General features: G+C 73.3%; 34 protein-coding genes. 16 read left to right on the plus strand and 18 right to left on the minus strand.

All coding sequences use genetic code 11. The features are described from left to right. The 6 genes from ACGF0D_RS32760 to ACGF0D_RS32785 all read right to left on the minus strand — a co-directional run. Positions 1-10,408: SDR family NAD(P)-dependent oxidoreductase (locus ACGF0D_RS32760; RefSeq protein ID WP_392922462.1), on the minus strand; the 10,408-nt coding region annotated here is incomplete at its 3' end. Positions 10,409-10,510: 102 nt separating this feature from the next. After that, positions 10,511-11,317, minus strand: coding sequence for a thioesterase II family protein (locus tag ACGF0D_RS32765; RefSeq protein ID WP_392922465.1), 807 nt, complete (start codon positions 11,315-11,317; stop codon positions 10,511-10,513). Further along, complete coding sequence (locus ACGF0D_RS32770) at positions 11,314-11,547, minus strand: phosphopantetheine-binding protein (protein WP_392884313.1); 234 nt, start codon at positions 11,545-11,547, stop codon at positions 11,314-11,316. Before ACGF0D_RS32770 ends, ACGF0D_RS32765 begins: the two co-directional genes overlap by 4 nt. Further along, positions 11,544-13,442 (minus strand): HAD-IIIC family phosphatase, encoded by a 1,899-nt coding sequence (locus ACGF0D_RS32775; protein WP_392922467.1) that lies wholly within the window; start codon positions 13,440-13,442, stop codon positions 11,544-11,546. The genes ACGF0D_RS32770 and ACGF0D_RS32775 overlap by 4 nt, the downstream gene beginning before the upstream one ends. 244 nt (positions 13,443-13,686) lie before the next feature. Further along, positions 13,687-14,637 (minus strand): NAD-dependent epimerase/dehydratase family protein, encoded by a 951-nt coding sequence (locus tag ACGF0D_RS32780; RefSeq protein ID WP_392884310.1) that lies wholly within the window; start codon positions 14,635-14,637, stop codon positions 13,687-13,689. Then, complete coding sequence (locus ACGF0D_RS32785) at positions 14,628-15,227, minus strand: ScbR family autoregulator-binding transcription factor (RefSeq protein WP_392922470.1); 600 nt, start codon at positions 15,225-15,227, stop codon at positions 14,628-14,630. The genes ACGF0D_RS32780 and ACGF0D_RS32785 overlap by 10 nt, the downstream gene beginning before the upstream one ends. Positions 15,228-15,381: 154 nt before the next feature. Between ACGF0D_RS32785 and ACGF0D_RS32790 the strand changes: the two genes are divergently transcribed. After that, a complete protein-coding gene (locus ACGF0D_RS32790; protein WP_392922472.1) occupies positions 15,382-16,389 on the plus strand; it encodes a ScbA/BarX family gamma-butyrolactone biosynthesis protein in 1,008 nt (335 codons plus the stop codon). A 10-nt stretch (positions 16,390-16,399) separates the two neighbouring features. Further along, positions 16,400-17,368, plus strand: coding sequence for a LysR family transcriptional regulator (locus tag ACGF0D_RS32795; protein ID WP_392922475.1), 969 nt, complete (start codon positions 16,400-16,402; stop codon positions 17,366-17,368). 63 nt (positions 17,369-17,431) lie between these two features. Here the strand turns inward: ACGF0D_RS32795 and ACGF0D_RS32800 are convergent, their stop codons facing one another. Beyond that, entirely contained in the window at positions 17,432-18,406 is a 975-nt protein-coding gene (locus ACGF0D_RS32800) for a hydroxyacid dehydrogenase (protein ID WP_392922477.1), read from the minus strand. A gap of 68 nt (positions 18,407-18,474) precedes the next feature. Next, positions 18,475-19,707 (minus strand): 5-aminolevulinate synthase, encoded by a 1,233-nt coding sequence (gene hemA / locus ACGF0D_RS32805; RefSeq protein WP_392884303.1) that lies wholly within the window; start codon positions 19,705-19,707, stop codon positions 18,475-18,477. 202 nt (positions 19,708-19,909) lie between these two features. Here hemA and ACGF0D_RS32810 point away from each other — a divergent pair, with 202 nt between their 5' ends. The 3 genes from ACGF0D_RS32810 (at position 19,910) to asnB (ending at position 23,432) form a co-directional block, all read left to right on the plus strand. Then, positions 19,910-20,440: a GNAT family N-acetyltransferase gene (locus ACGF0D_RS32810; protein WP_392922479.1), complete on the plus strand. Its 531-nt coding sequence runs from the start codon at positions 19,910-19,912 to the stop codon at positions 20,438-20,440. Beyond that, positions 20,437-21,492, plus strand: a complete 1,056-nt coding sequence (locus tag ACGF0D_RS32815; RefSeq protein WP_392922481.1) for a Gfo/Idh/MocA family oxidoreductase — start codon at positions 20,437-20,439, stop codon at positions 21,490-21,492. The genes ACGF0D_RS32810 and ACGF0D_RS32815 overlap by 4 nt, the downstream gene beginning before the upstream one ends. Before the next feature lie 89 nt (positions 21,493-21,581). Then, positions 21,582-23,432, plus strand: a complete 1,851-nt coding sequence (gene asnB / locus ACGF0D_RS32820; RefSeq protein WP_392922484.1) for an asparagine synthase (glutamine-hydrolyzing) — start codon at positions 21,582-21,584, stop codon at positions 23,430-23,432. Between the two features lie 52 nt (positions 23,433-23,484). Here the strand turns inward: asnB and ACGF0D_RS32825 are convergent, their stop codons facing one another. Further along, on the minus strand, positions 23,485-23,895 hold the full coding sequence (locus tag ACGF0D_RS32825) for an ArsR/SmtB family transcription factor (RefSeq protein ID WP_392884298.1): 411 nt from the start codon (positions 23,893-23,895) through the stop codon (positions 23,485-23,487). A gap of 109 nt (positions 23,896-24,004) precedes the next feature. Here ACGF0D_RS32825 and ACGF0D_RS32830 point away from each other — a divergent pair, with 109 nt between their 5' ends. Together ACGF0D_RS32830 and ACGF0D_RS32835 are read left to right on the plus strand one after the other, a co-directional pair. Further along, positions 24,005-25,210, plus strand: coding sequence for an MFS transporter (locus ACGF0D_RS32830; protein WP_392922487.1), 1,206 nt, complete (start codon positions 24,005-24,007; stop codon positions 25,208-25,210). 238 nt (positions 25,211-25,448) lie between these two features. Beyond that, positions 25,449-27,509 (plus strand): phosphocholine-specific phospholipase C, encoded by a 2,061-nt coding sequence (locus tag ACGF0D_RS32835; RefSeq protein WP_392922490.1) that lies wholly within the window; start codon positions 25,449-25,451, stop codon positions 27,507-27,509. A 60-nt stretch (positions 27,510-27,569) separates the two neighbouring features. On the opposite strand, the gene ACGF0D_RS32840 is transcribed toward ACGF0D_RS32835, so the two are convergent. The 5 genes from ACGF0D_RS32840 to ACGF0D_RS32860 form a co-directional block, all read right to left on the minus strand. Continuing rightward, entirely contained in the window at positions 27,570-29,279 is a 1,710-nt protein-coding gene (locus tag ACGF0D_RS32840) for an urease subunit alpha (protein ID WP_392884293.1), read from the minus strand. Then, positions 29,276-29,983 (minus strand): urease subunit gamma, encoded by a 708-nt coding sequence (ureA, locus tag ACGF0D_RS32845; protein ID WP_392922493.1) that lies wholly within the window; start codon positions 29,981-29,983, stop codon positions 29,276-29,278. Before ureA ends, ACGF0D_RS32840 begins: the two co-directional genes overlap by 4 nt. 57 nt (positions 29,984-30,040) lie before the next feature. Then, positions 30,041-31,243, minus strand: coding sequence for an agmatine/peptidylarginine deiminase (locus ACGF0D_RS32850; RefSeq protein ID WP_392922496.1), 1,203 nt, complete (start codon positions 31,241-31,243; stop codon positions 30,041-30,043). 161 nt (positions 31,244-31,404) lie between these two features. Then, positions 31,405-33,204, minus strand: coding sequence for a protein kinase (locus tag ACGF0D_RS32855; protein WP_392922498.1), 1,800 nt, complete (start codon positions 33,202-33,204; stop codon positions 31,405-31,407). A gap of 102 nt (positions 33,205-33,306) precedes the next feature. Then, positions 33,307-33,924: a TetR/AcrR family transcriptional regulator gene (locus ACGF0D_RS32860; protein WP_392884288.1), complete on the minus strand. Its 618-nt coding sequence runs from the start codon at positions 33,922-33,924 to the stop codon at positions 33,307-33,309. 154 nt (positions 33,925-34,078) lie between these two features. Between ACGF0D_RS32860 and ACGF0D_RS32865 the strand changes: the two genes are divergently transcribed. The 7 genes from ACGF0D_RS32865 (at position 34,079) to ACGF0D_RS32895 (ending at position 41,713) form a co-directional block, all read left to right on the plus strand. After that, on the plus strand, positions 34,079-35,137 hold the full coding sequence (locus tag ACGF0D_RS32865) for an agmatine/peptidylarginine deiminase (RefSeq protein ID WP_392922500.1): 1,059 nt from the start codon (positions 34,079-34,081) through the stop codon (positions 35,135-35,137). 30 nt (positions 35,138-35,167) lie between these two features. Further along, a complete protein-coding gene (locus tag ACGF0D_RS32870) occupies positions 35,168-36,814 on the plus strand; it encodes an ABC transporter substrate-binding protein (RefSeq protein ID WP_392922503.1) in 1,647 nt (548 codons plus the stop codon). After that, positions 36,811-37,770 carry an ABC transporter permease gene (locus ACGF0D_RS32875; protein ID WP_392922506.1) on the plus strand — a complete coding sequence of 320 codons (960 nt, stop codon included), beginning with the start codon at positions 36,811-36,813 and terminating at the stop codon, positions 37,768-37,770. Before ACGF0D_RS32870 ends, ACGF0D_RS32875 begins: the two co-directional genes overlap by 4 nt. Further along, positions 37,767-38,621: an ABC transporter permease gene (locus ACGF0D_RS32880; protein ID WP_392922509.1), complete on the plus strand. Its 855-nt coding sequence runs from the start codon at positions 37,767-37,769 to the stop codon at positions 38,619-38,621. Before ACGF0D_RS32875 ends, ACGF0D_RS32880 begins: the two co-directional genes overlap by 4 nt. Next, positions 38,618-39,598, plus strand: a complete 981-nt coding sequence (locus ACGF0D_RS32885) for an ABC transporter ATP-binding protein (RefSeq protein WP_392884281.1) — start codon at positions 38,618-38,620, stop codon at positions 39,596-39,598. Before ACGF0D_RS32880 ends, ACGF0D_RS32885 begins: the two co-directional genes overlap by 4 nt. Continuing rightward, positions 39,591-40,388 carry an ABC transporter ATP-binding protein gene (locus ACGF0D_RS32890; RefSeq protein WP_392922512.1) on the plus strand — a complete coding sequence of 266 codons (798 nt, stop codon included), beginning with the start codon at positions 39,591-39,593 and terminating at the stop codon, positions 40,386-40,388. The genes ACGF0D_RS32885 and ACGF0D_RS32890 overlap by 8 nt, the downstream gene beginning before the upstream one ends. A 143-nt stretch (positions 40,389-40,531) precedes the next feature. Further along, positions 40,532-41,713 (plus strand): agmatine deiminase family protein, encoded by a 1,182-nt coding sequence (locus tag ACGF0D_RS32895; protein WP_392922515.1) that lies wholly within the window; start codon positions 40,532-40,534, stop codon positions 41,711-41,713. Between the two features lie 28 nt (positions 41,714-41,741). Here ACGF0D_RS32895 and ACGF0D_RS32900 read toward each other — a convergent pair whose 3' ends face one another. Next, positions 41,742-42,380, minus strand: a complete 639-nt coding sequence (locus ACGF0D_RS32900) for a TetR/AcrR family transcriptional regulator (RefSeq protein WP_392922518.1) — start codon at positions 42,378-42,380, stop codon at positions 41,742-41,744. Positions 42,381-42,522: 142 nt separating this feature from the next. Between ACGF0D_RS32900 and ACGF0D_RS32905 the strand changes: the two genes are divergently transcribed. Continuing rightward, a complete protein-coding gene (locus tag ACGF0D_RS32905) occupies positions 42,523-43,698 on the plus strand; it encodes an agmatine/peptidylarginine deiminase (RefSeq protein ID WP_392922521.1) in 1,176 nt (391 codons plus the stop codon). A gap of 95 nt (positions 43,699-43,793) precedes the next feature. Here the strand turns inward: ACGF0D_RS32905 and ACGF0D_RS32910 are convergent, their stop codons facing one another. The 3 genes from ACGF0D_RS32910 to ACGF0D_RS32920 all read right to left on the minus strand — a co-directional run bounded on the left by ACGF0D_RS32910 (position 43,794) and on the right by ACGF0D_RS32920 (position 46,880). Further along, positions 43,794-44,954 (minus strand): agmatine/peptidylarginine deiminase, encoded by a 1,161-nt coding sequence (locus ACGF0D_RS32910; protein WP_392922523.1) that lies wholly within the window; start codon positions 44,952-44,954, stop codon positions 43,794-43,796. A gap of 79 nt (positions 44,955-45,033) precedes the next feature. Next, positions 45,034-46,071: an agmatine/peptidylarginine deiminase gene (locus ACGF0D_RS32915; protein WP_392884272.1), complete on the minus strand. Its 1,038-nt coding sequence runs from the start codon at positions 46,069-46,071 to the stop codon at positions 45,034-45,036. A 230-nt stretch (positions 46,072-46,301) separates the two neighbouring features. Further along, positions 46,302-46,880, minus strand: a complete 579-nt coding sequence (locus tag ACGF0D_RS32920; RefSeq protein WP_392922525.1) for a TetR/AcrR family transcriptional regulator — start codon at positions 46,878-46,880, stop codon at positions 46,302-46,304. Positions 46,881-47,242: 362 nt separating this feature from the next. Here ACGF0D_RS32920 and ACGF0D_RS32925 point away from each other — a divergent pair, with 362 nt between their 5' ends. Continuing rightward, positions 47,243-47,773: an RNA polymerase sigma factor gene (locus ACGF0D_RS32925; RefSeq protein WP_392884269.1), complete on the plus strand. Its 531-nt coding sequence runs from the start codon at positions 47,243-47,245 to the stop codon at positions 47,771-47,773. Positions 47,774-47,964 lie beyond the last annotated feature (191 nt).

Consider the following 47,964-nt stretch of genomic DNA (forward strand, 5'->3'; position numbering starts at 1 on the left):
CGGTGAGGACGGGGGTGCCGGTGGGGTCGGTGATGGTGAGGTGGGTGGTGTCGGGGGTGGTGGGGGTGAGGGTGGCGTGGAGGGTGGTGGCGTTGGTGGTGTGGAGGGTGGTGTCGGTCCAGTTGAAGGGGATGAGGAGGGGGGTGTCGGGGGTGGTGGTGATGAGGAGGGTGTGGAGGGTGGCGTCGAGGAGGGCGGGGTGGAGGGTGTGGCCTTCGGGGGTGAGGTGGGTGGGGAGGGTGATTTCTGCGTGGAGGGTGTTGTCGGTGTCGCGCCAGGCTTTGGTGAGGCCTTGGAAGGTGGGGCCGTAGGTGTAGCCGCGTTGGGTGAGGTGGTGGTAGGTGTCGGTGAGGTCGATGGGGGTGGCGGTGGCGGGGGGCCAGGTGGTGTCGGTGTCGGTGTCGGTGTCGGGGGTGTGGGGGGTGGTGTTGGTGAGGGTGCCGGTGGCGTGGCGGGTCCAGGGGTGCTCCTCGTCCGCACGCGAGTGGATGGTGAGCGCGCGCCGGCCTTCGGAGTCCGGTGCGTCGACGGTGAGTTGGAGGTCCACGGCCTGCTGCTCGCGCAGGACCAGCGGAGCGGCGAGGGTCAGGTCCTCCAGGGTGGCGCTGCCGGTGTGTTGGGCGGCGTGGAGGGCGAGGTCGACGAAGGCGGTGCCGGGCAGGAGGACCGATCCGGCGATGGTGTGGTCGGCGAGCCAGGGGTGGGTCGTGGTGGAGATGCGCCCGGTGAGGACGAGCTGGTCGCTGTCGGCGAGGGTGATCAGGGCGCCGAGGAGTGGGTGGCCGGCGGAGGTGAGGCCCGCGGCGGTGACGTCGGTCGGCTTCGTGGTGGTGCGGTCGACCCAGTAGCGCTGGCGCTGGAACGGGTAGGTGGGGAGGTCGGCGTGGGGCGTGGGGGTGGCCGGCTGGTAGCAGGTGGGGGTGTGGCCGGTGGTGTGGAGGGTGGCGAGGGCGGTGGTGAAGGACTGGGTTTCGGGGGTGTTCTTGCGCAGGGTGGGGATGGCGGTGGCGTCGGTGGTGAGGCTCTGGCGGGTGAGTGCGGTGAGGGTGGTGTCGGGGCCGAGCTCCAGGTAGCGGGTGACGCCCGCGGTTTCGAGGTACTGGATTCCGGGGTGGAAGCGGACGGCTTCGCGGATGTGGCGGGCCCAGTAGGCGGGGTCGGTGAGCTCTCCGGTGACGGGCTGTGCGGTGAGGTTGGAGATGACGGGGATTTGGGCGGGGTGGTAGGTCAGGTCGGCGATGGCGGCCTGGAAGTCGTCGAGGATGTCTTCCATGTGGGGGGAGTGGAAGGCGTGGCTGACCTGGAGGCGGGTGGTGCGCCGGCCCTGGGCGGTGAAGTGCGCGGTGATGGCCTCGACGGCCGGGGTGTCGCCGGAGACGACGGTGGAGCGGGGGCCGTTGACGGCGGCGAGGTCCACCTCGTGGCCCAGCGTCTCCAGTAGCGCCAGGACTTCTTCTTCGGTGGCTTCCAGGGCGGCCATCGCGCCGTCGTTGCGGGCGGACTGCATGAGGCGTCCGCGGGCGGCGACGAGGCTGACCGCGTCCTCCAGCGAGAACACGCCGGCGAGGTGGGCGGCGGTGACTTCGCCGATGGAGTGGCCGATGAGGTAGTCGGGGGTGATGCCGTGCTGTTCGAGGGTCCGGTAGAGGGCGGTCTGCAGGGTGAACAGTGCGGCCTGGGTGTAGGCGGTCTGGTGGATGAGGTCCGGGTCGTCGCCCCAGAGGACGTCGGTCAGCGGGTGGTCGAGGTGGGGGGTGAACAGGCTGGCGGTTTCGTCGAGTGAGGCGGCGAACGCCGGTACGGCCTCGTAGAGTTCGCGTCCCATGCCGTGGCGCTGGCTGCCCTGTCCGGTGAGCAGGAACGCCGTCCTGCCGGGCCGGAGTGCGCCGGTGACGAGGCCGGGGGCCTCGGTGTCCTCGGCCAGTGCCCGCAGTGCGGCGAGCACGCCGTCGCGGTCCGTCGCGGTCACGACCGCCCGGTGGTCGAAACGGGTGCGCGCGGCGAGGCTGTGGGCGACGGAAGCGGTCTCCGTCTCGGGCTGCTGGGTCAGGAAGGCCGTCAGCTGCCGTGCCCGCTCGCGCAGTGCCTGCGTGGTGCGCGCCGCGAGGAGCAGCGGTGGCTGTTCCGTCGGCTCGGTCGGCCGAGGTGCCTCCGCGGGCTGTTCGAGGATGACGTGGGCGTTGGTGCCGCTGATGCCGAAGGACGACACCGCCGCCCGGCGGGGACGGTCGTCCTCGACGTCCCACGGCCGTGCCTCGTCGAGCAGCCGCACCGTTCCGTCGGACCAGTCGACGTGGCTGGTCGGCTGTTCGGCGTGCAGGGTGCGTGGCAGGGTTGCGTGCCGCATCGCCATGATCATCTTGATCACGCCCCCGACGCCGGCCGCCGCCTGGGAGTGTCCGATGTTGGACTTCAACGACCCGAGCCAGAGCGGGTGTTCGGCATCGTGGGCCTCGCCGTAGGTGTTCAGCAGCGCCTGGGCCTCGATGGGGTCGCCGAGGCGGGTGCCGGTGCCGTGCGCCTCGACGGCGTCGATCTCCTCCGGTGCGAGCCGCGCGTTCGCCAGGGCCTGCCGGATGACGCGTTCCTGGCTGGGGCCGTTGGGCGCGGTCAGGCCGTTGCTGGCGCCGTCCTGGTTGACGGCGGTGCCCCGGACGATCGCCAGCACCGGGTGGCCGTTGCGGCGGGCGTCCGACAGGCGCTCGACCAGCAGCAGGCCGACGCCCTCGCTCCAGCCGGTGCCGTCCGCCTCGTCGGAGAAGGCCTTGCAGCGCCCGTCCGGGGACAGCCCGCGCTGGCGGCTGAACTCCACGAAGGTGCCCGGGGTGGACATGACGGTGGCGCCGCCCGCGAGGGCGAGCGAGCACTCGCCGGCCCGCAGGGCCTGGGCGGCCAGGTGCAGGGCGACCAGGGAGGAGGAGCAGGCGGTGTCCACCGTGATCGCCGGGCCTTCGAGACCGAAGTTGTAGGCGATCCGGCCGGAGACGACGCTGCCGGTGTTGCCGGTCAGCAGGATGCCCTCCAGCTCCTTCGGCATGAGCTGAACCGGCGGGGCGTAGTCGTGGTACATCACCCCGGCGAAGACCCCGGTGTCGCTGCCGCGCAGGGTGGTCGGGTCGATGCCGGCCCGCTCGAAGGTCTCCCAGGCGGTCTCCAGCAGCAGCCGCTGCTGCGGGTCCATCGCGGTGGCCTCGCGCGGGCTGATCCCGAAGAACTCGGGGTCGAACTCGCCCGCTCGGTAGAGGAATCCGCCCCGGTCGGTGATGGACTTGCCGACCGCCTCGGGGTCCGGGTCGTGGAGGTCCTCCGGCCAGCCGCGGTCGTACGGGAACGGGCCGATCCCGTCGAGGCCCTGGTCGACCAGCTGCCACAGTTCCTCGGGCGTGGTGACGCCGCCCGGGTAGTGGCAGGCCATGCCGATGACGGCGATCGGCTCCGCGTCGGCGGCGGTCCCGGAACCGGCGGCTCGCGTGGTCCGCGGGCGGGGTGCCTGGACGAGGCCCGCGGCCTTGGCGAGTTGCTCCTGCAGGTGCTCGGCCAGCGCGCCGGGTGTCGGGTAGTCGAACACCAGGGTGGCCGAAAGTCGGAGCCCGGTCGCCGAGTTGATGCGGTTGCGCAGTTCGACCGCGCTCAGCGAGTCGACGCCCAGCTCCTTGAAGCCGGCGGAGGCGTCGACCGTGTCCGCGCTGCTGTGGCCGAGCACGGAGGCCGCCGACGTACGGACCAACTCCAGTGCGGCGGCGAGACGTTGGGTCGTGTCCAGGCCGGCCAGCCGCTCGGCGAACTCGTTGCCCGCCGGCTGGGCGGCCCTGGCCCGGACCCGCTGCGGGGCGGTCCGAACCAGCCCGCGCAGCAGCGCCGGGACGGATTCGGCGCCGGACCGCGCCCGGACGGCGGCGAGGTCGAGCCTGGCCGGGACGAGCAGGGCCTCGGGGCGGTCGAGGGCGGCGTCGAGGAACGCCAGCCCCTCGTCCTCGGACATCGCCGCGACGCCCGCGCGGGCCATGCGCGCGAGGTCGGCGCCGCTGAGCTTCTCGCCCATGCCGCCCTCGTCCCAGAGGCCCCAGGCGAGGGAGGTGGCGGGCAGGCCGAGGGTGTGCCGGTGGTGGGCGAGGGCGTCCAGGAAGGCGTTGGCGGCGGCGTAGTTGGCCTGGCCCGCGGCGCCGATCAGACCGGAGACCGAGGAGTACAGGACGAAGGCGGACAGCGGGAGTTCGGCTGTCAGCTCGTGGAGGTGCAGCGCGGCCCGGACCTTCGGGCGCAGGACGGTGTCGAGGCGCTCGGGGGTGAGGGCGGTGATGATGCCGTCGTCGAGGACGCCGGCGGTGTGGATGACGGCGGTGAGGGGGTGGTCGGTGGGTACGGCGGTGAGGAGGGCGGCGACGGCGTCGCGGTCGGTGGTGTCGCAGGCGACGGCCCGGACCTCGGCACCGGAGTCGGTGAGTTCGGCGATGAGGTCGGCGGCGCCGGGCGCGTCGGCGCCCCTGCGGCTGGTGAGGAGGAGGTGCCGGACGCCGTGCTCGGTGACCAGGTGCCGGGCCAGCAGGGCACCCAGCCGTCCGAAGGCACCCGTGATCAGCACCGTGCCCTCCGGGGCGAGCCGCACCGGGCCGGAGTCGGCCGCGGTCGGAGCGTTGACGCGGGCGAGCCGGGGCACCTGGAGAACACCGGCCCGAAGCGCGGACTGCGGCTCACCGGCGGCGGCAGCGGCGCGCAGGACCCGCAGCGACTCGGGCGTGCCGTCGTGATCCACCAGGGTGAACCGGCCCGGATACTCCGACTGCACGGTCCGCAGCAGACCCCACACCGGGGCCGCGGCCGGCACCCCGGGCTCGGTCGGGCCGCCGGCCGGCACGGCGTGCCGGGTCAGCACCAGCACCGGGGTCTCGGCCAGCCGGTCGTCGTGGAGCAGCGCCTGGACGGTCGCCAGGGCGTCGTGGGAGGCCCGGCGGGCCGCCTCGAACAGGGCGCCACCGTCCGTGCCGTCCGCCTCGGGGTGGCCCGGCGTGTACACCAGGACCTCGGGCGGTTCGGCCGTCCCGTCGTCGAGGGCCGCGCGCAGGGCGGCTGCGTCCTCGTACCGGACGGCTTCGAGCGCCTCGGCCGTTCCGGCATCGCCGATCAGGGCCCAGCGGCCGCCGGTCGCCTCGGCGAGCGCGGCGGCTGCGGGCTGCCAGGCGACGGTGTACAGCGGGTGCCGCTGGTCGGCGTCGCGCAACTGCTCGGCGGAGGCCTCGCGCATCACCAGCGCGTCGATCTCGGCGACCGGTGCGCCGGTCGGATCGGTGAGGCGCAGCGTGGTTCCGGTGCCGTCGACGGACGGGCGGGCCGTGAGCCGGAGCCGGGTGGCGCCGACGGAGTGCAGCGTCACACCCCGGAAGGTGAACGGAAGGCCGCGCTCGGTGCCGGCGATCAGGAGGGTGTGGAGGGTGGCGTCGAGGAGGGCGGGGTGGAGGGTGTGGCCTTCGGGGGTGAGGTGGGTGGGGAGGGTGATTTCGGCGTGGAGGGTGTTGTCGGTGTCGCGCCAGGCTTTGGTGAGGCCTTGGAAGGCGGGGCCGTAGGTGTAGCCGCGTTCGGTGAGGTGGTGGTAGGTGTCGGTGAGGTCGATGGGGGTGGCGGTGGCGGGGGGCCAGGTGGTGTCGGTGTCGGGGGTGTGGGGGGTGGTGTTGGTGAGGGTGCCGGTGGCGTGGCGGGTCCAGGGGTGGTCCTCGTCCGCGCGCGAGTGGACGGTGAGCGCGCGCCGGCCCTCGGAGTCGGGCGCCTCGACGCTGACCTGCAGGTCGACCGCGTCGCGGTCGTGCAGGAACAGCGGGACCTCCAGCGTCAGTTCCTCGACCGTCGGGGTGTCGGTGTGCTGGGCGGCGTGGAGGGCGAGGTCGACGAAGGCGGTGCCGGGCAGGAGGACCGACCCGGCGATGGTGTGGTCGGCGAGCCAGGGGTGGGTCGTGGTGGAGATGCGCCCGGTGAGGACGAGTTGGTCGCTGTCGGCGAGGGTGATGAGGGCGCCGAGGAGCGGGTGGCCGGGGGAGGTGAGGCCGGCGGTGCCGAGGTCGCCGGTGGGTTGCTGGGGGGTGAGCCAGTAGTGCTGGTGTTGGAAGGGGTAGGTGGGCAGGTCGATGGGGGTGGGGGTGGTTGTGGTCCAGGTGGTGGGGGTGTGGCCGGTGGTGTGGAGGGTGGCGAGGGCGGTGGTGAGGGACTGCGTCTCGGGGGTGTTCTTGCGCAGGGTGGGGACGGCGATGGCGTCGGTGGTGAGGCTCTGGCGGGTGAGTGCGGTGAGGGTGGTGTCGGGGCCGAGTTCCAGGTAGCGGGTGACGCCGGCTGCCTCCAGGTACTGGATTCCGGGGTGGAAGCGGACGGCTTCGCGGATGTGGCGGGCCCAGTAGGCGGGGTCGGTGAGCTCTCCGGTGACCGGCTGCGCGGTGAGGTTGGAGATGACGGGGATTTGGGCGGGGTGGTAGCTCAGGTCGGCGATGGCGGCCTGGAAGTCGTCGAGGATGTCTTCCATGTGGGGGGAGTGGAAGGCGTGGCTGACCTGGAGGCGGGTGGTGCGGCGGCCCTGGGCGGTGAAGTGCGCGGCGACGGCCTCGACCGCCGGGGTGTCGCCGGAGACGACGGTGGAGCGGGGGCCGTTGACGGCGGCGAGGTCCACCTCGTGGCCCAGCGTCTCCAGTAGCGCCAGGACTTCTTCTTCGGTGGCTTCCAGGGCGGCCATCGCGCCGTCGTTGCGGGCGGACTGCATGAGGCGTCCGCGGGCGGCGACGAGGCTGACCGCGTCCTCCAGCGAGAACACGCCGGCGAGGTGGGCGGCGGTGACTTCGCCGATGGAGTGGCCGATGAGGTAGTCGGGGACGATGCCTTCGTGTTCGAGGGCCCGGTAGAGGGCGGTCTGCAGGGTGAACAGTGCGGCCTGGGTGTAGGCGGTCTGGTGGATGAGGTCCGGGTCGTCGCCCCAGAGGACGTCGGTCAGCGGGTGGTCGAGGTGGGGGGTGAACAGGCGGGCGGTCTCGTCGAGCGAGGCGGCGAACGCCGGTACGGCCTCGTAGAGTTCGCGTCCCATGCCGTGGCGCTGGCTGCCCTGTCCGGTGAACAGGAACGCCGTCCTGCCCGGCCGGACGGTGCCGGTGACCAGCCCCGGGGCCTCGGTGTCCTCGGCCAGTGCCCGCAGTGCGGCGAGCAGGCCCTCGCGGTCCGTCACGCTGACGACCGCCCGGTGGTCGAAGCGGGTGCGCGCGGCGAGGGTGTGCGCGGCCGCGACGGTGTCCGCCTCGGGCTGGCGCTCCAGGTACTCCGCCAGCTGCTGTGCCTGCTCGCGCAGTGCCGGTGCCGACTTCGCCGACAACTGCCAGGGCAGTGCGGTGAGTTCGGTGTCCTCGTGGTCGGGTTCGGTGTCGGCCTGCTCCAGGATGAGGTGGGCGTTGGTGCCGCTGATGCCGAACGAGGACACGGCGGCCCGGCGCGGTCGCTCGTCCTCGACGTCCCAGGGCTGTGCCTCGGTGAGCAGCCGGACGGTTCCGTCGGACCAGTCGACGTGGCTGGTCGGCTGTTCGGCGTGCAGGGTGCGCGGCAGGACGCCGTGCCGCATCGCCATGACCATCTTGATCACGCCCCCGACGCCCGACGCCGCCTGGGAGTGCCCGATGTTGGACTTGATCGAACCCAGCCAGAGCGGCCGTTCGGCGCCGTGGCCGCGCCCGTAGGTGTTCATCAGGGACTGGGCCTCGATCGGGTCGCCGAGGCGGGTGCCGGTGCCGTGCGCCTCGACCGCGTCCACGTCGGCCGGGGTCAGCTCCGCGTCGGCCAGGGCGCGTCGGATGACCGCCTCCTGGGCCGGTCCGCTCGGGGCCGTGAGGCCGTTGCTGGCACCGTCCTGGTTGGTCGCCGTACCCCGGATCACCGCGAGGACCGGGTGGCCGTTGCGGCGGGCGTCCGACAGGCGCTCGACCAGCAGCAGGCCGACGCCCTCGCTCCAGCCGGTGCCGTCCGCCTCGTCGGAGAAGGCCTTGCAGCGCCCGTCCGGGGACAGTCCGCGCTGGCGGCTGAACTCCACGAACATGCCGGGGCTCGCCATGACCGCCGCGCCGCCCGCGAGCGCCAGGGAGCACTCGCCCGCCCGTAGTGCCCGTACAGCCAGGTGCAGCGCCACCAGGGAGGAGGAGCACGCGGTGTCGACGCTCAGCGCCGGGCCCTCCAGGCCCAGGGTGTAGGCGATCCGGCCGGACGAGACGCTGCCGAGCTGGCCGGTGAGCAGATAGCCGTCGACGCCGGGGGCGGCCTCGGCGAGTCGGGGGCCGTACTCCATGCCGTAGGTTCCGGTGAAGACGCCGGTGTCGCTGCCATGCAGCGTGCCGGGGTCGATGCCGGCCCGTTCGACGGCCTCCCAGGCGGTCTCCAGCAGCAGGCGCTGCTGCGGGTCCATGGCGAGGGCCTCGCGTGGGCTGATGCCGAAGAAGGCGCTGTCGAAGCCGCCGGCGTCGGTGAGGAAGCCGCCGTGGCGGGTGGTGGAGTGGCCGGTGGCCTCCGGGTCCGGATCGTAGAGGTCCTCGCTCCAGCCGCGGTCCGCGGGGAGGGGGCCGATGGCGTCGGTCTCCTCGGCGACCAGCCGCCACAGGTCCTCGGGGGAGGAGACGCCGCCCGGGTAGCGGCAGGCCATGCCGACGATGGCGATCGGCTCGCTCGGCAGCACCGGCGAGCGGCGTTCGAGGGTCGTGCCGTCGTCCGTCCCGGCCTCGAAGAGCAGCGTGTGCAGGTGCTCGGCGAGGGCTTGCGTGGTGGGGCGGTCGAAGGCCACGGCGACGGGCAGCCGCACACCCAGCAGCCGGGTCAGCCGGTCGCGCAGCGCCACCGCGCCCGCGGACTCCAGGCCGAGGTCCCGGAACTTCCGCCGGTCGTCCGGCGGCGGCCCGGCGGGGTCCCCGGGCCCGAGCACCGCGGCGGCCTGCTCCCGGACGAGGTCCAGGAGGAACGGCTGCCGCTGGTGGGGCGGCAGGGCCTCCAGCCGGGCGCGCAGCGGGTTGGCCGGTGCGGACGGCTCGTCCTCGGCCGGCTCCGCGTCGAACTCGGGCAGCTCCAGCCGCGGAGCCGGCTCGTCGGCCGTTGCTCCGGAGAACTCGACGGACACGCCGTGGACGTACAACTGGGCGAGTGCGCCGGCCAGTTCGAGCGGGCTGTCCTTGCCCCGGGCGAGCGTGCCGGTCACCAGTCCTTCGCTGTGGTCGGACCGGGCGCAGTCCTGCAGGATGTCGCGGACGGCCATCGTGAGCAGCGGCTGCGGGCTCGCCTCCAGGAAGACCTGGTGCCCGTCGGCGAGCAGGGCCCGTACGGCCGACTCGAAGCTCACCGGGGTGCGAAGGTGGCGGGCCCAGTACTCCCCGTCCAGCTGCTCGGAAGGCAGCCGGGTCCCGGTCGCGGCCGAGTAGAACGGGATCGGACCGCCGTCGAGCGGGCGGACGGTGCGCAGTTCGGTGAGCAGCCGGTCCATGATCGCGTCGACCTGGGGTACGTGGGCCGGAAAGTCGGCCTGCACGCGGCGTGCCCGTACCCCGTCCGCCGCCAGTTGCTCCAGCAGCTCGGACAGCGCCCGGTCGTCGCCCGAGACGGTGACCGAGCCCGGGCCGTTGACGGCCGCCACGTCCAGCAGGCCGTCCCAGGCGGTGAGGCGGGCGCGCATCTCGGCCTCCGGCAGCAGCGCCGCGACGATGCCCCAGTGGCCCGAGAGGTCCTCGGCGAAGGCGGTACCCCAGACCACCGCGACCCGGAGGGCGTCCTCCAGGGAGAGCGCGCCGCAGGCGTGGGCGGCGGGTAGCTCGCCGAGGCTGTGGCCCACCACGGCGGCCGGTTCGACGCCGCGCGAGCGCCACACCGCCGTCAACGAGATCATCACGGCGACCAGTGCGGGCATCACGAACTGCGGCGCCACCAGCGGCGGCGCGCCCTCGGTGCCCCGCAGCACCTCCGTCAACCGCCAGTCCACCAGTGGGGCGAGGGCCTGCTCGCAGGCCTCGACGCGCTCCCGGAAGACCGGGTCGGCGTCGAGCAGGTCGGCGGCCATGCCCGCCCAGTGCGCCCCGAAGCCCGGGTAGACGAAGACCGGCCTGACCCCTCCCTCGGCACCGACGGCCCGACCGGTCCACAGGCCCTCGGAGACCGCCTCCGTCCCGCTCTCCGCGAGCGCTCGCAGCCCGGCCAGCAGCTCCGACCGGTCCCGGCCGACCAGGGCGGCCCGGTACGCGGTGGCGGCGGGGTGGCGGGCCGCCCGGTCCGCGGCGAGCAGGGCGGCGGAGGCGGCGGCCGGGCTCGGTGCGGGCTCGGTGTCGAGCAGTCGCGCCGCGGCCGCGGCGCGGGCCCGCAGCGAGGCCGGGCCGGGCGCCGAGACGGTCCACAGCACGACGGGGGTGGGCTCAGCAGTCATCGTCTACCGTCTCCGAGATCGGGTCCGCCGAGGTGCGTCGGCGGTTTCTGGTGGTTCTGGGGTTCGGGTTTCGGGGTTCGGGGGCGCCGGGCGCCCGGCGCCTCAGGCCCGTACGGCCGGCGCCGGGGCGAGCAGCGAGCGGATCAGCGTCAGCGTCGCGGCGGGCGAGTCCCGGTGGAAGAAGTGGCCGCCGGGCAGGGTGAACACCCGGCAGTCGGCCGTGGTGTGCCGGGCCCACTCCTGGGCCAGGGCCGCGCCGATCAGCGGATCGCCGGACCCGACCAGCACGCTCAGCGGCACCGGCACCGGCGGGTGCCCGCGATCGACCCGGCTGAGCGCCAGCCGCAGGTCGTCGCGCAGCAGCGTGACCGCGTGGGCCAGCCACTCGGGGTAGGCCCGGACCAGCTCCGGGATCCCGCCGAGACCCGCCATCCAGCTGGTCAGCTCCTCGTCGGTCCGCATCGCCGGCTCGATCTCCTGCCGGGGCGTGTGCGGTGGCGGGGCCGCCCCGAGCAGCAGCCGCTCGGGCAGTTCCCGGCCGCGGGCCCGGCGCCGCCGGGTCAGTTCGAAGGCGACCTGGCCGCCCATGCTGTGCCCGTAGAACGCGTGCGGCGCGTCGAGCAGCGGGTCCAGGGCCTCGTCCAGTTCGTCGAGCAGGCGGTCGAAGTCGTGCAGCCGGGCCTCCCGGACCCGGTGCTCGCGACCGGGCAACTGCACCGGCACGACGGCGACTTCGGCGCCCAGCTGCTGCTGCCAGGTGGAGAAGGACGAGGCCATGCCACCCGCGTGGTGGAAGCAGAACAGCCGCAGCGGCGCGTCACCCGGATCCGGCTGCCGGGGCAGCAGGTAGGGCGAGCGGCCCGGGCTCAGGCGCCCGGGCGGTGCGAGCGCGCCGGGGGCCGCCGTCATGTTCCGGACCTGGCGGTCAGCTCGTAGATGTCGCGCAGGCTGCCGGCCTCCAGCACCTTGGGCATGGACACCTGCTGCCCGGTCTCCCGCTCGAGTGCGGTCAGCAGCGTCAGCAGGTGGAGCGAGTCCCAGCCGGGCAGTTCGTCGAAGCCCAGCGCGAGGCTGTCCGGCGTCAGCGACAGGCCGATCTCGGCGTGGACCAGGGTGAGGAAGTCGTCGATGGTGTTCACTGCTGGGGCCCTCCCAGGCTCAGCGTCAGCCGGATGTGCTCCGGGGTTTCGGTGATCTCCGCCAGGTCGTGGCGGAAGGTGGTCGATCCGGCGCCGTCGGTCCCCTCGGCCACCGGCCGGAAGCCGTTGCCGGGGTAGAACTCCTTGACCTTGCCGTTCTTGGCGGTCGGCCGGAAGCTGCCCTCGACCGCGCTCAGCCCGCGTTCCCGCGCGTGGCTGAGCACCGCCGACAGGCAGGCCTGCTCGATGCCCCGGGCGAAGACCCGGCAGCTGAGCAGGAAGTTGTCGATCCGCAGGACGGTCCCGTCCCGGTGGGCCAGCACGGCGCCCACCACACCGTTGTCCCCGAACCGGTCGCTGGAGCGGATCGTCAGCACCAGCGCGTCCTCGTCGGCCGCCAGCCCGGTCACCTCGGCCGGCTGGAGGCGCTGGGTGGTGAGGTTGAACTGGTTGGTGCGCAGCGTCAGTTGGGAGACGCGGGCGATCTCCGACTCGTCCGCGTCGGCGAGTCGCACCTTGACGTCCAGCTCCCGCAGGTAGTCGTCCAGGGAGGTGAAGCTGTGCAGGAAGTCCTTGCGGTCAAGCTCCTCCCGGTAGCGCGCGGGACGCTTCAGGTCGTCGGTGGTGATGTCCCGGACGTCGAACCAGCCGTCCCGCAGCACCTTCTCCACGTGCAGCGCGGCCTCCTCGTCCAGCCGCAGTACGGCCACCTCCGGCAGCTCCCGGGAGACCAGGCCGCACTCGTACGGGCTGTCGTCCGCGAACACGAAGCTGTCCACGCCGAGGTTCAGGTCCGCCGCCAGCTCGCGCAGGTTCTCGTGCTTGGGGCGCCAGTTGGCGATCACCCGGACGAAGTCCGCCTCGCGCAGTGTCATCTCCGGGTGGTCCCGCAGGACCTCCCGCACCGGCTCCAGGTCGTTCTTGCTCACCGCCGCGAGCAGCACACCCTGCGAGGCGAGCTGCTTGGCCGCCTTCTGCAGGGTCCGGAAGGCCTCGCCGCGGTAGCTGCCCGCGACCTCGATGCCCTCGCTGCCGTCGTCGCCGAGCACCCCGCCCCAGACCGTGTTGTCCAGGTCCAGCACCAGGCACTTCTTCGCCCGGCCGGTCGCCCCGCGCAGCAGGTGGGCCACCTCCCGGGCGTACTCCGCGAGCAGCTCGGGCGACAGCTGGGTCTTGGTGTAGACACCGAGCCGGGCATCGCGCAGCGGCACGTCCGCGCCGACCAGCGGCTCCAGGTCCAGGACGGTCAGCGCCGGGTGCGCGTCCATCAGCCGCAGCAGCCGGGCGTTGGCCTCCCGCCAGACGGCGCCCAGCCGGGCCCGGTCGCGCAGCCCGACCAGCTGCGCCGACCAGGCGCGCGGCAGCGGCAACGTGTTGAGGACCAGCGTGCCGCGCCCCGCGCCGGCGAAGACCGAGGCGAGCCGCTCGAACAGGGCCAGCTTCTCCGCGAGGACCAGCTCCACGTCGTCCGGCGTCCACGGCGTCGGCACCTCGTCGAACACCACCGAGGCGTCCAGCACGCACACCACGGCGTCCGGCCGCGCCCGGTAGAGGGCGCTGTCCGGGTCCGACAGGTCGAAGACGTAGGAGTCGAAGTCGGCGACGTGCGGGCGCAACAGCACGCCGTGCCGCGCCAGTTGGGCGGTCAGGGGCCCGGTCAGCCCGGACACCGTGCTGTGGCCGGTGATGGCCACCGTCACCACCGGCGTCTGCGGATGCTCATCGAGGACCGCGTCCGCGCCCACCCGGGCCAGCATGTTCCCGGCCCGGCGCAGCCCGTCCGCGTCGCCCTCCTGGTCGATCGCGGCGATCAGTTCCCGGACGCGGGGGTACTCGGCGGCCAGCAGGCCGTCCTCGTGCAACAACCGGAGGGTGCCGCTCATCTTCTCGCCCATCCCAGCTCTCCCGTACGTCGATACGACGCCGGTCATGCTCGGCAGACGGTCTAAAGCGCCCCTAGCGCCGGTGTGAGGTGGTGATCAGTCGGCCGGGGCGCCGAGGCCGGATCGGGGTGCGCGAGACGGACGGGACGGGCCGGAGGCAGACCGCGAATCGGCCCCGTGCGCTCCCGGAGGCATGGCCTCGGGGAGCGCACGGGGCCGACGGCCTTCCGCGGGCTGCTGGGGGGGTGTGCGCGTGTCAGGCGGTGCCGCAGTGCTCCCGGTACCAGGGGGCCCAGGAGGGCAGGGCGGCCAGGGCGTCCTCGCCGCAGTCGACGCCGGCCAGCGCCCAGACGCGTTCGCTGGTGAACCAGTTGTCCTGGGCCAGCAGCGAGAACTGGCGGGCGCTCAACCGTGAGCCGCTCGCGTCGAGGGCGGCGACGCACTGCGGCCAGGTCCAGTCGCGGTCGGGGACCGGCGGGAGGACCGCGTGTTCCTCGAGCGTGTCCAGCAGGCGGTGCAGGCGCACCGGTCGGGGATGGCTCGCGTGGTGGACGGACGGGCCGAGCGGGCGGGCGGTGGACAGGGTGGCGACGATCAGCCGGGCCAGGTCCACCACGGGGACGACGGAGAGGAGCGCGGCCCCGGAGGCCCAGCGCGCGGGCACCCGGCGGCGCAGTTCGGCCACGGCGGGCACCACCCACCGGTCGCCGGCGCCGAGGACGAGTCCCGGGCGCAGGACGACGGCGCCGGCGTCGAGGGCGGGCCGCTCACCGGCGAGGCGGGTGGCGCTGGTCGGGGAGACCGGTGCCGGTTCCACGTCGCCCACGTCCGTGCCCCGGTGGGGGCCGTGGCCGTAGACGGCGGCCGTCGACAGGTGGGTCACCCGGGTCACACCGGAGTGGACGGCTTCCGCCATGAGCCGCGCGGTGCCGTGCACGTTGACGGCGGTGCAGGCGTCGTGGTCGCCGCTGATCAGGGAGGCCAGGTGCAGCAGCGCGTCGGCGTCCCGGCACACGCCGCGCAGGCTGTCCGGGGCGGAGAGGTCGGCCTCCACCCACTCCGCTCCGGCGGCGATCAGCTCGGCGGGTGCCCTGCGCCCGACGACGCGCACCTGCCACGCCGGATCGCGCAGCAGCAGGGCGGCCACGTGCGAGCCGATGAATCCCGTGGCACCGGTCAGCACCACCCGGCGTGGTGTCACACCCATTGCCGCCCCCGTTCCGGGGCGACGAGGATCCGCGGCAGTGCCTCGGCGGAGGCGACGCCGGGCAGCAGGTAGCGCCACAGGGAGACGATGCGTTCGGGGAGGTCGGACCAGCCCGCCGAGATCTGCGACTTCAGCTGGGTTCCGGTGAACGCGGCCACCAGGACCTCGGCGAACTCGCTCCCGTCGACGTCCTCGCGCAGTTCACCCCGTTCGCGCGCCACGTCCAGTTCGCCGCGGAAGCGCTGCGCCCACCAGTCGTACGCCGAGTCGTCGTTCAGGGCGGGGCCGCCCTGGTCGACCGCGAGGCGCACCCCGGCCCGCAGCAGCGTGTTGCTCTGCAGCTCGACGGCGAGGGTCAGCGTGACGTCCACGAGCTGCTGCAGCCCCTGCGGTTCGGCGGGCAGTCGCAGGTCGCTCGCCTGCTCCAGCATGACGGCCCGGGCGAGGTCCTCCTTGGACTTGAAGTGGAAGTACATCGCCCCTGAGGTCAGGCCCGCCGTCGCCAGGATGCGGTTGATCCCCGCGCCGTGGTAGCCGACCTGGTCGAACACCTCGGCCGCGGCGCAGACCAGCGCGGCCCGTGTTCTCAAGGCTTGTTCGTGTTTGTGTCCACTCGTCATCCGCGCGTAGTCCGCCTGTCATCGTCGAGCAACAAATCTGGATACAGAACGATCTCTATGTTACACATGAACCTATCGCCTACGGGTCGTCGTTGCGACCCGGCGCCTTCACTGGGGGTCTTTCATGCTTGTTTGCAAGGAACTCGACCGCAGCCGCCCGGGCGACGCCGGCGAACCCGGCATCACGGGCGCCGGCAGCGCTGACGCCTCCGACGACACCGTCCCCGTCGAACCCTGGCAGGTGCACAAGCTGCGTCCTGACGAGGTGTATCTCACCCGCTGGCGCCGTACGGGGCCCGACGCCTTCCACATACGGGCCCGGCGCCCGTCGCGGCACCCGTTCTACCGGGTCGCCGCGGACTTCGACCCGCTCCTGCTGTGCGAGACCGTCCGTCAGACCTTCCCGCTGCTGTGCCACGCCGCCTACGATGTGCCGCGGGGCTACCAACTGATCTGGGACCGCATCCGCTACGACGTCGACGACGCCGCGTACGCCGGGGTCGACCGCGGCCCGGACGTGGAACTGGACGTCCGCTGCTTCGACGTGTCCTACCGCGGAAAGTACCCGACGGCCCTGTCCCTGCGGGCGGTCGTCAGCTGGGGCGGCCTGCCGGTGGCCACGGTCGACACGCGGTTCACCGTCCAGTCCAGGGCCGTGTACCAGCGGCTGCGCGGTGCGTACGCCGACACCGAGGCCGCCGTCGCGAAGGCGTTACCCGCCCCCGCGTCCGCGCCGTGCGCCGGTACCGGTCGCCAGCGGGCGGGGGACGTGCTCCTGGCCTCCCCGGTCGACGGCGGCCGCCGGCTCCGGGTCAACCCGAACCACCCGATCTACTTCGACCACCCCGTCGACCACGTGCCCGGCATGCTGCTGCTGGAGGCGGCCCACCAGGCGGTCGGCGGCGCGGTCAGCACACTCGACTGCACCTTCCACCGGTACGTCGAACTCGACACCCCCTGCACGGTCGTCACCACCCCGCTCGACCCCGACGCGCAACCGGCCGACAGCGGGAGCGGAGCGGTGAGATGGACGAGGATCACGGCCGTCCAGGACGGCCGGCAGCGCTTCACCGCCGACCTCGTCCCCTACGCCGCTCCCGTCCTGGTGGACAGCGGCCGGGTCGCACGGTGAGCGACGCGGCATGACGACGACGGCCCCTGGGTCACGCCGGCCGGATCCGGAGACGCCTCTCTGGGATCTCAACCTCAAGCATCTTCAGGCGTTCCTCGCCGTCGCGGACACCCTGAGCTTCACCTCCGCGGCGGCCCAGCTCGGAAGCAACCAGCCGACTCTCACGCGCTCCGTGCAGCGCCTGGAGGAGCAGTTGGGGGTTCCGCTCTTCCTGCGCACCACCCGTCAGGTCGCCCTCAGCCCGGCCGGGGCCCGGCTGCGGGACCGGCTGCAGGACCTGCTGCCCCAGCTCAAGCAGGCGCTCGATCCGGAACCGTCCAGCCCCGTCCTGCGGCTGGGGTTCTCCTGGCTGCTTCCGGACGGCTGGGTGCACGAGGCGATCGTCCAGTTCGAACGGGAGAGCGGCGCCCGGGTGCAGTTGCACCGCAGGGACGACCGCTGGGCGGGCGTGGACCGGGCCGTCGTGGACATCGCGCTGCTGCGCGGTCACCCTCCGGCCGACCGGATGAAGGCCACCAGGCTCGGCACCGAGGGGTGCGCCGCGGCCGTCCCCCACCGCCACCCCCTGGCGGGCCGCCCGTGGGTGGACTGGACGGAGCTGGGCGACCACCCGCTGGTGATCAACTCGACCGGCCGGGCCCTCCTGGACCCGGACGGGCAACTGGGCGCCGAGCACCCGCGGATCGTGCACTGCGACAACTTCGACGAGTGCCTGGAGTCGGTGGCGGCCGGACGGGGCGTCAGCGTGATGCCCGACCTCGTCCTGCAGCGCAACCTGCACCCGGCTCTGGAGTTCGTGCCGCTGCGCGGAGCACCGAGCATCCCGCTGTCCCTGATCCGCCCCGCCCAGGGCGCGCACCCGCTCGCCGAGCGCTTCACCGAGGTCACCCGGCGCGTCCTGCTGTCCCGCCGCTCCGGGCGCGCGGCCCTGGGCCAGAGCCCGGGTGCCAGGGCCGGCCGGGTGCTGGCGGGGCGCTGAGCCGGGTCGGCGGCCGACACCGCGGAGCGCGGGGTGTCGGCCGCCGGCGGGTGTGCGCCGACGTCACTCGCCGGCCGCGCTTCTCCCCTTCAGGGCCTCGGCGTTGACCGCGCCGGGGACGGGCTCGCCGGCGAGCGCCCGGCACACCGCCTGGGCCGCCTCCCGGCCGGCCCGCTCCTGCGCCTCCCGCGTACTGGCCCCCAGGTGCGGGGTGGCGACGACGGAGGGGAAGGAGAGCAGGGCGTTGCCGACGGCCGGTTCGACGGCGTAGACGTCGAGTGCCGCCCCGGCGATGCGTTCCTCCTTCAGCGCGACGGCCAGCGCGTTCTCGTCGACGATGCCGCCGCGTGCGGTGTTGACGAGGATGAGGGAGGGGCGGGCCAGCCGCAGTTCGGGCTCGCCGATGAGCGCCGTGGTCTGCGGCGTCTTGGGCACGTGCACGGTGACGACGTCGCTCCCGGCCATCAGCTCGTCCAGCTCGACCAGCCGGACACCCAGGTCCTGGGCCCGTCCGCGGGTCACGTACGGGTCGTGGGCGAGGAGCCGCATGCCGAACGCGGCGAGCCGCGTGGCCACCAGGGCGCCGACGTGTCCCAGGCCCACGATCCCGACCGTGCTGCCCGCCAGCTCCCTGCCCTGGAACCGGGACCGCTCCCACCGGCCCGCCCGCAGGGACGCGTCGGCGGACACGATCTGGCGGGCGGCGGCGATGATGAGCCCGACGGTGAGCTCGGCCACGCTGAGGACGTTGGAGAGCGGCGCGTTGGCGACCAGGACGCCGGCCGCGGTGGCCGCCTGGACGTCGACGTTGTCCAGTCCGACCCCGGCCCGGGCCACGATCCGCAGCCGGGGTGCCGCGGCCAGTGCCGCCGCGTCCACCCGGGTGCCGCTGCGGATCAGCAGGGCGTCGGCGTCGGCCAGCGCGCGGTGCAGTGCCCGCGGATCGCGTCCGTCACAGCTGCGGACGTCGTAGCCGTCCAGTTCGGCGAGTGCCTCCGGGGCCAGCGGGTCGGCCACGACGACGACGGGTTTCCCCATGGTGGTGTTCTCCTCGGACGGGTGCGGCCGACCGTTCGGTGCGGACCGGTCGGCGCGGCTGGGCGGGGTCATGCGACGGGCTCGGCCGCGAGGCGGCGCGGCAGGTCGGCGCGCCGCCAGATGTCGTCGAGCGCGTCGGCGAAGGCGACGATCCCGCTGTCGTCGTGCTGCGGGGTCGGGGTGACCCGCAGCCGCTCGGTGCCCGCGGGAACGCTGGGCGCGTTGATCGGCTGGACGTAGAAGCCGTGGCGTTCCAGCAGCTCGTCCGCGACCTCCCGGCAGGCCCGGGAGTCCCCGACCAGCACGGGGACGATGTGCGCGGCGTCCGAGACCACGGGGATGCCGCGTTCCCGCAGCAGCGTGTGCAACAGCGTGGCCTTCTCGCGCAGTTGGCTCCGCTCCTTCTCGGAACGCTTGAGGTGCCGTACGGCCGCCAGCGCGCCGGCCGCGACGGCCGGGGGCAGTGAGGTGGTGAAGATGAACGCGGAGGCGAAGCTGCGGACGGCGTCCACCACCGGGGCGGGGCCGGCGATGTAGCCGCCGGCCGCGCCGAAGGCCTTGGCCAGGGTGCCCTGGACGACGTCGAACCGGCCCTGGAGGCCGAGTTCCGCGGCCTTGCCGGAGCCCCGCGGCCCGTACATGCCGACCGCGTGCACCTCGTCGAGGTAGGTGAACGCGCCATATTCGCGGGCGAGTTCGGCCACCCGCGCGAGCGGTGCCACGTCGCTCTCCATGGAGTAGACGCTCTCCAGCGCCACGATCTTGGGGACGGCGGGATCGGTGCCGGCCAGCAGTTCCTCGAGGTGCTCCATGTCGTTGTGCCGGAAGATGAGCTTCTCCGCGCCGCTGTGCCGGATGCCCGCGATCATCGAGGCGTGGTTGAGCTCGTCGGACAGCACGACGCAGCCCGGCAGCCGGCCTGCCAGGACGGTCAGGGCGGCGTCGTTGGCGGCGTAGCCGGTGGGGAGGACGAGCGCGGACTCCATGCCGTGCAGATCGGCCAGTTCGCGCTCCAGCTCCACGTGGTAGCGGTGGTTGCCCGAGATGTTGCGTGAGCCTCCGCTGCCCGCCCCGGACTCGTCGACGGCCCGCTTCATGGCTTCCAGGACGAGCGGGTGCTGGCCCATGCCGAGGTAGTCGTTGCTGCACCACACGTGGATCCGGCGCCCGGTGCCGGGGCCGTGCTTCAGCGCGGCGGGGAAGGAGCCGGCCAGGCGCTCGACCTCGAGGAACGTCCGGTAGCCGCCGCGGTCGCGCAGGTCGTCCAGTTGGGATGCGAAGAATTCGACGTAGTCGAACATCATTCCTCCGGTTCGCCGGTTCAGAACGGACACCGGAAAGATAGACAACTGCTCCGGGTTCTCGTAAATTCTGTTTCCGGCCGCCCATGAGCGGGTCGGATAAATCGAGGTGGAGAGCGCCTCGGGGAGTTATTCGCCGACCGCATGGATCATCGTCCGGGACATTTCTCTTGTATCGGTGATTTGCCTATAGTCCTGAATCATGATCGCTCAGTCACACGACCTGCCGCGGTCGGCGACGACCATGGACATCGAGGAACTCGTCAGGCTGCGCGGCCACCTGCTCGGTGCCGGCACCGCCCCCTACTCCGCCCGCACCCCGCAGGAGGACGCCGCCTGGCGTGCGGCGTACCGCTCCTGGCTGGTCCGGTGGCTGACCGGGCCGACCGGCCGGGTGCAGGTGACGGTGATCGGTCCGGCGCACCGGCTGGCCGCCTGCGCCGTCGCCGTGATCGACGACCGCGCGCCGACCGCGCACTGCCCGAACGGCCTGACCGGATGGGTGCAGTCGGTCGTGGTCGACCCGGACCGGCGGCGGAGCGGACTCGGCACCCGCGTCATGCGACACGCCCTGGACTGGCTGCGTTCGCGGGACGTGCACAGCGTGGTGCTGCAGACCACGCCGGACGGTGCGGCCCTCTACCGCGGCCTCGGTTTCGTGCCGACGGGCGAAGACCTCCTGGCCCTCGACCTGCGGGGCGCCGAAACCAGCTGCGAGGTGATCGAGGCATGAAAGTCCTCATCGTCGGACTCGGATATGCCGGAACGCGGTTCCGCATCGCGTTCCGGAACACCGGAATTCCGATGGAATTCGCGCACGTGGGCCGGACCCGGCGCGACCCGGATATCCCGTACCACACCTCCGTGCGGCAGGGGCTCGACCGGTTCCGCCCGGACGTCGTGGTGGTCACCGTGCCGGACGCCGCCCATGCCGAGATACTCGGGGAGCTTTCCGGCTTCCAGGGTTTCGTGGTGACGGAGAAGCCGCTCACCACCTCCCGCGACGACCCGACGGCCGTGGCGGCGGCGATGGCGAAGACCTCGGGCTTCTGCATGGATCTCGTGGAACGCTATTCGGAAGCGACGACGCGGTTGCGCGACCACGTCCGCCGCACCGGCCTGAGCCTGGTGCGGGCCCACTTCACCTGGGGCAAGGACCGCATCAACGACCACCGTCCCACCAGCGGCGTGGCGAGCGAGGTCATCCACCCGCTCGACCTCGTCGGCTGGATCGCCGGCGACGGTGCGGACCTGGAGCTGCACTCGGTCATCGGCACCCGGTCGGACTTCTCCGTCTCCGGGGCCGACGTCCTCGACAGCGTGGCGCTGGTCGGCCGGCTGGGCCCGGGCGTGGTCACCGGCTACAGCAGCTTCGTCAACATCACCCGCAAGCGGGAGGTCGACTTCGTCTTCCGCACGCCGGACGGCGAACTCGAGTACGCCACCGCCGTCTACGACACACCGGCCTGGGACGCCGACGGGCTGCGCATCTGGCGGCGCACCTCGGAGGGCGACACGGTGCTGGCCGAGCTGGACACCGGGGAGCAGCCGGTGCCCGAGGGCGCCGCGACGGTGGTCAAGCTGGGCCGGATGGCCGCCGACGTCGCCCGGTTCGTCGTCCACGGCGAGCAGCCCGCACAGCCCTTCCCGGGCCTGGCCGACGCCTTGGCCCTCCAGGACCTGCTGACCTCCATGGAGCGCGCGGCGCGCGGCCCGGAGCCGGTCGCCTACTTCCCGGACGGCCGGACCGTGCTCCAGGAGGCCGACTGGGAGCGGCTGGGCTGACCGCCCCGCTCCCTGCATCCCCTCGATTCCCTTGTTTTCCAACGCCCTTGACCCCGTCCCCCCTGCGTGAGGACGAGAAGGAGACCGACATGTGCGGAATAGCCGGCTGGGTGGACTTCGGCCGCGACGTGCGCCAGGAACAGGACATCCTGGAGGCGATCACCCGGACGATGGCCTGCCGCGGCCCGGACGCCGAGGGCATGTGGAGCGACCGGCACGCGGCGCTCGGCCACCGCAGGCTGTCCATCATCGACCTCGACGGCGGCGCCCAGCCCATGGTCGCCGACGAGGCGGGCCGCACGCTGGCCTGCCTGACGTACAGCGGTGAGGTGTACAACTTCCAGGAACTGCGCCAGGAACTGCTCGCCCGCGGCCACAAGTTCCGCACCAGGAGCGACACCGAGGTGGTCCTGCGCGGCTACCTGGAGTGGGGCGAGGGCCTGGTGGACCGGCTCAACGGCATGTACGCCTTCGCCGTGTGGGACGTCCGGGAGCAGACCCTGCTGCTGGTCCGCGACCGCATGGGCGTCAAGCCGCTCTACTACTTCCCGACCCCGAACGGCGTCGTCTTCGGCTCCGAGCCCAAGGCGATCCTCGCCCACCCGGAGGTGCCCCGCCGGGTGAGCGCCGAAGGCCTGCGCGAGATCCTGGAGATGGTGAAGACCCCCGAGCACGGCGTCTTCTCCGGTATGTACGAGGTGCGCCCCGGTCAGCTCGTGCGCCTGACCCGGGCGGGGCTGTCCAAGCGGGTGTACTGGGCACTGGAGGCCCGGGAGCACACCGACGACCTCGACACCACGATCGCCACCGTCCGCGGCCTCCTGGACGACATCGTCACCCGCCAGACCGTCGCGGACGTGCCGCTGTGCTCGCTGCTCTCCGGCGGCCTGGACTCCTCGGCCATCACCGCGCTCGCGCACCAGAAGCTGGTGGCCCGCGGCGAGGGCCCGGTGCGCTCCTTCTCGGTCGACTTCGCCGACCACGGCGGGAACTTCGTCGCCGACCCGGTGCGCGGAACCTCCGACGCGCCGTTCGTCCGGGACCTGGTCGACCACATCGGCGCCGAGCACAGCGAGGTGCTCATCGACAGCGCCCAGCTCGCCGACCCGCAGCTGCGGGCTAAGGTCCTGCGCGCCCTCGACCTGCCGCCGGCCTACTGGGGCGACATGTGGCCGTCGCTGTACCGGCTGTTCCAGTCCGTCCGCGCCCAGTCGACCGTCGCCCTGTCCGGGGAGTCGGCGGACGAGGTGTTCGGCGGCTACCGCTGGTTCTTCGACGAGGAGGCGGTCCAGGCCCAGACCTTCCCGTGGCTGACGTCGGCCACCGGCAAGTACTTCGACGGCAAGTCGCTGTTCGACCCCGGCCTGCTGCACAAGCTGGGCATGCCCGACTTCCTCCGCGACAGCTACGCCCAGGCGGTGGGGGAGACCCCGGTGCTCCCGGGCGAGGACGCCACGGACCGGCGGATGCGGCAGATGAGCTACGTGAACCTGACCCGGTTCGTGCAGACCCTGCTGGACCGCAAGGACCGGATGAGCATGGCCGTCGGCCTGGAGGTGCGGGTCCCGTTCTGCGACCACCGGCTCGTGGAGTACGTGTTCAACGTGCCCTGGCGGATGAAGTCCTTCGACGGCCGGGAGAAGAGCCTGCTGCGGGCGGCTACGAAGGACCTGCTGCCGGAGTCGATCGTGCAGCGGGTCAAGAGCCCGTACCCCACCACCCAGGACCCGGCCTACGAGCAGGGCCTGCGCCGGGCGTTCACCGCGATCCTCAAGGACGCGGACTCGCCGGTGCTGTCGCTGCTGGACCGTGACGCGGCCCGCCGGCTGCTGGACTCGCCGGTCGGCGCCACGAGCGCGCAGTACGACCGCTCGGGTCTGGAGCTGGCGCTCGGCGTCAACGACTGGCTGGTCGCGTACGACGTGACGCTGGACCTCTGACCGGGCCGGCCGGGGCCTGACGGTGGGTGGGCCGGGGCCGGGGCGGTGCCGTTCAGTCGGTGCCGGCCGCGGCCCCGGCCCGGCCCGCGCCCGGGAGGGCGGGGCGGTCCTCGCCGCGGGCGCCGGCGGCTCCGTAACCGTCCCGCGTTGCGGAGCCGAGCAGGTGGTCGAGGAGGCCGGGGTAGCGCTGCTCCAGGTCGGCCGTGCGCAGCGAGTTGAAGCAGCGCGTCCCCTCGGAGCGGACCCAGAGCACTCCGGCCTCCCGGAGGATCTTCAGGTGGTGGGTCATCGTGGACTTGGCTATGTCACCGCCGAGTTCACCGGCCGTGTGTTCCCTGCCGTCGGACAGGGTCAGCACGATGCCCAGCCTGGTCGCGTCGCTCAACGCGAAGAGGACGGCGGGCAGTCGGATGTCCTTGGGGTCCGGGTGGAAGTAGCGGCGCACCCGCCAAGAATCGCACATCCGATCAAGGCCGGGTCCGGATGGCTGAAAAGTGACGCCGAGCTTGCGGCGGAGCCGCGCCCTCGCACTATGTATCTATGTACCGCGACTATCAAACATTGGGGCGCCAGTGAAACTCGTCTACCTCCTCGGACTCGGAGCCTTCGCGCTCGGTCTCGACGCCTACGTCACGGCCGGCCTGCTGCCCGTCATCGCCGACGACTTCCACGCCTCCGTGTCGGCCGCCGGACAGATGGTCACCACCTTCACCCTCGCCTACGCCATCGCCTCGCCCGTCTTCGCCACCCTGCTGTCCGCGTCGCGGGTCCGGCTCGGCCTGCTCGGCTCCCTCGCGGTCTTCTCCCTCGCGAACGCCGGCAGCGCGATCGCCGGCTCGCTCGGCCTGCTGCTGGTCGCCCGGGCCTTCGCCGGTGTCGGCGCCGGCCTCTACCTCGCGCTCGCCGCCTCGGCCGCCGCGTCCCTCGTCGACGAGAAGCGCCGCGGCCGCGCCCTCGCCGTCATCATGGGCGGAATGAGCTCCGGCACCGTGATCGGCGTGCCGCTCGGTGTCTTCATCGCCCAGCACTCCGGCTGGCGCACCACGCTGTGGCTGGTCACCGCCATCGGCCTGGTCTCCTTCGCCGGACTCGCCCTGCGGCTGCCCGTCCTGCCCGCCACCACCTCGGTGACCCTGCGTCAGCGCGCCCAGGTGGTCACCGACCCCCGGGTCGCCTCCATCGTCGGCGTGTCCTTCCTCGCCGCCGTCGCCAGCCTCGGCCTCTACACCTACTTCGCGCCCGTCATGGCGAGCGACATCATGGGCGGCGTCGACAACATCACCCCCTACCTGTGGGCCTGGGGCATCGGCGGCGTCATCGGCAGCTTCCTCATCGGCCCGCTGGTGGACCGGGTCCGGCGCCCGTACTCGCTGGTCGTCGGCATCCTCGTCCTGCTCACTGCCTCCCTCGCCCTGCTGCGCCCCGCCGCGACGGTCACCCCGCTGCTCGCCCTGCTGCCCATCGCGGTGTGGGGAGCGGTGGGCTGGGCGCTCCAGGTCCCGCAGCAGAACGACCTGCTGCTGGCCCGGGGGGACCGCGGCGGCCCGGTCGCCGTCGCGCTGAACGAGTCCGCCCTCTACCTCGGCAGCGCGGTGGGCTCTGGTCTCGGCGGCATCGCCTTCTCCCTCGACTGGGACGGTGCCGTCCTCCCGCTGTTCGCCGCCGGAGCCGCCCTGCTCGGCCTGGTCCTCCAGGTCACCGGCGTCCGCGCGGCGCAGCGCCGGCCGGCCGGGGTGCCGGTGCAGGCCGAGCCCGTGGCGGCCGACGCCGGCAGCTGACGGCCCGGCCCGGGTGGTCCCGTGCGGGTGTGCGGTCGGAGCTCTCCGGCCGCACATTCGCACGGGACCACCTGTGTCCGCCTCAGGCCTCGCTCAGGTCTTGTCCGTACAACTCGATGCGTTCTTCTGCTGTACGGCGGGCAGTCATGAACGGTCCTCCGGACGGTACCCCGCACCCGCTGTCCTTGTGGGCGCCGTCCTCCACCCTCGTTCCTGACATGCAGAGGTCAACCCACCCATGGCTGAGCTGAACCGCCGCCGATTCCTCCAACTCGCGGGCGCGACCGTCGCGTTCTCGTCACTGTCGCAGAGCATCGCGCGCGCCGCGTCCATCGCCCCGCAGGGGAGCACCGGCACGATCCAGGACGTCGAGCACATCGTCGTGCTGATGCAGGAGAACCGTTCCTTCGACCACTACTTCGGGGCGCTGAAGGGCGTCCGCGGCTTCGGCGACCCCCGCCCGGTCACCCTGCCGAGCGGCAAGTCGGTGTGGCACCAGACGGACGCCCTCAAGCGGGAGGTGCTGCCGTTCCGCCCCCAGGTCAGCGACCTCGGGATGCAGTTCGTCCAGGACCTCAACCACGACTGGGCCGGCGGCCACAAGGCCTTCAACAGCGGCAAGTACGACCAGTGGGTCCCCGCCAAGACGGCCACCACGATGGCCTACCTGACCCGCGACGACATCCCCTTCCACTACGCGCTCGCCGACGCGTTCACCATCTGCGACGCCTACCACTGCTCCTTCATCGGCTCCACCGACCCGAACCGCTACTACATGTGGACGGGCTGCACCGGCAACGGCGCCACCGGCAACGGCCCGGTCCTCGGCAACCAGGAGGCCGGCTACACCTGGACGACCTACCCCGAGCGACTGGAGAAGGCCGGAGTCTCCTGGAGGATCTACCAGGACATCGGCGACGGACTGGACGCGGGAGGCTCCTGGGGCTGGATCGGCGACGCGTACCGCGGCAACTACGGCGACAACTCGCTGCTCTACTTCAACAACTACCGCAACGCCAAGCCCGGCGACCCGCTGTACGACAAAGCCCGCACCGGCACCAACGCCAAGGCGGGCGACGGCCTGTTCGACCAGCTGCGCCGCGACGTGCAGGCCGGCACCCTGCCGCAGATCTCCTGGATCGCCGCCCCCGAGGCGTTCACCGAGCACCCCAACTGGCCCGCCAACTACGGCGCCTGGTACGTCTCCCAGGTGCTGGACGCGCTGACGTCCAACCCCGACGTGTGGGCGAAGACCGCGCTGTTCATCACCTACGACGAGAACGACGGCTTCTTCGACCACGTCGTGCCGCCGTTCCCACCCTCCTCCGCCTCACAGGGCCTGTCCACCGTGGCGACCGGCACCGACTACTACGGCGGCAGCATCGGCTACTCGGCCGGGCCGTACGGACTCGGCCAGCGGGTGCCGATGCTGGTCGTCTCACCCTGGAGCACCGGCGGCTACAACTGCTCGGAGACCTTCGACCACACCTCGATCATCCGCTTCATGGAACGCCGCTTCGGCGTCCTGGAGCCCAACATCTCGCCCTGGCGGCGCGCCATCTGCGGCGACCTGACCTCCGCCTTCGACTTCACCGCGTCGAACGCGACCCCGGCAGCGCTCCCCTCCACGGCCGGCTACGTCCCGCAGGACCGCAACCGGCACCCCGACTACGTGCCCACCCCGCCCGCCACCGGCACCATGCCGAAACAGGAGCCGGGTACGAAGCCCACCCGCCCGCTGGCGTACGCGCCCTACGTGGACGGGGCGGCCGACACCGGCACGGGCAAGTACCGGCTCACCTTCAGCGCGGGCGCGGCGGCCGGCGGCCAGTTCCTGGTCACCTCGCCCAACCGCACCGACGGCCCGTGGACGTACACCACCGAGGCCGGCAAGACGATCTCGGACACCTGGAACACCACGTACTCCGGCGGCGTCACGGACCTGACCGTGTTCGGCCCCAACGGCTTCCTGCGCCGCTTCCGCAACCCCGGCAAGACGGCCGGGCCCGAGGTCACCGCCCGCCACAACCCGACCACCGGCAACCTCGACCTGACCCTCACCAACGCGGGCGGCGTGGACATCACCCTCACCGTCACCAACGCCTACGGCGGCACGCCGCAGACCCTCACCGTCCGCCGGGGTGCCACCGTCACCAGCACCGTCGACCTGAGCGCCTGCCGCAACTGGTACGACGTCACCGTCACCTCCGGCGCGACCGCCGACTTCGTGCGCCGGCTCGCCGGCCACGTCGAGACCGGCGCCCCCGGCCTCTCCGACCCGGGCATCCTCACCCGCTGACGCCCCCGGTACGCCGCCGCCCCGGGCACACCCACGTGCCCGGGGCGGCGGCGTACGCGTTCAGAGGAAGTAGAGGCGGTTCAGCGGGACCTCCTCGGCGGGGGAGGACCGCAACGGCGTGCCGTCGAGGGTGACGAGCCCCTCGCGCGGGTCGACGAGGACCTCGCCGAGGCGGGTGTTGCGGACCATGTCGCGCGGACCGATGCCGCGGGTGTGGCGGACGGCGACGCGACGGCGCCGGGTGGTCATGGTGTCGTGGGGGCGGTCCCGGGTGCCGGACTCGGCGGCGGCGCGGCTGGTGAAGGCGACGGAGAGGTCGGCCGGGGTGGCGCCGTGGGCGCCGAACAGGGGCCCCAGAACGAGGGGTTGGCAGGTCTCGGTGGCGGCGTTGGGGTCGCCGGTGACGCCGTAGGCAGGGAAGCCGGCCTTGAGGACCAGCTGCGGCTTGGCGCCGAAGGAGGCCGGCTGCCACAGCACGATGTCGGCGAGCTTGCCGACCTCGATCGAGCCGACCTCGTGGGAGAGGCCGTGGGCGATGGCCGGGTTGACGGTGAGCTTGGCGATGTAGCGCAGCACGCGCTCGTTGTCGTCGTCCGGGCCGTCGCCCTCCAGCGGGCCGCGCTCGGCCTTCATCTTCCCGGCCACGGCGAAGGTGCGGCGCACCGTCTCGCCGGCCCGGCCCATGCCCTGGGCGTCGGAGGAGGTGATGCCGATGGCGCCGAGGTCGTGCAGGACGTCCTCGGCGCCCATGGTGCCGGCCCGGATGCGGTCGCGGGCCATCGCGGCGTCGCCGGGCAGGTCGGTCTTCAGCCCGTGGACGGAGACGATCATGCCGTAGTGCTCGGCCACCGCGTCCCGGCCGAAGGGCAGGGTGGGGTTGGTGGAGGAGCCGATGACGTTCGGCACACCGGCCATCTTCAGCACGTTGGGGACGTGCCCGCCGCCGCAGCCCTCGATGTGGAAGGCGTGGATGGTCCGGCCCTCCAGCACGCTCAGGGTGTCCTCGACGGAGAGGCACTCGTTCAACCCGTCGGTGTGCAGGGCCACCTGGACGTCGTGGGCCTCGGCGACGGACAGCGCGGTGTCCAGGGCGCGGGTGTGGGCGCCCATGTCCTCGTGCACCTTGAAGCCGCAGGCCCCGCCCTCGGCGAGGGCCTCGACGAGGGGAGCGGGATGGGAGGACGAACCGCGGCCCAGGAAGCCGATGTTGACGGGCCAGGCGTCGAAGGCGTTGAAGGCGTGGCGCAGCGCCCAGGGGGAGTTGACGCCGACTCCCCAGGCGGGGCCGAACTCCTGGCCGATGATCGTGGTGACGCCGGAGGCCAGCGAGGCCTCCATGATCCGCGGGGACATCAGGTGGACGTGGGTGTCGATGGCACCGGCGGTCGCGATCAGGCCCTCGCCGGAGACGATGGCCGTTCCGGTGCCGACGACCACGTCCACGCCGTCCAGGGTGTCCGGGTTGCCGGCCCGGCCGATCGAGGCGATCCGGCCCTCCCGGATACCGATCGAGGTCTTGCGGATGCCCTGGACGGCGTCGATCACCAGCACGTTGCTGATGACGAGGTCGCAGGTGTCCCGGACGGCGGCGGCCTTGAGGTGCAGGCCGTCGCGGGCGGTCTTGCCGAAGCCGACGAGGAACTCGTCGCCCGGTCGCTGGGAGTCGGACTCGACCCGGACGACCAGTCCGCTGTCGCCGAGCCGGACCCGGTCCCCGGCGCGCGGGCCGTGCACGGCGGTGTACTCGGACGCTTCGATGCTGCTGCTCACCGCTGGTTCTCCCGTTCGTCGTCGACTGCTCCGAGGTAGCCCTGTTCGGCCGCCCTGCGCAGGGCCTCCCGCCGGGCCCGCGGCGAGTCCAGCGGGCCGTCCACGAGTCCGGCGAAGCCGATCGCGACCCGTTCGCCGCCGATCGGCACCAGGCCGACCTCGACGGTGGCGCCGGGGTCGAAGCGCACCGAGGAGCCGGCCGGGACGGCCAGGTGGGTGCCGTAGGCGGCGGCCCGGTCGAAGGCCAGACGCGGGTTGACCTCGAAGAAGTGGAAGTGCGAGGTGACCGAGATGGGCACGTCCGCGGTGTTGCGCACGGCGAGGACGCGCACGGGCTCCGGCTCGGGCGCGGTACGGCCGTCGGGGAGCACCGCGCCGGGCGCGGCCTCGCCGAGGGTGCCGCCGCCGAACGGGTCGGCGATGACGGCGAGCCGGGTGCCGTCCTGGAAGACGGCCTCCACCTGGATCTCGGTGACCAGGTCGGGGACGCCGGGCAGCACGTCGGCGGCGGCGAGGACGGAGCGCCCCCGCCGGACGGCCTCGGCCAGCCGGAGGCCGTCGCGGGCGGCCTCGCAGACGGTGTCCGAGATCAGCGCGACGGCTTCGGGGACGTTGAGCCGCAGGCCGCGGGCGCGGCGGGCGCGGGCGAGTTCGGCGGCCGTGAAGATCAGCAGCCGGTCGCGTTCGGTGGGGGTCAGCTGCACGGGGGGTTCCCTTCTCCCTCGGTGCGAGGCGGGCGGAACGGGCGGAACGGGGCGGGGTCAGCCGGCGGGCTGGTCGTGGGTGGCGCAGTGGATGCCACCCCCGCCGCCGGCGATGGTGTCGATCGACAGGGGGACGATCTCGCGGTCCGGGAACTGCTCCTTGAAGACCTCCTGGGCGTGGCCGTCGGCCCTGGCGTCGCCGAACTTCGGCAGGTAGACGCCCTTGTTGCCGATGTAGAAGTTCATGTACGAGGAGACGAAGGCGTCGCCGCGGCCGGTGATCCGGTCCGGGTCGGGCTGGCTGATCTCGATCACCCTGAGCTTGCGGCCGGCGGCGTCGGTGGCCTCGGCGAGGACGGCGCGGGCCTGGTCGGCCGAGCGGGACCAGACGTCCGGCGGGGTGCCGGGGAACGCCCGGTCCAGCAGGACGACCCCGGGGGCGGCGTACCGGGCGAGGCAGTCGACGTGGGCGTCGGTGATGTCCTTGCCCTTCACACCCGCCAGCCAGATCACCTTGGTCAGGCCCAGCACCCGCTTGAGCTCCGCCTCGATCTCCTCGCGGGTGCGGCCCGGGTTGCGGTTGTCGTTGACGACGGAGCTCTCGGTGACCAGCAGGGTGCCCTCGCCGTCGGTCTCGAAGGAGCCGCCCTCGGCGGTGACCGGGGTCTCGACCCGTTCGATCCCGTACTTCTCCAGGACGGCGCGGGCGATCCGGCCGTCATTGGTGTGCTCCTGCTTGCCGCCCCAGCCGCTGAAGTTGAAGTCGACGCCCCGGACCCTTCCGCCCTCCTCCACGAAGACCGGGACGGTGTCGCGGGCCCACAGGTCGTCCACGGGGACGGAGAGCAGCTCGACGGCCGAGCCGCAGGCGTTGCGGGCCGAGGCCTCCTGGCCGGGGCGGACGAGCAGGACCACCGGTTCGCGCTCGCCGATGGCCCTGGCCACCGAGGCGATGTCCCGGCGGACGGCCCCGAGCTGCTCGCCCCAGACGTTCTCGGAGGCGGGCCAGGCCATGAAGGTCCGCTCGTGCTTCTCCCACTCGCCGCCGAGCCGGCGTCCGCGGGCGGGAGCCGGGGCGGGGGCGGAGGGCTGTGCGGGCACCTGCGTGGACGCCTGGCCGGGGCCGCCGGTGTCCGTCGGGGCCGCGGAGCCGGCCGGGTCGTCACCGGCGGCGGCGCAGGCGGTCGCACCGAGGGCGATCGCACCGGCGCCGGCGAGCGAGCGCAGGACCGTGCGGCGGGCGAGGGAGGACTGGGACACGCTGGACTCCGGTGGGGCTGGGGTGGTTCAGGAGGCTCCGGCATCGCCGGGACCTGCACTCTTACATTGACTGAAAAATCAGTCAAGCTTGTCGGCGAAGCCGTCCGAAGGGCATCGAAGAGCCGCCGTTCCCCGACCACCCGGTGCGGGAACGGCGGCTCTCAGCCGTTGCGGCGGTACTGGTCCACGGACACCTTGACCGGCCCGTCCGCGCCGGCGGTCGACAGCACCCGGACCACGGCGAGGTCCCGGCCGTCCGCGGACCGGACGCAGAACGCGCCGCGCGGCCCGACGGCACTGAACGGCACATGCCCGGCCGGACGGCTGCCGAGCCCCTTGAGGCAGTCGGCGAGGCCCAGGCCGGTGTCCCGGCCGACGAAGGAGTCGGCGGCCTCCGGGAGGAGGAACTCGCCGTCGCCGCGGCCGACGTACCAGGTCGCGCTGTCGGCCGGGACGACCGCGGCCGTGGCGAGGTCGAACTCGTGGCCGGAATCCGGCGAGGTCAGCTCGACCCCGCGGTAGCCGGGGGCGTAGCCGGCGGTGGGGGTCGGTGCGGCCGGGGCCGTCCGGGTGGGGGACGGGGTTCCGGCGGGCGCTGCCGGGACGGATGGCGCGGGGGTGCCCGGCGCGGCGGATCCGGAGACCGGGGCGTCGGCGGGCGCGGCCTCCACCTGGTCCGGGTCGTCGAGCAGGAACACCGCCGCCGCGGCGCCGACGGTCAGGGCCACGGCGGCGGTCAGCGCCGTTCGTCCGAGGGCCCGTCCGCGGCCTCGGCCGGCCCGGGCGGGTCTTGCCGGGCCGCCCTCGGCCGGGGGCACCGGCCCGGAGCCGGACGCCGAGGGGGGCGGTACCGGCCCGGAGCCGGACACCGAGGGCGGCGGCACCGGCCCGGAAGCGAGGACGGTGGGGGTCGGGACGGCCGCCGGGGCGAGGACCGTACGGGCCGAGGCCCAGCCGGGCTCGGCCGTCCGGTCGCCGTGCCCGCCGGTGCCGCCGTGCCCGCCGGAGTCGCCCGGCGCGGCCTCGGCCGGCACCTGCGGCAGGTGGGCGTGCCGGGTGATCTGGCTGGTCAGCGGGTGCGGCAGCCAGTCGTCGCCGAACCTGAGGTGGCCGCCGACCGCCGGGTGGTTCCGGGCGGCGGCGATCACCTCGGCGGTGGTCGGCCGGTCCTCGGGCCGCTTGGCGAGGCAGTGCAGCAGCAGGTCGCGCAGGCCCGCCGGGGCCGGGCCGAGGTCCGGCTCCTCGTGGACGGTCCGGTAGAGCGTGGACGGGTCGGGCCCGTCACCGAAGGGCGGGTTGCCGCCGGCGACGTGGACGGCCAGGGCCCCGAGGGCGTACACGTCGGTGGCCGGGGTCGCGGGCCGGCCCATCGCCTGTTCGGGCGCCATGTAGGCGGGGGATCCGATACGCAGTCCGGTGCCGGTGAGCGCGGTGGCGTCGGCGGCCCGGGCGATGCCGAAGTCGATCACCCGGGGGCCGTCCGGGGCGATCAGCACGTTGCCCGGCTTGAGGTCGCGGTGCACCACCCCGGTGGCGTGGATCGCCTGCAGCGCCTCGGCGATGCCGGCGATCAGCAGCAGGACCGTTCGTTCGGGAAGCGGGCCGAAGCGCCGCACCACCTGCTGCAGGGACGGGCCCGGCACGTACGTGGTGGCCAGCCACGGCGTGGCGGCCTCCACACCGGCGTCCACGAGCTGGGCGGTGAACAGGCCGTGGATGCGTCTGGCGCTGGCCACCTCCTGGGCGAAGCGGGCGCGGAACTCCGGGTCCTCGGCGAGTTCGGGCCGCACCACCTTGAGCGCGACCGGCCGCCCGCCCGGGGTGTACGAGAGGTAGACCCGGCCCATGCCACCCGCTCCGAGCCGCGCGTACAGCCGGTAGCCGCCGACCTCGCGCGGGTCGTCCGGGGTCAGCTCCTGGAAGACCGGCTGGAGGGCGGACGGGGATCGGTCAGCGGGCATGCGGGCTGCCTCTCTCGGCGGTCGGGGAGTCGGGACGCGCGGGGCCGACGGCCCGGAAGCGGGCGCACGGCTGGCGCGGACCCGCCGAGTTTAGAGGCTTCGTCAGGATCGGCCCAATCCGGCTCCGCGGCCCGGTCCGGTGTCCTGCGGTGCGCGCCCCAGCTCCGCCTCGATCGCCCCGCGCAGCAGGCGGCGGGCGTGCTCGGCCGGCAGGGAGCCGCTGAGCCAGCGCACGCTCAGGCCCTCGACGAGTGCGGTCAGCCGCTCGGCCGCCGCCGCGTGGGCCGGGGCGGTGCCGCACGGGTCGGCCCGGGCGAGCAGCTCGGCGACGTCGTGCACCCAGGTGTGGGTGCTCCTCGCGAGGTCCTCGCGGAGCTCCGGCTCGAAGACCGCGGTCGCCCTCAACTCGCCCCAGGCCGTGCTGTTCTCCCGCACCTCGGCGGTGTCCTGGAGCTCCAGGAGCAGCACCTGCTCCAGGTCGGCGAGGGGGTCCCCGCCCCGCGGTGCCGGGTCCTCGTCGGCGGTGTAGCGGTCGGCGCGGTCGCTGATGAACTCCAGCGTCCGGCGCAGCAGGCCGGCCCGGTCGGTGAAGTGGTAGTAGATCAGCGAGGCGGACACCCCGGCCTCGTCCGCCAGTTCGTTCACCCGCAGTCCGCGTACGCCGCGTCGGGCGATCACCCGGGTCGAGGCCTTGAGTATTTCCGTCCGACGATCCGACATGGTCGTCCACTCTACCGGGCCCTCCGGCCGGTCGGAGCACGTCCTGATGATTCTTTCAGGGGCCGGCGCCAACCACGGAACAAAAGCTTGACTGAATTTTCAGTACGGTGGAGGATGCGGGCACTTCCCACACCCCGACCGGAAGAGGTTTCCCGTGACGTACCGAATGCCCGCAGAGTGGACCGAGCACGAGGGCTGCCTGATGGCCTGGCCCGTCCGCCCGGACCTGTGGGGCGACACCCTGGCCGAGGTGAAGCGCGAGTACGCGGCGGTCGCCCGCGCCATCGCGGAGTTCGAGGCGGTCACCATGGTTGCCCCGCCCGGACACGGTGACGACGCGCGCGCCCACTGCGGCACGGACGCGGACCTCACCGTCGTCGAACTGCCCACCGACGACTCCTGGTTCCGCGACTCCGCGCCGATCTTCGTCCTCGACGGCGACGGCCGCCGGGCCGGCGTGGACTTCCGCTTCAACGCCTGGGGCCGCAAGCACAGCCCCTGGGACGCCGACGACCGGATCAGCGGCCTGCTGCTGGAGCACCTCGGCACCCCGGCGATCCGCTCCGAGATGATCCTCGAAGGCGGCGCGATCACCGTCGACGGCGAGGGCACGCTGATCACCACCGAGCAGTGCCTGCTCCACCCCAACCGCAACCCGGAGATGACCCGGCAGGAGATCGAGGCCGAGCTGAAGGCGCGCCTCGGTGTCGCCAAGGTCATCTGGCTGCCGTACGGCGGGGCGCTGGACACCGAGACCGACGGGCACGTGGACGGTGTCTGCGCCTTCGTCGCCCCCGGCAAGGTCGTGGTGCAGCTCCCGGCCGATCCCGGGCACCCGGACTTCGTGCGGATGCGGGCCAACCGCACCGTGCTGGAGCACTCCACCGACGCCCAGGGCCGGCCCTTCGAGATCGTCGACCTGTCGCAGAGCGCCTTCGTCGAGGTCGACGGCCGGGAGGTCGAGGTCGGCTACCTGAACTTCTACCTCGCCAACGGCGGCGTCGTCGTACCGGTCGCCGGCCACCCCGAGGACGCGGCGGCGCTGGCCGTGCTCGCCGCCGCCTACCCCGACCGCAAGGTCGTCGGCGTGCGCGCCCGGGTGATCGCGTACGGCGGAGGCGGCGTCCACTGCATCACCCAGCAGATCCCGGCCGCCGCGCAGTCCGCCACCACGCAGTCCGCCGCCGCGCCGTCCGCGGCCGATCGCGCCTGACCCCCGCCGGCGAACGGAGAAGACCCCCACATGACTCCCACCGCACCCGCGAGACGCACCGCGCCCCGGCGCCGACTCGTCCTCGCCACCGCCCTGCTCTCGGCCGCCGCCCTGGTCACCGCCTGCTCCGGCCCGCCCCGCGGCGCCGGCCTGGCGGCGGTACAGCTCTCCGCCGACACCCCACCGGCCCAGGGCGAGCTCGACTCCTTCACCTGGGCCACCTACGCCGAACCGCCCACCCTGGACTACGTCCAGGCCTTCGACTACCCGCAGAACACCGTGCTCGCCAACGTCTGCGAGAGCCTGATGCGCTGGACCCCCCGGCTCACCCTGGCCCCCGGACTGGCCGAACGGGCGTCCAACCCCGACCCGACCACCTGGGTCTACGACCTGCGCCCCGGCGTGCACTTCCACGACGGCACGGTGATGACCGCCGACGACGTCGTGTTCAGCCTCGGCCGGCAGACCGACCCGAACAACGCCCCCGCCTGGGCCCAGGTCTTCCAGAACGTCGACTCCGTCACGGCCACCGGCCCGCTCCAGGTCACCGTCAAGCTCAAGCAGCCCGACTCCCAGTTCCCCCAGTACATGGCGACGGCCGCCGGCGTGGTCGTCGCCAGGGCGGGGGTGGAGGCGGCCGGCAAGGACTACGGCACCAGCGGCGGCCTCGACTGCACCGGCCCCTTCAAGCTGGGCACCTGGGCCAAGGGCCAGTCCATCGAACTCCAGCGCTTCGACGGCTACTGGGGCCCCAGGGCCAAGTCGAAGAAGGTCGTCTTCAGCTTCCTCACCGACCCGTCCGCCCGCACCAACGCGATGCTCACCGGCGACGTCGACGGCGGCTACCTGATCCCGACCGAGAGCTACGACCGGCTGCGCGGCAGCGGCGCCGGCACCCTGTACTTCGGCGAGGGCCTGAGCACCGTCAACCTCAACGTCACCAGCATGCAGGGCCCGCTCGGCGACCTGAGGGTCCGCCAGGCGCTGTCCCTGGCGCTCGACCGCTCCGGCTTCGTCAGGGCCGGCCTCGGCGGCGCCGGCACCGTCACCGGCTCCCTCACCACCCGGGCCGTCTGGGCCGGTGCCCCCGACGACGTCCGCAGGACGGCCTTCGACCACCTCGCCCCCACCGCCCAGGACATCGACCGGGCCAGGTCCCTGGTCAAGGAGGCCGGCGCCGAGGGCCGGACCGTCACCGTCGCCACCAGCACCGTCGGCCAGGACGTCTCCCTGCTCGCCACCGCGGTGCAGGCCGCCGGAGCGAGGATCGGCCTGGACGTCCGGCTGAGGACGATCGCCCCGAACGCCTTCACCGCGCTGTTCACCGACCCCAAGGCCCGCGAGGGCCTGGACCTGTTCCCCGAGACGTACTACGACTCGATCACCGACCCGCTCGACCTGCTCGTCAACTTCAGGACCGGCGCCTACCAGAACTTCGCCGGGTACAGCGACAAGGAGTACGACGACCTCGTCGACCGGGCCACCGCCGAGTACGACCCGGCCGCGCGCGGCGCGATCGAGGCGAAGCTCCAGCGGACCGCTTCCGAGAAGCTGCTCTGGATCCCGGTCGCCGAGTGGCCCACCGCCGTCTTCCTGAACAAGCGCCTCACCGGCGCCCCCACCACCATCGCGTACATGTACTACCCGTGGGCCGCCGACGTGGGGGCCGCCCGGTGAACTTCCTGAGATTCGCCGCCCGGCGACTGGTGGAGATGGCCGCGACCCTGCTCGCCGCCTCCTTCGTGGTCTTCGGCGCGATGTACCTGGCGCCGGGCAACCCGGCGAGCTTCCTCCTGTCGGGCCGGTCGGCCTCACCCGCGGCCCTCCAGGCGATCAACGACCAGTACCACCTCGACGACCCGTTCCTGGTGCGGTACCTCCGCTGGCTCGGCCAGGTGCTGCAGGGGGACTTCGGACGCTCCATCACCTACCGCACCGACGTCTCCACGCTGCTCGCCGACCGGGTGCCCGCCACCCTGACGCTGGTCGCCATGGCCCTGGTCGTGGTCGTCGTCGTCGGCCTGGCGCTCGGCTGGATCGGTGCGGTGCGCGGCGGCCGGACCGACTCGGCGATCCTGCTCTCCACCACGCTCGCCGTCGGCACTCCCTCCTTCGTCGCGGCGGTCCTGCTCCAGGGCCTGTTCGCGGTCCGGCTGGGCTGGTTCCCCACCAGCGGCACCGGCGACGGCTTCCCGGACCTGCTGTGGCACCTCACCCTGCCGGCGATCGCCCTCGCGCTGTACCTGATCGGGATGCTCGCCCGGGTCACCCGCTCGGCGATGCTGGACGCCCTGGAGGGCGAACACGTCACCGTCGCCCGCAGCCGCGGCGTGCCCGAACGCGAGGTGATCCGCCGCCACGTGTTCCGCAACTCGCTGGGCACCGTGCTGACCACCGGCGGCCTGGTCGTCTCCACCCTGCTGGTCTGCACGGTCCTGGTGGAGTCGGCCTTCAGTGTCGGCGGCATCGGTCAGCTCCTCGAACTGTCCACCACCACCAAGGACTTCCCGACCGTCCAGGCCATCTCGCTGCTCGTCGTCGCCCTGTTCATGGCCGTGAACCTGGTCGTCGACCTGCTCCACCCGCTGGTCGACCCCAGGGTCGCCCTCGGCACGAGGAGGACCGACGCATGAGTGTCGCCCTCGCCCGCCGGCCCGGCCTCGGCCGCCTCAAGGCCGCCCGCGCCCCGCTCCACCTCGCCTGCCTCGGCGTCGTCGCCCTGGTGGTGCTCGCGGCCCTGCTCGCGCCCTGGCTCGCGCCGGACGACCCGAACGGCGTCGACCTCGGCAACGCCCTGGCCGGCCCCTCGCCCGACCACCCGCTCGGCGTCGACGCCGCCGGGCGCGACACCCTCTCCCGGCTCCTGCTCGGAGCCCGCACCTCCCTGCTCGGCCCGCTCGGCGTGGTCGCCTTCTCCACCGTCGCGGGCGTGGCCGTCGGCCTGGCCGCGGGCTGGCGGGGCGGCTGGCTCGACTCGGTCCTCTCCCGCGGCACCGAACTCGTCTTCGCCTTCCCCGGCATGCTGCTGGCCATCCTGATCGTCTCGGTGTACGGGGAGGGACTGCTCGCCCCCGTCATCGCCCTGGCGGTCGCCTACCTGCCGTACGTCTCCCGGCTCACCCGCTCGCTCGTCCTCGCCGAAAGGGCCCGCCCCTACGTCAGCGCCTACCAGGTCCAGGGCCACTCCACCGCGCAGATCTGCCTGCGGCACGTCCTGCCCAACATCGCCCCGACCGTCCTCGCCCAGTCCACGATCAACTTCGGATACGCCCTGATGGACCTCGCGGGCCTCTCCTTCCTCGGGCTCGGCGTCCCCGCGCTCACCCCCGACTGGGGGCGGATGGTCTTCGACGGCCAGACCGCGATCCAGCACGGCTACCCGCTCTCCGCGATCCTGCCGTGCGTCCTCATCGTGCTCACCGTCGTCGCCTTCAACGTCGTCGGCGAGCGATGGGCCGACCGCGTCGCCCGGAGGACCCCGTGAACCCCAGCAGCGACCGACCGGAGCAACACGTGAACGCCCTCGACATCCGGGGCCTGCGGCTCCGGCTGCCCGGCACCGCCCGACCCGTCCTCGACGGGGTCGACCTCACCGTCGGCCCGGGGGAGACCGTCGCCCTGGTCGGCGAGTCCGGCTCCGGCAAGAGCCTCACCTCCCGCAGCGCCCTCGGCCTGCTGCCGCCCGGCGCCACCGCCGAGGGCAGCGTCCTGGTCGACGGACAGGACGTCCTGACCATGGGCCCCGACCGGCTGCGCGCCCTGCGCGCCGGTCGGGCCGCCATGATCTTCCAGGACCCCCGGTCCGCCATCAACCCGCTGCGCCGCATCGGCGACTTCCTCACCGAGAGCGTCCGCCTCACCGGCACCCTGGGCCGGGAGGACGCCGACCGCCGCGCCGCCGAACTGCTCGACGCCGTCGGCCTCGGCCCGGAACTGCTGCGCCGCCACCCCGGGCAGCTTTCCGGCGGCATGCTCCAACGCGTCATGATCGCCGCCGCGCTGATGGGCGACCCGGTCCTGCTGCTCGCCGACGAGCCCACCACCGCGCTCGACGTCACCAGCCAGGCCGAGGTCGTCGCCCTCCTCGGGAAGCTGCGCCGGCGCTTCGGCACCGGCCTGCTGTTCGTCACCCACGACCTCGGCCTCGCCGCCGCCATCAGCGACCGGGTGTACGTCATGTACGCCGGGCGGATCGCCGAGACCGGCCCCGCCGAGGAACTCTTCGACCGGCCCCGCCACCCCTACACCGCCGCGCTGCTGGCCTCCACCCCCGGGCTGGAGTCCGAGAACCGCCGGCTCGTCGCGATAGAAGGCCAACCACCGGACCTGCGAGAGGAGTTGACGGGATGCGCGTTCGCGGCGCGGTGCCGGTACGCGACCTCCCGGTGCCGCGAGGAGACCCCGGTGACCCACCCGGTCGCCTGCCACCACCCGCTCGAAGGGAGCCGCGCCGATGCCTGAGGCCGTACTGGAGGTCACCGCACTGCGCCGCACCTTCGGCACCGTACGGGCGGTGGACGACGTCTCCTTCACGCTCGCGGCGGGCGGATCGCTCGGCATCGTCGGGGAGTCGGGCTCCGGCAAGACCACCACCGCCCGGATCGTCGTCGGCCTCGAACAGGCCGACGGGGGGCGGGTCACCGTCCGGGGCCGGGCCCGCGGCGGCCGGGTGCGGGGGAGAACCGAACGGCTGGCCCGCGCCCGCGAGGTCCAGATGGTCTTCCAGGACCCGTACCTCTCCCTGGACCCGCGCACCAGCGTCGAGGCCGTGCTCCGGGAGACCCTCCGGCTGCACTTCCCCGGCACCGACCACGAGGCCCGGATCCGGGAACTCCTCGACCAGGTCGGCCTCGGCACCCGGGCGGCCGACGCACTGCCCGGCCGGCTCTCCGGCGGCCAGCGCCAACGCGTCGCCATCGCCCGGGCGCTGGCCGTCCAGCCGGCCGTCCTGGTGCTGGACGAGGCGGTCGCCGCCCTGGACGTGTCCGTGCAGGCGCAGGTCCTGAACCTGCTCGCCGACATCCGCGAACAGACCGGCATCGGCTACCTGTTCATCACCCACGACCTCGGCGTCGTCCGCTGCGTGACCGACGAGGTCATCGTCATGCGTCACGGACGGATCGTCGAATCCGGGCCCACCGCCCGCGTCCTGGACTCCCCGCAGCACGCCTACACCCGGCTGCTGCTGGAGTCCGTCCCCCGGCCCGGCTGGGATCCCGACCGGATCGCCGCCGCGCGCCGCGCCCTGTAGGACGGCCCGGGCCGGGGCGGGGCGCCGCCGCCGAGGCGCCGTGAGCGGATTCCCCCGAACGGCGGGTGCGCGCCGCGCCGGGGTCCGACCTCCCGGTCAGTAGCCTGCGGAGCCGAACCCGACCCCAAGCGAAACGAGGCCCCATGGCTCACCCCCGGCCGTCCCGCCGTTCACTCCTGCGGTCCGGGGCCGTGCTCGCCGCCCTCGCGCTGACCGGCGGCTGCTCCTCCGACGGTGGCGGGGAGGAGCAGCCGGGCCCGAGCGGTACGGCCTCGGGCGCGGCCCCGTCCGCGAGCCCGTCCGCCGGCGGGTGGGCCATGCCGGCCGAGTCCGGCCCGCACACCCGCACCTTCATGGCCTGGCCGGCGCTGGAGGAGGTGTGGGGAGACCAACTGCCCGGGGTCCGGCAGGACATCGCGGGGCTGGCCCGGGCGATCGCCGGCTTCGAACCGGTCGTCCTGCTGGCCCGCCCCGACCAGGCGGCCCAGGCCCGGCAGGCCTGCGGCTCCTCGGTCGAGGTGCTCGAACTGGAGGTCGACGACCTGTGGGCCCGGGACACCGGCCCGACCTTCGTCACCGGCCCGCAGGGCCTCGCCGGGGTCGACTTCAACTTCAACGGCTGGGGCGGCAAACAGACCCACGCCAACGACGCCCTGGTCGCCCGCAACCTCCTCGACCACTACCGCATCCCCCGCATCCAGGCCCCGATCACCGGCGAGGGCGGGGGCATCGAGGTGGACGGCGAGGGCACGCTGATGGCCACCGAGAGCTCCTGGGTCAACGGCAACCGCAACCCCGGCACGTCCCGCGACCGGATCGAGGCGAGCCTCAGGGAGCTGCTCGGCGTCTCGAAGGTGATCTGGTTCCAGGGCGTCGCCGGGCAGGACATCACCGACTGCCACGTCGACGCCCTCGCCCGCTTCGCCGAGCCGGGCACCGTGGTCCTGCACCGCCCCGCCGCCGACGCCCCGGCGGACGTCTGGACCACCGCCTCCGCGCAGGCGCTGCAGGTGCTGCGGACGCAGACCGACGCCAGGGGGCGCACGCTCAGGGTGGTCGACCTCCCCGAGCCCGACATCGGCCGGATCCCGGGCGCGGGCAAGGACTTCCTGGCCACGTACGTCAACTACTACGTCTGCAACGGCGGCGTCATCGTCCCGCGCTTCGGCGACCAGGCCACCGACGACAGCGCGGCCGGCATCATCGGAGACCTCCACCCGGGCCGCAAGGTCACCCAGGTCGACATCAACCACATCGCCTCGGGCGGCGGGGGCATCCACTGCGCCACCCAGCAGCAGCCCGTCGCGCCCGGCGCCACCCCGTGACCGGCCGGGGCGGCGGGCGGTCGAACGGTCAGCCGGCCGACGACAGCGAGTCCAGCAGCGTACGCAGCACCCGCTCGTCGTCCACCGTGCCGTCGAGCGACCCGATGGCGGCGAGCCCGTCCACGGCCGCGGCGAAGGCCTCACCGAGGGGGACCGGGTCGCGGTCCTCGCCGCGCTCGTCCACCAGGCAGCGGAACAGCCCGACGAAGGCGGCCCGCCAGCGTGCGTACTCGGCCTCCAGGCTCGCGCGGACGCGTTCGTCGTTGAGGGCGAGCCAGTGCAGGGCGGAGTGCAGTCGGGCCAGGTCGGGGCTCTCGGGCCGGGTGAGCAGCGCCACGACCCGCTCGGCGCGCTCGGCGTAACCACCCGGTCCGGCCACCGCCTCTTCCAGCGGGGTGATCCACTCGGGCCGGATGTCCTCGACCACCGCGACGACGAGCTCGGTGCGGTCGGCGAAGTGGTAGTGGCACATCCCGTGCGAAACCCCGCACAGGGCGGCCACGTTGCGGGTGGTGAACCGCCCGGCGCCGTCGCCCGCGAGCAGGGTGCGGGCCGCGGCGATCAGCCGTGCCCGGGTCTGCTCGCCCTTGGCCGAGGCCCGCGCCCGGCCGGGCCCGCCCGCCGTGGAGGCCGTTCCCGCGGCCGTGCCTGTCGCCTGTGTCGCCATGGCGGTCACTGTAACGACCGGGGGAGTTTCGTAGGGCCGCATCGGGAACGATGGCTGCGCAAAGTATTGACCGAGCGCTTGGTCAGTTTTACCTTTTCGGTCAACTGCTGCACGAGCAGCGGACGTTGACATGGAGGCAGTGATGGACGACCGCTCCAGATCCGGGACGACGGCCGAGGGAACGCTGGGCCGCCGTCGGTTCCTGACGGCCGCCGGGATCGTCGCCGCCGGCACCGCGCTGACCGCCACGACCGGCGGGCGGGCCCTGGCGGCGAACCGCGGCACCGCTACCGGCGAGGCAGGTGCCGCGGGCTTCCGGGTGCCGCTGGACACCGCCCGGCACACCCGCACCTGGATGGCCTGGCCGGACAGCAGCACCATCTGGCGCGGCAGGCTCGGCGGCGTCCAGTCGAACATCGCCCTCATCGCCAGGACCATCGCGAAGTACGAGCCGGTCACCCTGTGCGCCAACCCGGCCAGTGTCGCCAAGGCCCGGTCGATGTGCGGCTCGGCCGTCACCGTCATCGGGGACGTCCCGGTCGACGACTGCTGGATGCGCGACACCGGCCCGGTCTTCCGCACCGACGGCACGGGCGGCCTGGACACGATCGGCCTCAACTTCAACGGCTGGGGCAACCACCAGAACCCGCACGGCAACGACGCCCTGGTCGCCCGGCGCGTCGCCGCCTACCTCGGCCTGCCGTTCACGGCCGCCGGGCTGGTGGCCGAGGGCGGCGCCATCGAGACCGACGCCGCCGGGACGCTGATGGCCACCCGGAGCAGCATCCTCAACGCCAACCGCAACCCCGGCATGTCCCAGGCAGCGGCCGAGAGCGCGATGTGCGCCGCCTACGGCGCCACCGAGGTGATCTGGTTCAACGGGGTCGCCGGCCGCGACATCACCGACGACCACGTGGACGCCACCTCCCGCTTCCTCGGCGCGGGGACGGCCGCCGTCCAGATGCCGCTCGCGAGCGACACCGACGCCTGGTCGAACGACGCCCGGCAGCAGTACCGGATCCTCACCTCCGCCACCAGCGCCCAGGGGACCCCGTTCGCGGTCAGCCGGATCCAGGGGCCCGACTACAACCTCATCCGCTCCACCGACCCGAACTTCGTCGGCTCCTACGCCAACTACTACCTGTGCAACAACGCCGTGATCGCGGCGCAGTTCGGCGACACCGGGGCCGACGCCGCCGCCAGGGCGGCCCTCGCCCGACTGTTCCCCGGCCGCACCGTCGAGCAGCTCGACATCGACAACCTGGGTGCGGGCGGCGGCGGGATCCACTGCGTCACCCAGCAGCAGCCCGCGGTGTGAGGCGGTGGGGCCGGGTCCGGCCCGCCGACCGGACCCGGCCCCGAGCGCCGGGCCGGCCCCTGCGGGTCTCCCCGGGGAGCCGGCCCGGCGCCCGTTCAGCCCAGGGCGGGGATGTCGTGGGTGGCGCAGTGGATGCCACCGCCGCCGGCCGCGATCGCGTCGATCTTGACCGGCACGATCTCCCGGCCCGGGAAGTACTGCTTCAGGATCTGCTGCGCCCGGTCGTCGGCCCTGGCGTCGCCGAACTTCGGCAGGTAGACGCCCTTGGTGCCGATGTAGAAGTTCATGTACGAGGAGACGAAGGCGTCGCCGCGCCCGGTGATCCTGTCCGGGTCCGGCTGCTGGAGTTCCACCACCTGCAGCTTGCGGCCCGCCGCGTCGACGGCGTCCTTGAAGACGGCGCGGGCCTGGTCGGCCGAGCGGGACCAGACGTCCGGCGGGGTGCCGGGGAAGGCCTGGTCGAGCAGGACCACACCCGGGGCGGCGAAGCGGGTCAGGCAGTCGACGTGGGCGTCGGTGATGTCCTTGCCCCTGACGCCCGCCAGCCAGATCACCTTGGTCACGCCGAGGAGCCGCTTCAGCTCGGCCTCGATCTGGTCCCGGGTCATGCCGGGGTTGCGGTTGTCGTTGACCACGGAGCTCTCGGTCACCATCAGGGTGCCCTCGCCGTCGGTCTCGAAGGAGCCGCCCTCGGCGACCAGCCGGGTCTCGACCCGCTCCACGCCGTACTTGGCGAGCACCGTCCGGGCGACCTTGGCGTCGTTGCCGCGCTGCTGCTTGCCGCCCCAGCCGTTGAAGTTGAAGTCGACGCCCTTGACCGTGCCGCCCTCCTCGACGAACACCGGAAGGGTGTCCCGGGCCCACAGGTCGTCGACGGCGATCGGTACCACCTCGACGGCCGAGCCGCAGGCCTTGCGGGCGGCGTCCTGCTGCTCGGGGCGGGCCATCAGCACGACCGGTTCGCGCGCCGAGATGGCCTGGGCCAGACCGGCCACGTCCCGGCGGACGTCCGGGAGCTGCTCGCCCCAGATGTTCTCGGAGGCCGGCCAGGACATCACGGTGCGCAGGTGCTTCTCCCACTCGGCGCCGAAGCGGCGCACGCCGGGGGTGCCGCCGGGCTGCGGGGGCGGCAGGGTGGCGCCGTCCTCGATGCCGGTGGGGTCGCAGGCGGTGAGGCCGAGGGTGAGGGCGCCGACACCGGCGCCGACACCGGCGAGGCGGCGCATCAGGGTACGGCGGGACAGGGCAGGGGACATACGGGCACTCCGGCTGTGGTGGTCGGTGCGATGGACGAGGTGTGCGGTACGGCTGCTGGGCTGCTGGGCGGCCCGGTGGCTACGGCAGTGGTTCGTGCATGGTCGAGCAGTGGATGCCGCCGCCGCCGGCCATCAGGCGGTCGACGTCGAGTTGCACCACCTCGCGGCCGGGAAAGGCCGCGGCGAGCGCCTCCCTGGCGGCGGCGTCCTTGTACGCGTCGCCGAACTGGGCGGTGATGACGCCCCCGTTGACGAGGACGAAGTTGAGGTAGGAGTCGACGAACTTGGAGCTGCGGGAGCGGACGGTGTCCGGGCCGTGCACCGGGAGGACCTGCAGCCGGCGGCCCCGGGCGTCGGTGGCGGTGGAGAGGATCGCGAACTGCTCGCGGGCGTCCCGCGCCCAGGAGTCGTTCCGGTCGGCGGGCGGCAGCTGCACCATCACCACGCCGGGGCGGACGAACCGGGAGGTGACGTCCACGTGGTCGTCGGTGATGTCCTGGCCCCTGACGCCCGGCAGCCAGATCATGGTGTCCGCGCCGTACGCCTCCAGGACGGCCTCCTCGATCTCGTCCCGGCTCATGCCGCGGTTGCGGTTCTTGTTGACCAGGCTGCTCTCGGTGGCCATCACGGTGCCGTCGCCGTCGGTCTCGATCGCGCCGCCCTCGCCGACGAAGTCCGCGTAGGTGTGGCGCAGGCCGCGGCGGGCGGCGAGGCGTTCGGCGACCAGGGCGTCGTCGTGGTGCACCTGCTTGTTGCCCCAGCCGTTGAAGTTGAGGATCACGGCGTCCAGGCCGCCGTACCCGTCCCGGCGGAACACCGGCGCGGTGTCGCGCATCCACAGGTCGTCGGTGGGGATGGCGGTGATCACCTCCACCCCGGAGCCGCACCGGGACTGCGCCTTGCCGGCGGTCCAGTCGTCGGGGGCGCACATCACCACCGGCTCGAACTCGGCGATCGTGCGGGCGATCAGCGCGATGTCCTCCTGGACGCCGCCCAGGCGCAGTCCCCACACACCCCGGCGGGAGGGCCAGGACATCCAGGTCCGGGCGTGCGGGACGTCGTCCGCCGGCACCCAGGGGTACGGCCCGGTGGAGCGGTCGTCGAGGTGGTGGGTCATGAGGATCTCCAGATCGTGCGACGGTGCCGGGAAGGGCGCCGAGGGCCGCCGAGTCCCACTCTTCGCGCCGAAACGCGGCGGCGCACCACGGGACCGGGCCGGCGGCAGCGCCCTGCCCGCGGCTTCAGGCTCGCACTGACTGAAAGTTCAGTCAAACTCATGGGCGTGCCATGACGCATCCTTGACGGGTTTCCCGCGCAGAGTGACGACCCCTGCGCGGTCCGTACGGCTCAGGACCCGAGCCGGGCCACCTCGACGTCGATCGCCTCCGTCAGCAGGGTGCGGGCGTGCGCCAGCGGCAGGCTCCCGCTGAGCCAGCGCGTGCTCAGCCCCTCCAGCAGCGCCGTCAGCCGCTCCGCCGCACCGGCCAGCGCGACCGCCGAGGACATCGGCCGCACGGTGCCGAGCAGCTCCGCGATCTCCTGCACCCAGATCCGGGTCGCCCGCGCCAGGTCCTCGCGCAGCGTCTCGTCGAACACCGCGCTCGCCCGCAGCTCGCCCCAGGCAGTGCTGTTCTCCCGCACCTCGGTGGTGTCCTGGAGCTCCAGCAACAGGGTCTGCTCCAGCTCCTCGCGGGGCGTCAGCGGCGGGGCGTCCTCGGCGCGTTCGGTCGTGTACCGCTCCGCCCGGTCGTTGATGAACTCCAGCGTCTGCCGGAGGATCCCCGTGCGGTCCTTGAAGTGGTAGTAGATCAGCGCGGTGGACACCCCCGCCTCGGCCGCGAGCTCCTCCACCCGAAGCCCACGCACCCCGCGCCGCGCGATCACCCGCGCCGCTGCTTCCATGATCGACGTTTTACGACTGGCCACGATCCACCACCTTACCGGTGGCGTCGGCGCCGGCTCCGCCCGCTCACTGACCGGCCGATCAGCCGGAGACGACCGGGCGGGGAAGCACGCCGTCCCGGCGGCGAAGCGACGTGCCGCGCGGACCCCGGCGAGTGGATCGAACGGCCACCGGACACGGCCGCGGAGCCGACGGACAGGGCCCGCGCCGGGAGCCCGGCCCCCGCGCCCACCGGGCGCCCGACGCGCTGACCTCGGTCGCAGCGGCCGGAACGGACCCGAAGGCCGGGCCGCGGCACGTGACGCAGGTCACGCCGGACGGAGAACCCGGGTGCCGGATCCCGCGTCTGGCTGGTGTGAGATCACGCAGGAGAGCACTGGACGACATGGACGAGGAACGGCTCCTCCGGCTGGTGGCCAAGGGGGACCGCGGGGCGTTCGACGAGCTGTACAGGCGTACGTCGCCGTGGCTGGCGGTGCGGCTGCGCCGCCGCTGCGCGGACGAGCAGATCGTCGCCGAGGTCATGCAGGAGACCTACCTCGCGGTGTGGCGCGCGGCCGGCGCGTTCGCCGGGAGCGCGGTCGGCGGGACGGCCGTCGGGTGGCTCTGGACGATCGCGGCACGCCGCCTCGTCGACGCGTTCCGGCGCCGTGCCCACCACGCCGAACCGCCGGTCGCAGCCGCCGAGCGGGCGGTGGTGCCCGCCGCGGAGGAGGAGGCGCTCGCCGGGTCCGTCGGCGGCGACGTCGGCGACGCCCTGCGACGGCTGGCGCCGGAACTCCGAGAGGTACTGCAGGCCACGGTGCTCGACGGGCTCTCCGTCCGGGAGACCGCCGTCCTGCTCAGACTGCCCGAAGGCACGGTCAAGACCCGTGCCCGCAGGGCCCGGATCGCGATGCGGGAGGCGCTGGCGTGAGCAAGCGGAGAAAGCGGGTCGTCGAGAGGTGCGCGTTGCGCGAAGCGCCCGCTGGGGCGGAGCGAGGTGGGCGCGTGAGTGAGCGAAGCGAGCGAGTCGTCGAGAGGTGCGCGTTGCGCGAAGCGCCCGCTGGGGCGGAGCGAGGTGGGCGCGTGAGTGAGCGAAGCGAGCGAGTCGTCGAGAGGTGCGCG

It is taken from the genome of Kitasatospora sp. NPDC048298, from assembly GCF_043201465.1.
In the GTDB taxonomy this organism is placed as follows: domain Bacteria; phylum Actinomycetota; class Actinomycetes; order Streptomycetales; family Streptomycetaceae; genus Kitasatospora.

Excerpts from the sequence above, each read along its gene's own strand:
- ACGF0D_RS32765 (WP_392922465.1), bottom strand. The coding sequence starts at position 11,317 with ATGACGGCGGCCCCCGGCGCGCTCGCACCGCCCGGGCGCCTGAGCCCG.
- ACGF0D_RS32775 (WP_392922467.1), bottom strand. The coding sequence starts at position 13,442 with ATGGGCGAGAAGATGAGCGGCACCCTCCGGTTGTTGCACGAGGACGGC.
- ACGF0D_RS32780 (WP_392884310.1), bottom strand. The coding sequence starts at position 14,637 with ATGGGTGTGACACCACGCCGGGTGGTGCTGACCGGTGCCACGGGATTC.
- ACGF0D_RS32790 (WP_392922472.1), top strand. The coding sequence starts at position 15,382 with ATGCTTGTTTGCAAGGAACTCGACCGCAGCCGCCCGGGCGACGCCGGC.
- ACGF0D_RS32795 (WP_392922475.1), top strand. The coding sequence starts at position 16,400 with ATGACGACGACGGCCCCTGGGTCACGCCGGCCGGATCCGGAGACGCCT.
- ACGF0D_RS32800 (WP_392922477.1), bottom strand. The coding sequence starts at position 18,406 with ATGGGGAAACCCGTCGTCGTCGTGGCCGACCCGCTGGCCCCGGAGGCA.
- hemA (WP_392884303.1), bottom strand. The coding sequence starts at position 19,707 with ATGTTCGACTACGTCGAATTCTTCGCATCCCAACTGGACGACCTGCGC.
- ACGF0D_RS32810 (WP_392922479.1), top strand. The coding sequence starts at position 19,910 with ATGATCGCTCAGTCACACGACCTGCCGCGGTCGGCGACGACCATGGAC.
- ACGF0D_RS32815 (WP_392922481.1), top strand. The coding sequence starts at position 20,437 with ATGAAAGTCCTCATCGTCGGACTCGGATATGCCGGAACGCGGTTCCGC.
- asnB (WP_392922484.1), top strand. The coding sequence starts at position 21,582 with ATGTGCGGAATAGCCGGCTGGGTGGACTTCGGCCGCGACGTGCGCCAG.
- ACGF0D_RS32825 (WP_392884298.1), bottom strand. The coding sequence starts at position 23,895 with ATGTGCGATTCTTGGCGGGTGCGCCGCTACTTCCACCCGGACCCCAAG.
- ACGF0D_RS32835 (WP_392922490.1), top strand. The coding sequence starts at position 25,449 with ATGGCTGAGCTGAACCGCCGCCGATTCCTCCAACTCGCGGGCGCGACC.
- ACGF0D_RS32855 (WP_392922498.1), bottom strand. The coding sequence starts at position 33,204 with ATGCCCGCTGACCGATCCCCGTCCGCCCTCCAGCCGGTCTTCCAGGAG.
- ACGF0D_RS32860 (WP_392884288.1), bottom strand. The coding sequence starts at position 33,924 with ATGTCGGATCGTCGGACGGAAATACTCAAGGCCTCGACCCGGGTGATC.
- ACGF0D_RS32870 (WP_392922503.1), top strand. The coding sequence starts at position 35,168 with ATGACTCCCACCGCACCCGCGAGACGCACCGCGCCCCGGCGCCGACTC.
- ACGF0D_RS32880 (WP_392922509.1), top strand. The coding sequence starts at position 37,767 with ATGAGTGTCGCCCTCGCCCGCCGGCCCGGCCTCGGCCGCCTCAAGGCC.
- ACGF0D_RS32890 (WP_392922512.1), top strand. The coding sequence starts at position 39,591 with ATGCCTGAGGCCGTACTGGAGGTCACCGCACTGCGCCGCACCTTCGGC.
- ACGF0D_RS32895 (WP_392922515.1), top strand. The coding sequence starts at position 40,532 with ATGGCTCACCCCCGGCCGTCCCGCCGTTCACTCCTGCGGTCCGGGGCC.
- ACGF0D_RS32900 (WP_392922518.1), bottom strand. The coding sequence starts at position 42,380 with ATGGCGACACAGGCGACAGGCACGGCCGCGGGAACGGCCTCCACGGCG.
- ACGF0D_RS32905 (WP_392922521.1), top strand. The coding sequence starts at position 42,523 with ATGGACGACCGCTCCAGATCCGGGACGACGGCCGAGGGAACGCTGGGC.
- ACGF0D_RS32910 (WP_392922523.1), bottom strand. The coding sequence starts at position 44,954 with ATGTCCCCTGCCCTGTCCCGCCGTACCCTGATGCGCCGCCTCGCCGGT.
- ACGF0D_RS32915 (WP_392884272.1), bottom strand. The coding sequence starts at position 46,071 with ATGACCCACCACCTCGACGACCGCTCCACCGGGCCGTACCCCTGGGTG.
- ACGF0D_RS32925 (WP_392884269.1), top strand. The coding sequence starts at position 47,243 with ATGGACGAGGAACGGCTCCTCCGGCTGGTGGCCAAGGGGGACCGCGGG.